General features: G+C 69.2%; 55 protein-coding genes (2 of these 55 running past the window's edge). 19 read left to right on the top strand and 36 right to left on the bottom strand.

Features of this window, described 5'->3' with window-relative positions:
• From ABDW59_RS06995 to ABDW59_RS06985, 3 genes are all read right to left on the bottom strand, one after another.
• On the bottom strand, positions 1-22 hold the start of the coding sequence (locus ABDW59_RS06995; protein WP_343628852.1) for a hypothetical protein. The gene continues 524 nt to the left of window position 1, outside the view; 22 of the gene's 546 nt are visible here — the first part of the coding sequence; its start codon is at positions 20-22; its stop codon lies beyond the left edge, outside the window.
• A gap of 250 nt (positions 23-272) precedes the next feature.
• Positions 273-1379, bottom strand: a complete 1107-nt coding sequence (locus tag ABDW59_RS06990; RefSeq protein WP_343628851.1) for an enoyl-CoA hydratase/isomerase family protein — start codon at positions 1377-1379, stop codon at positions 273-275.
• A gap of 202 nt (positions 1380-1581) precedes the next feature.
• The gene (locus tag ABDW59_RS06985; protein ID WP_343628849.1) at positions 1582-2607 is read right to left on the bottom strand and encodes an isoaspartyl peptidase/L-asparaginase; all 1026 of its coding nucleotides are present in this window, start codon (positions 2605-2607) and stop codon (positions 1582-1584) included.
• Between the two features lie 195 nt (positions 2608-2802).
• Between ABDW59_RS06985 and ABDW59_RS06980 the strand changes: the two genes are divergently transcribed.
• Genes ABDW59_RS06980 through ABDW59_RS06965 form a run of 4 tightly spaced genes read left to right on the top strand, consistent with a single transcriptional unit; the run spans position 2803 to position 6294 of the window.
• Positions 2803-3981 carry an acyl-CoA dehydrogenase family protein gene (locus ABDW59_RS06980; RefSeq protein WP_343628848.1) on the top strand — a complete coding sequence of 393 codons (1179 nt, stop codon included), beginning with the start codon at positions 2803-2805 and terminating at the stop codon, positions 3979-3981.
• 31 nt (positions 3982-4012) lie between these two features.
• On the top strand, positions 4013-5125 hold the full coding sequence (locus ABDW59_RS06975; RefSeq protein WP_343628847.1) for an acyl-CoA dehydrogenase family protein: 1113 nt from the start codon (positions 4013-4015) through the stop codon (positions 5123-5125).
• A gap of 60 nt (positions 5126-5185) precedes the next feature.
• Complete coding sequence (locus tag ABDW59_RS06970) at positions 5186-5308, top strand: hypothetical protein (RefSeq protein WP_343628846.1); 123 nt, start codon at positions 5186-5188, stop codon at positions 5306-5308.
• Positions 5305-6294, top strand: coding sequence for a P1 family peptidase (locus ABDW59_RS06965; RefSeq protein ID WP_343628845.1), 990 nt, complete (start codon positions 5305-5307; stop codon positions 6292-6294). The genes ABDW59_RS06970 and ABDW59_RS06965 overlap by 4 nt, the downstream gene beginning before the upstream one ends.
• Here the strand turns inward: ABDW59_RS06965 and ABDW59_RS06960 are convergent.
• Positions 6257-7306, bottom strand: coding sequence for a hypothetical protein (locus tag ABDW59_RS06960; RefSeq protein ID WP_343628844.1), 1050 nt, complete (start codon positions 7304-7306; stop codon positions 6257-6259). The two genes, ABDW59_RS06965 and ABDW59_RS06960, sit on opposite strands and share 38 nt — an antisense overlap.
• A 38-nt stretch (positions 7307-7344) precedes the next feature.
• On the opposite strand from ABDW59_RS06960, the gene ABDW59_RS06955 reads away from it, so the two are divergent.
• Complete coding sequence (locus tag ABDW59_RS06955) at positions 7345-8121, top strand: pseudouridine synthase (protein WP_343628843.1); 777 nt, start codon at positions 7345-7347, stop codon at positions 8119-8121.
• On the opposite strand, the gene ABDW59_RS06950 is transcribed toward ABDW59_RS06955, so the two are convergent.
• Positions 8070-9224: a hypothetical protein gene (locus ABDW59_RS06950; protein ID WP_343628842.1), complete on the bottom strand. Its 1155-nt coding sequence runs from the start codon at positions 9222-9224 to the stop codon at positions 8070-8072. The genes ABDW59_RS06955 and ABDW59_RS06950 overlap by 52 nt on opposite strands.
• A gap of 255 nt (positions 9225-9479) precedes the next feature.
• Between ABDW59_RS06950 and ABDW59_RS06945 the strand changes: the two genes are divergently transcribed.
• The 3 genes from ABDW59_RS06945 (at position 9480) to ileS (ending at position 15442) form a co-directional block, all read left to right on the top strand.
• Complete coding sequence (locus ABDW59_RS06945) at positions 9480-11324, top strand: ATP-binding protein (protein WP_343628841.1); 1845 nt, start codon at positions 9480-9482, stop codon at positions 11322-11324.
• Between the two features lie 84 nt (positions 11325-11408).
• Positions 11409-12476, top strand: coding sequence for a bifunctional riboflavin kinase/FAD synthetase (locus ABDW59_RS06940; RefSeq protein WP_343628840.1), 1068 nt, complete (start codon positions 11409-11411; stop codon positions 12474-12476).
• Positions 12477-12598: 122 nt separating this feature from the next.
• The gene (gene ileS / locus ABDW59_RS06935; RefSeq protein WP_343628839.1) at positions 12599-15442 is read left to right on the top strand and encodes an isoleucine--tRNA ligase; all 2844 of its coding nucleotides are present in this window, start codon (positions 12599-12601) and stop codon (positions 15440-15442) included.
• Positions 15443-15517: 75 nt separating this feature from the next.
• On the opposite strand, the gene ABDW59_RS06930 is transcribed toward ileS, so the two are convergent.
• The 7 genes from ABDW59_RS06930 to ABDW59_RS06900 form a co-directional block, all read right to left on the bottom strand.
• A complete protein-coding gene (locus tag ABDW59_RS06930; protein WP_343628838.1) occupies positions 15518-17296 on the bottom strand; it encodes a hypothetical protein in 1779 nt (592 codons plus the stop codon).
• A 118-nt stretch (positions 17297-17414) separates the two neighbouring features.
• Positions 17415-18233, bottom strand: coding sequence for a TIM barrel protein (locus tag ABDW59_RS06925; protein ID WP_343628836.1), 819 nt, complete (start codon positions 18231-18233; stop codon positions 17415-17417).
• Positions 18234-18312: 79 nt separating this feature from the next.
• Positions 18313-18513 carry a YbdD/YjiX family protein gene (locus tag ABDW59_RS06920; RefSeq protein ID WP_273488759.1) on the bottom strand — a complete coding sequence of 67 codons (201 nt, stop codon included), beginning with the start codon at positions 18511-18513 and terminating at the stop codon, positions 18313-18315.
• Between the two features lie 40 nt (positions 18514-18553).
• Complete coding sequence (locus tag ABDW59_RS06915; protein WP_343628834.1) at positions 18554-20632, bottom strand: carbon starvation CstA family protein; 2079 nt, start codon at positions 20630-20632, stop codon at positions 18554-18556.
• A 189-nt stretch (positions 20633-20821) separates the two neighbouring features.
• Positions 20822-22018, bottom strand: coding sequence for a hypothetical protein (locus tag ABDW59_RS06910; RefSeq protein ID WP_343628833.1), 1197 nt, complete (start codon positions 22016-22018; stop codon positions 20822-20824).
• A 98-nt stretch (positions 22019-22116) separates the two neighbouring features.
• A complete protein-coding gene (locus ABDW59_RS06905; RefSeq protein WP_343628832.1) occupies positions 22117-22791 on the bottom strand; it encodes a response regulator transcription factor in 675 nt (224 codons plus the stop codon).
• Complete coding sequence (locus ABDW59_RS06900) at positions 22788-24194, bottom strand: cache domain-containing protein (RefSeq protein ID WP_343628830.1); 1407 nt, start codon at positions 24192-24194, stop codon at positions 22788-22790. The genes ABDW59_RS06905 and ABDW59_RS06900 overlap by 4 nt, the downstream gene beginning before the upstream one ends.
• Positions 24195-24301: 107 nt before the next feature.
• On the opposite strand from ABDW59_RS06900, the gene lspA reads away from it, so the two are divergent.
• Complete coding sequence (lspA, locus tag ABDW59_RS06895; protein ID WP_343628828.1) at positions 24302-24799, top strand: signal peptidase II; 498 nt, start codon at positions 24302-24304, stop codon at positions 24797-24799.
• 350 nt (positions 24800-25149) lie between these two features.
• The gene (locus tag ABDW59_RS06890; protein WP_343628826.1) at positions 25150-26910 is read left to right on the top strand and encodes an ATP-binding protein; all 1761 of its coding nucleotides are present in this window, start codon (positions 25150-25152) and stop codon (positions 26908-26910) included.
• Here the strand turns inward: ABDW59_RS06890 and ABDW59_RS06885 are convergent.
• Positions 26890-27873 carry a quinone oxidoreductase gene (locus ABDW59_RS06885; protein WP_343628825.1) on the bottom strand — a complete coding sequence of 328 codons (984 nt, stop codon included), beginning with the start codon at positions 27871-27873 and terminating at the stop codon, positions 26890-26892. The two genes, ABDW59_RS06890 and ABDW59_RS06885, sit on opposite strands and share 21 nt — an antisense overlap.
• A 97-nt stretch (positions 27874-27970) precedes the next feature.
• On the opposite strand from ABDW59_RS06885, the gene ABDW59_RS06880 reads away from it, so the two are divergent.
• Positions 27971-28891, top strand: a complete 921-nt coding sequence (locus tag ABDW59_RS06880) for a DMT family transporter (RefSeq protein ID WP_343628823.1) — start codon at positions 27971-27973, stop codon at positions 28889-28891.
• Positions 28892-29020: 129 nt separating this feature from the next.
• Here the strand turns inward: ABDW59_RS06880 and ABDW59_RS06875 are convergent, their stop codons facing one another.
• Positions 29021-29809, bottom strand: a complete 789-nt coding sequence (locus tag ABDW59_RS06875) for an SDR family oxidoreductase (protein ID WP_343628822.1) — start codon at positions 29807-29809, stop codon at positions 29021-29023.
• A gap of 88 nt (positions 29810-29897) precedes the next feature.
• Complete coding sequence (locus tag ABDW59_RS06870; protein WP_343628821.1) at positions 29898-30830, bottom strand: DMT family transporter; 933 nt, start codon at positions 30828-30830, stop codon at positions 29898-29900.
• 342 nt (positions 30831-31172) lie between these two features.
• Here ABDW59_RS06870 and ABDW59_RS06865 point away from each other — a divergent pair, with 342 nt between their 5' ends.
• The gene (locus ABDW59_RS06865; protein WP_343628820.1) at positions 31173-32198 is read left to right on the top strand and encodes a GGDEF domain-containing protein; all 1026 of its coding nucleotides are present in this window, start codon (positions 31173-31175) and stop codon (positions 32196-32198) included.
• A gap of 71 nt (positions 32199-32269) precedes the next feature.
• Entirely contained in the window at positions 32270-33823 is a 1554-nt protein-coding gene (locus ABDW59_RS06860; RefSeq protein WP_343628819.1) for an ATP-binding protein, read from the top strand.
• 40 nt (positions 33824-33863) lie between these two features.
• Here ABDW59_RS06860 and ABDW59_RS06855 read toward each other — a convergent pair whose 3' ends face one another.
• From ABDW59_RS06855 to ABDW59_RS06835, 5 genes are all read right to left on the bottom strand, one after another.
• Positions 33864-34070: a hypothetical protein gene (locus ABDW59_RS06855; RefSeq protein ID WP_343628817.1), complete on the bottom strand. Its 207-nt coding sequence runs from the start codon at positions 34068-34070 to the stop codon at positions 33864-33866.
• A 223-nt stretch (positions 34071-34293) separates the two neighbouring features.
• Positions 34294-35976 (bottom strand): MFS transporter, encoded by a 1683-nt coding sequence (locus ABDW59_RS06850; RefSeq protein WP_343628815.1) that lies wholly within the window; start codon positions 35974-35976, stop codon positions 34294-34296.
• A 199-nt stretch (positions 35977-36175) separates the two neighbouring features.
• On the bottom strand, positions 36176-36817 hold the full coding sequence (locus tag ABDW59_RS06845) for a 2-hydroxychromene-2-carboxylate isomerase (protein WP_343628813.1): 642 nt from the start codon (positions 36815-36817) through the stop codon (positions 36176-36178).
• A gap of 13 nt (positions 36818-36830) precedes the next feature.
• Positions 36831-37079: a DUF1289 domain-containing protein gene (locus tag ABDW59_RS06840; protein ID WP_343628812.1), complete on the bottom strand. Its 249-nt coding sequence runs from the start codon at positions 37077-37079 to the stop codon at positions 36831-36833.
• Positions 37080-37084: 5 nt separating this feature from the next.
• The gene (locus ABDW59_RS06835; protein ID WP_343628810.1) at positions 37085-37621 is read right to left on the bottom strand and encodes a YbaK/EbsC family protein; all 537 of its coding nucleotides are present in this window, start codon (positions 37619-37621) and stop codon (positions 37085-37087) included.
• A 195-nt stretch (positions 37622-37816) separates the two neighbouring features.
• Here ABDW59_RS06835 and ABDW59_RS06830 point away from each other — a divergent pair, with 195 nt between their 5' ends.
• Entirely contained in the window at positions 37817-38371 is a 555-nt protein-coding gene (locus tag ABDW59_RS06830) for a thioesterase family protein (RefSeq protein ID WP_343628809.1), read from the top strand.
• A gap of 95 nt (positions 38372-38466) precedes the next feature.
• Here ABDW59_RS06830 and ABDW59_RS06825 read toward each other — a convergent pair whose 3' ends face one another.
• Genes ABDW59_RS06825 through ABDW59_RS06815 form a run of 3 tightly spaced genes read right to left on the bottom strand, consistent with a single transcriptional unit; the run spans position 38467 to position 41398 of the window.
• Positions 38467-39105, bottom strand: a complete 639-nt coding sequence (locus tag ABDW59_RS06825; protein WP_343628808.1) for a MarR family transcriptional regulator — start codon at positions 39103-39105, stop codon at positions 38467-38469.
• The gene (locus ABDW59_RS06820; protein ID WP_343628807.1) at positions 39102-40349 is read right to left on the bottom strand and encodes an MFS transporter; all 1248 of its coding nucleotides are present in this window, start codon (positions 40347-40349) and stop codon (positions 39102-39104) included. The genes ABDW59_RS06825 and ABDW59_RS06820 overlap by 4 nt, the downstream gene beginning before the upstream one ends.
• Positions 40350-40354: 5 nt before the next feature.
• On the bottom strand, positions 40355-41398 hold the full coding sequence (locus ABDW59_RS06815) for a questin oxidase family protein (protein ID WP_343628806.1): 1044 nt from the start codon (positions 41396-41398) through the stop codon (positions 40355-40357).
• 163 nt (positions 41399-41561) lie between these two features.
• Here ABDW59_RS06815 and ABDW59_RS06810 point away from each other — a divergent pair, with 163 nt between their 5' ends.
• Genes ABDW59_RS06810 through ABDW59_RS06800 form a run of 3 tightly spaced genes read left to right on the top strand, consistent with a single transcriptional unit; the run spans position 41562 to position 43553 of the window.
• Positions 41562-42038 carry a tyrosine-protein phosphatase gene (locus tag ABDW59_RS06810; RefSeq protein WP_343628805.1) on the top strand — a complete coding sequence of 159 codons (477 nt, stop codon included), beginning with the start codon at positions 41562-41564 and terminating at the stop codon, positions 42036-42038.
• A 39-nt stretch (positions 42039-42077) separates the two neighbouring features.
• The gene (locus ABDW59_RS06805) at positions 42078-42716 is read left to right on the top strand and encodes an RluA family pseudouridine synthase (protein ID WP_343628804.1); all 639 of its coding nucleotides are present in this window, start codon (positions 42078-42080) and stop codon (positions 42714-42716) included.
• 60 nt (positions 42717-42776) lie between these two features.
• Positions 42777-43553 (top strand): SDR family NAD(P)-dependent oxidoreductase, encoded by a 777-nt coding sequence (locus ABDW59_RS06800; RefSeq protein ID WP_343628803.1) that lies wholly within the window; start codon positions 42777-42779, stop codon positions 43551-43553.
• 12 nt (positions 43554-43565) lie between these two features.
• On the opposite strand, the gene ABDW59_RS06795 is transcribed toward ABDW59_RS06800, so the two are convergent.
• The 6 genes from ABDW59_RS06795 to rpsP all read right to left on the bottom strand — a co-directional run bounded on the left by ABDW59_RS06795 (position 43566) and on the right by rpsP (position 47801).
• Positions 43566-44555, bottom strand: a complete 990-nt coding sequence (locus ABDW59_RS06795; protein WP_343628802.1) for a CobD/CbiB family protein — start codon at positions 44553-44555, stop codon at positions 43566-43568.
• Between the two features lie 73 nt (positions 44556-44628).
• Entirely contained in the window at positions 44629-45405 is a 777-nt protein-coding gene (locus tag ABDW59_RS06790; RefSeq protein ID WP_343628801.1) for a CoA pyrophosphatase, read from the bottom strand.
• Between the two features lie 135 nt (positions 45406-45540).
• The gene (rplS, locus tag ABDW59_RS06785) at positions 45541-45909 is read right to left on the bottom strand and encodes a 50S ribosomal protein L19 (protein ID WP_343628799.1); all 369 of its coding nucleotides are present in this window, start codon (positions 45907-45909) and stop codon (positions 45541-45543) included.
• A 205-nt stretch (positions 45910-46114) separates the two neighbouring features.
• On the bottom strand, positions 46115-46900 hold the full coding sequence (gene trmD / locus ABDW59_RS06780; protein WP_343628797.1) for a tRNA (guanosine(37)-N1)-methyltransferase TrmD: 786 nt from the start codon (positions 46898-46900) through the stop codon (positions 46115-46117).
• 20 nt (positions 46901-46920) lie between these two features.
• Positions 46921-47514: a ribosome maturation factor RimM gene (gene rimM, locus ABDW59_RS06775; protein ID WP_343628796.1), complete on the bottom strand. Its 594-nt coding sequence runs from the start codon at positions 47512-47514 to the stop codon at positions 46921-46923.
• Between the two features lie 17 nt (positions 47515-47531).
• Complete coding sequence (rpsP, locus tag ABDW59_RS06770) at positions 47532-47801, bottom strand: 30S ribosomal protein S16 (RefSeq protein ID WP_343628795.1); 270 nt, start codon at positions 47799-47801, stop codon at positions 47532-47534.
• Positions 47802-48073: 272 nt separating this feature from the next.
• Here rpsP and ABDW59_RS06765 point away from each other — a divergent pair, with 272 nt between their 5' ends.
• Positions 48074-48682 (top strand): N-acetyltransferase family protein, encoded by a 609-nt coding sequence (locus ABDW59_RS06765; protein ID WP_343628794.1) that lies wholly within the window; start codon positions 48074-48076, stop codon positions 48680-48682.
• Entirely contained in the window at positions 48679-49149 is a 471-nt protein-coding gene (locus tag ABDW59_RS06760; protein ID WP_343628793.1) for a TM2 domain-containing protein, read from the top strand. The genes ABDW59_RS06765 and ABDW59_RS06760 overlap by 4 nt, the downstream gene beginning before the upstream one ends.
• A gap of 93 nt (positions 49150-49242) precedes the next feature.
• Here the strand turns inward: ABDW59_RS06760 and ABDW59_RS06755 are convergent, their stop codons facing one another.
• The 7 genes from ABDW59_RS06755 to ABDW59_RS06725 all read right to left on the bottom strand — a co-directional run.
• A complete protein-coding gene (locus tag ABDW59_RS06755) occupies positions 49243-50253 on the bottom strand; it encodes an inorganic phosphate transporter (RefSeq protein WP_343628791.1) in 1011 nt (336 codons plus the stop codon).
• Between the two features lie 22 nt (positions 50254-50275).
• A complete protein-coding gene (locus ABDW59_RS06750) occupies positions 50276-50923 on the bottom strand; it encodes a DUF47 domain-containing protein (RefSeq protein WP_067066714.1) in 648 nt (215 codons plus the stop codon).
• A 163-nt stretch (positions 50924-51086) separates the two neighbouring features.
• Positions 51087-51593: a 2-amino-4-hydroxy-6-hydroxymethyldihydropteridine diphosphokinase gene (folK, locus tag ABDW59_RS06745; protein ID WP_343628788.1), complete on the bottom strand. Its 507-nt coding sequence runs from the start codon at positions 51591-51593 to the stop codon at positions 51087-51089.
• A complete protein-coding gene (pcnB, locus tag ABDW59_RS06740) occupies positions 51590-53227 on the bottom strand; it encodes a polynucleotide adenylyltransferase PcnB (protein ID WP_343628787.1) in 1638 nt (545 codons plus the stop codon). The genes folK and pcnB overlap by 4 nt, the downstream gene beginning before the upstream one ends.
• Entirely contained in the window at positions 53224-53892 is a 669-nt protein-coding gene (locus tag ABDW59_RS06735) for an HAD family hydrolase (RefSeq protein ID WP_343628786.1), read from the bottom strand. The genes pcnB and ABDW59_RS06735 overlap by 4 nt, the downstream gene beginning before the upstream one ends.
• Positions 53893-54033: 141 nt before the next feature.
• A complete protein-coding gene (locus ABDW59_RS06730) occupies positions 54034-54705 on the bottom strand; it encodes a DnaA/Hda family protein (protein ID WP_343628785.1) in 672 nt (223 codons plus the stop codon).
• 67 nt (positions 54706-54772) lie between these two features.
• Positions 54773-55289, bottom strand: partial view of a transglutaminase-like domain-containing protein gene (locus ABDW59_RS06725; RefSeq protein WP_343628783.1) — the 3' portion only. It continues 257 nt past the right edge of the window; the window shows 517 of its 774 coding nt (coding positions 258-774); its start codon lies beyond the right edge, outside the window; its stop codon occupies positions 54773-54775.

Below are 55289 nucleotides of genomic sequence, written 5' to 3'. Positions count from 1 at the left end.
GGAAAACATTCACCGACATCACGACTCCTCACGACAGCCAGGTCCACGACCCGAAGGCAGCCAGTGTCGAAGCCAAGTCCACCTCGGCGGTATCCACCAAGATGCGGAGCTGATGGGGGAACTGATTCGTGCAGGTCAGTCCGCCTGCACAAACCGATGAAGGTCAGCGACGCCGTGATGGCAGTCGGTGCCGCGTCTCACGACGCGGGGGAACGAGGGCCGCGGGAGCCCTCGTTCGGGGGAGCGGGATGCGAGAAGCTGAAACGGACGGGTCAGGCCAGATCGCGCAACGGGTGCGTGGCCGGCGTCCAGGGGCTCGCGAAGAAGGCATCAACCTGCTCGCGAGAGACGTCCTCGACGCGAGCGGGATTCCACCGGGGCTGATGGTCCTTGTCGACCGCCAGCGCGCGGATGCCCTCGACCGTCTCGCTGGCCGCACCGGGCCGCAGATGGAAGCTGCGATGGACCAGATCGCGCTCCATGCGCAGATCGTCGGCCAGCGACAGCCCCCGCGCGCGCCGGATCTGCTCCAGCGTCACCGCCATCATCAGCGGCGAGCGCTTGCGCAGCGTCTCCAGCGTGTGCTTCGCCCAGGGATCGCTGTCGGCCTCCAAGGACGCGAACAGCGCCGGCACCGACGCCGCCTGGAAATGGCGGTTGATCAGCGCGCGCGATTCCCAGTGCTCGGCCACCGGCGCTAGGTCGGCGCGCTCCATGACCGTGGCGACCACGTGCTCCGCGCTGTCCTGCACGCCCGTGCGGAAGGCCGCGATGATGGCAGGCAGCTCGGCGCTCTTGACGAAGACGTCGCCCAGGCCCAGCTCGATCGCGTCGCCCGCGCCGATGACCTGGCCGGTCAGCGCCAGCCACTCGCCGCTGTGCCCCGGGCAGCGCGACAGGAAGTAGCCGCCGCCCACGTCGGGGAACAGGCCGATGTTGGTCTCCGGCATCGCCAGCTTGGAGTGCTCGGTCAGCACGCGCAGCTTGGCGCCCTGGCTGATGCCCATGCCGCCGCCCATCACCACGCCGTCCATCAGCGCGATGTAGGGCTTGGGGAACTGGTGGATCAGGTGGTTGAGCGCGTACTCCTCGGTGAAGAAGGCTTCCAGCGCCTCATCGCCGGCCAACGCCGCCTGATGGAAGAAGCGGATGTCGCCGCCGGCGCAGAAGGCCGCGGGCTTGCCATCGCGGCCCGCCCCCAGCACCGCCACGGCCTGGATGCGCGAATCGTCGCCCCAGGCGCACAGCAGCGTGGTCATGTCGCGGATCATGGCCAGCGACAGCGCGTTCAGCGCCTGCGGGCGGTTCAGCGTGATCACGCCCAGGCAGCCATTGACCTCGGCCAGCACCAGCCCCTCGGATTGCAGCGACGGAATCACAGCGACATCTCTCCACTCTCAATGGCAGCGGGCGGCGTCGGCGCGCAGCTGCTCGTTGTCAATCGAATTCAAATGCGGCCAGCACCATAACACCGCCTCGTGCGGCGCGCGGGAGCCCGAAGTCATGTCGGCGCCCTCCAGGCACCGGCACGCGCAACGGTGCATCAGTCGCCGCGCACGCGCCGCCGGGGCGTCGACGCGCTCACTCGTTCTTGTAGATGCCGACGGACGGCGCGCCACCCGCCTCCACCCAGCCGCGGTACATGCCCTCGGTGTTGAAGCCCAGCCAGATGCCACCCGTTGCATCGACGGCGATCAGCCCGCCCTCGCCGCCGACGACGGGCAGCTCCTCGAACACCACACGGCCGCAGGCCTGGTCCAGCGTGCACCCTGCCAGCCGCATCAGCGCGCTGACCTCGTGGGCGGCGGCGATGCGCATGAAGGCCTCGCCGGTGCCGGTGCAGGAGACGGCCACGCTCCCATCCGCATAGCAGCCCGCGCCCAGGATGGGCGAGTCGCCCACCCGGCCCGCGCGCTTGTTGGTCATGCCGCCGGTCGAGGTCGCCGCGGCGAGCTGCCCTAGCGCATCCCGCGCCACCGCGCCGACGGTACCGAACTTCGTGCGCTCGTCCAGCGGCGCATCGGCGTTAGGCGCCTCGGCCAGCGTCTGGCCGTCGTGGTCCAGCACATGCCCCGCCGCCGAAGCCTGTGCGATGCGCAGTTGCGCCAGCCGCTGCGGCGTGCCGAACCAGGTCGGCTCGACGCGCTCGAGCTGCCGCTCGAAGGCGTAGGCATCGGCCGCGGGACCGATCAGCATCACATGACCGCTGTGCTCCATCACCGCCCGCGCCGCGAGCACCGGATTGCGCACCCGGGTAACGCCCGCGACCGCGCCCGCGCGGCGGGTGGCGCCGTCCATGACGCTGGCGTCGAGCTCGTGGCGCTCGTCCGCGGTGTAGACCGCGCCCTTGCCGGCGTTGAACAGCTCACACTCCTCCAGCCGCCGCACCGCCTCGACAGCCACGTCCAGCGCCGCGTCGCCGCGCGCCAACTCTCGTTCGCCGTCGGCCAGGATCTTGGCCAGCTCCGCGCGGTAGGCAGCCTCCATGACGGCGGACATCCTCGATCGCAGGATCGTTCCCGCGCCGCCGTGGATGGCGAGCACCGGCTTGGCGGCCCCGGAGGGCGCATGGCTGAACGAGGCGGCGGACGACGGGTGGGCGGACATGGGCGGCTTTCGAGCGAGGGACGTGGGAGAGGCGCCGCATTCTCGCCGGACGCCGGCCTCCGGCATGTCCCTGGGCTTGTCCCGGTCGAGACATGGCAAAAGCGAACGCTCGTGCTAAAAACCGCCGCAGTCCAGTCCGGCCGACAACCGGGCGATCACGACCAGCCAGACCAGAGCGAGATTTGGAGACAAGACATGGACTTGAATTTCACGCCTGAGGAACAGGCCTTCCGGGCCGAGATCCGGCAGTGGGTCGCCGACCACCTGCCCCAGGACATCAGCCACAAGGTGCACAACGCGCTGCGGATGAACAAGGACGATCTGCAGCGCTGGGCCCGCATCCTGGGCAAGCAGGGCTGGCATGGCTGGGCCTGGCCCAAGCAGTTCGGCGGCCCGGGCTGGAACGCCGTCCAGCGTCATCTGTTCGAAGAGGAATGCGCGCTCGCGGGCGCGCCCCGCGTCGTGCCCTTCGGCCCGGTGATGGTGGCCCCGGTGATCATGGCCTTCGGCTCGCGCGAGCAGCAGGAGCGCCACCTCCCCGGGATCATGAGCGGCGACGTCTGGTGGAGCCAGGGCTACAGCGAACCGGGCTCGGGCTCGGACCTGGCCTCGGTCAAGACCCGCGCCGAGAAGCGCGGCGACAAGTACATCGTCAACGGCCAGAAGACCTGGACCACGCTGGGCCAGTACGGGGACTGGATCTTCTGCCTGGTGCGCACCGACGCCAGCGTCAAGCCGCAGGCCGGCATCTCCTTCCTGCTGATCGACATGAAGTCGCCCGGCGTGACCGTGCGGCCGATCATCATGCTGGACGGTGAGCACGAGGTGAACGAGGTCTTCTTCGACAACGTCGAGGTGCCGGTCGAGAACCTGGTCGGCGAGGAGAACAAGGGCTGGACCTACGCCAAGTACCTGCTCGCGCACGAGCGCACCAACATCGCCGACGTCAACCGCGCCAAGCGCGAGCTGGAGCGCCTCAAGCGCATCGCCAAGGCCGAGGGCGTCTACGAGGACGCGCGCTTCCGCGACCAGATCGCGCTGCTGGAAGTCGACATCGTGGCGCTGGAGATGATGGTGCTGCGCGTGCTGTCGGCCGAGAAGAGCGGCAAGCAGTCGCTGGACGTGGCGGGCCTGCTCAAGATCCGCGGCAGCGAGATCCAGCAGCGATACACCGAACTCATGATGCTGGCCGCCGGCCCGTATTCGACGCCCTTCATCCACGAGGCCATGGAGGCCGGCTGGCAGGGCGACCAGGTCGGCGCGGCCCATTGCGCGCCGCTGGCCAGCCACTACTTCAACTATCGCAAGACGACGATCTACGGCGGCTCCAACGAGGTGCAGCGCAACATCGTCGCCCAGACGGTGCTCGGCTGAACGCGGCCGGTCGAGACACGAGGAGATACACATGGACTTCGATTTCACCGACGACCAGATCTCGCTGCGCGACGCCGTGCAGCGCTACGTGGAAAAGGATTACGGCTTCGAGCATCGCCGCGGCATCGTCAAGGCGGGCGGGTTCTCGCGCGAGGCCTGGAACGGCCTGGCCGGCCTGGGCCTGACGGCGCTGGCCGTGTCCGAGGCGCACGGCGGCCTGGGCTTCGGCCCGGTCGAGGCGATGGTCGTCATGGAGGAACTGGGCCGCGGCCTGGTGATGGAGCCCTACGCGCAAGGCGCGCTGGTGGCGCCCGCCGTGCTGGCCCGCGCGCCGGAGGCCGTGCAGGCGGACTGGCTGCCCCGCATCGCCGCCGGCGACGCGCTGGTCGTGCTGGCGCATCAGGAGCGCCGTGCCCGCTATCGGCTGGACCTGTGCGACACGTTGGCCAGCGCCGATCACCGGCTCAGCGGTCTCAAGAGCGTGGTGCCCGCCGGCGATCAGGCGGACGCTTTCATCGTGCCGGCCCAGAGCGGCGCGGGGATCGCGCTGTATCTGGTCGCCAAGGACGCGCCCGGGGTGACGCTGCGCGGCTATGCGCTGCACGACGGCTCGCGCGCCGCGGAGCTGACCCTCAAGGACGCGCCGGCGACGCTGCTGGTCGGCGCCGACCAGGGCCTGGCCACGCTGGAACTGGCAGTCGACATCGCCATCGCCGCGCAAGCCGCCGAGGCCGTCGGCGTGATGGACCGCTACGTCGCGCTGACGGCGGAATACCTGAACACGCGCAAACAGTTCGGCGTCGCGATCGCGAGCTTCCAGGCCCTGCGCCATCGCATCGCCGATGTGAAGATGCAGCTGGAGCTGGCGCGCTCGATGAGCTACTTCGCCACGCTCAAGCTGGGCGAGCCGGACGAGGCCCGGCGCCGCGCGCTGTCGCAGGCCAAGGTCCAGCTTGGACAATCGATGCGTTACGTCGGCCAGCAGTGCACGCAGCTGCACGGCGGCATCGGCGTGACCGACGAGTACATCGGTAGCCATTACTTCAAGCGGCTGACCGTGATGGAGATGCAGTACGGGGACTCGATGCATCACCTGGGCGAGGTGAGCGCGCGCATGACGGACACGGCCGGCGTGTTCGCCTGAGGCCGGGCGCCTAAACTCCAGCGGATCCGCCGCCTCCCCCCGGCGGCATTGGAGTACGCCATGCATTCCGCCGCTCGTTCCCTGTTCGCCGGTCTGCTGCTCGCGGCCGGCACCCTCCCCGTCTCGGCCGTCTTCGCCCAGGACACGCAGAGCCCGAAAGGCCCGCAGGGCGTCAAACCTTGAACGCCGGGCCTGACGACATCGGCAGCCTGTGCGATGTCGCCGGCCTGAAGGTCGGTCATTACACCCATCCCGAGGTCCCCACCGGCTGCAGCGTGGTGCTGTGCGAGGCCGGTGCCGTCGCGGGCATCGCGGTGCACGGCGCGGCGCCCGGCACGCGCGACACCGACCTGCTGCGGCCGGAAAACACGGTCCAGCAGGTGCACGCGGTGATGCTGACCGGCGGCAGCGCCTTCGGACTGGCGACCGCGGACGGCGCGATGCGCTGGCTGGCCGAGCGCGGTCACGGTTTCGCCGTCGGCGAGATCCGCGTGCCCATCGTGCCGGCGGCGGTGCTTTTCGATCTCTGGCTGCACGGCGTGGACACCGCACCCGACGGCGCGGCCGGGCGCGCGGCTTGCGAGGCGGCCACGGCGAGCGAGCGCTCGCGCGGCAGCGTCGGCGCGGGCGCCGGCGCGACGGTGGGCAAGCTGCTGGGGGTGGAGCGGGCGATGAAGGGCGGCCTGGGCATGGCCTCGGTCCGCGTCGGCGGCGTGACGCTGGCGGCGATGGTGGCGGTCAATCCGGTGGGCGACGTCGTCGACGCGGCCGGTGAGGTGGTCGCGGGGACTCGCGGCGCCGACGGACGTCCGCGCTCGGCGGTGCGGGCACTGCTCGACGGCGAGCGGCCCGGCGGCGCTTTGGCCGGCAGCGCGACGACCATCGGCGTCATCGCCACCGACGCGCGCCTGACCAAGGCGCAGGCGACCAAGCTGGCACAGATTGCGCACGACGGCCTCGCGATCGCGATCCGGCCAGTGCACACGGTGATGGACGGGGATGTGATGTTCGCGCTGGCCACCGGAGCCGCCGAGGTCGACGGCGACCTGACGCTGCTGGGCGCGGTGGCCGCGGAGGTGGTCGCGCGGGCGATCGTGGATGCGGTGCGGGCGGCGGCAGCCGGTCCGAGCTTCAGGATCGAGCGGGCGACTGAGGGACCGGTCGGGTGACCGTTCGCGGCGGCTTGGCAGGCGCCAGAGTGGCCGGCAAAGGCTTGGTGTGGAGCAGTCCCTGAAGCTCGCCGCGCCGCTCCGCCTCCAACATCTGGTCGGCGAAAGCGCGCAACGAGGCCAGATCCTCGGTGCGGAAAACGTCGGGCCGACTGGCGCGGATGCGCAGACATTCGTTCAAGATCGCCTCGTCCATGCGGGCGGGACTGACCGCGCCGCGCAGATGTCGCCGAAGCAAGGCGCTGGCGGCGGCGAAGGTCGCGGCCACATGGCCTCCATCAGCGCATTGGAAGGCGGTCGTGCCGCCCTGGGTCTGTCCCGCCTTGGCCAGATGCACGCTGACATCGAAGAGCCGACTGGCGCAGATCGCCTTCTCGCTGCCCACGGGCATCCGGATCAGGGACAAGTCCTGCACTTGGCCGGGCGCGGCGCGGCCGTCACGATCCAGCGTCGTCCCGTTGCGGCTGAGGGTCACCTCCACCCTCCGGACATGCGAATCGGGAGCCGGCAAGTGCGGCCCCACGGCGTGCAACGGCCCTTCCTTTCCCACACGTCCGAAGTGCGCCACGCCTCGCGGACCGGCCACATTGCAGGAATGACCGTCCAGCACGCTCCCGTATCCCCGCGACTTCTCATGGGCGGATCGCAGATCCACCACGCGGCGGATGTCCTCACGCAAACAGGCGGCAGCGAGGTCAGCGGCCGCGTGGCGACTGGTCGGAGCCATCAGGAGCGTGCCGTCGGCGAGGCGTCGGGCGGTGATCCCGGGCAGGAAGGCGGCAGGATTCGTCTGTAGCTGCGCGGTCTGGTTGTCGAGCTGCTGTTTCATCTGAGCGGCCTGTTCAAGCTGCGGGGACGCGCGGGACGACTTGTCGGAATGCGTCAGGCATTGCAGGGCTTGAGAAAACTGTCGAATCAACGAGGACATGGTGGCTCCGAGGGGGAAATGCCCCTGCGTCGTTCGGGCACCTCGGCCGCCCAGCCCTCGAACGAACGTCGTGACATCGCTCATCTCCGGAACAAAAATGGCCGGCCGGCGACAATTCCGTCATGAAATCGCCTGTTTCTCTTTCCACCAAACCCGTCGCCATCGCCCAGATCCTGTTCAGCCAGGGCTTCGGCACCCGCCGCCATTGCGCGGCGCTGGTCGATCACGGCCTGGTGTCCGTCGGCGGCGAGGTCGTCGAAGACCCGCAGCAGCCCTTTCTGACCGAGGGATTGGTCTTTGAGGTCGAAGGCAAGCCCTGGCCCTTCCATGAGAAGGCGTTGATCCTGCTGCACAAGCCCGCGGGCTACGAATGCTCGCGCAAGCCCAGCCACCATCCGAGCGTGTTCACGCTGCTGCCCGAGCCGATCCGCAACCGCGACATCCAGCCGGTCGGGCGGCTCGACGAGGACACCACCGGCCTGCTGCTGCTGACCGACGACGGCCCGCTGCAGCACAAGCTGACCAGTCCGAAGTACCACGTGCCCAAGCTCTATCAGGCGACCTGCAAGGCACCGCTGGACGAGGCGCAGTTGCGCAAGCTGGTCGCGGGCGTGCTGCTGGAGGAACGCAATCCCAAGCTCGCCGCGGAACCGGTGAACGCCGTGTCCGCCCAGGCGCTGCCCGACGGCCGGCTGCAGATGGCGCTGACCGAGGGCCGCTACCACCAGGCCAAGCGCATGGTGGCGGCGGTCGGGAACCGGGTGCTGACGCTGCACCGTCAGCAGGTCGGGGCGCTCGAACTGCCCGCGGACCTCCCGGTCGGCGGCTGGATCTGGCTGGATGCGCGTCAGCGGGAGCTGGCGATGTCGGAGCCGGGCGAGGCGGCCTGCTCCGACTGATCTTTGATGCGCACACGCAGGTCGCCGCGGTCCGGGCGGGTGCGCGCCGCGTCGCGCAGCATGGATTGCTTCGCGTGGGCCGATGCCTCTGCGGCGACCGAATCCCCTGGGATCTCGAAACGGACGTTCTCCACCAACGCCGCGGCGATGCCTGCGTTCCGGTCGATACGCGCCTGTCGTTCCTGCTGACCCCGCAGCTCGTGGGCCAGATAGCGCAAGGTGGCCAGTTGGTCCGCGTGAGCGAACAAGGTCGAGCTGCAGTTCGTCCGGATCTGCATGCAGATCTCCAGCAGCAGATCGTCGAGCGCCTGATTGGAAAGCCGCCCGAGCGGCGCGCGGGCGATGCGTCTGGCCAGCGCGAGCCCCCCCGCGACAATCGCAGCTTCGTCGCCAAGATCGGGGGCGACGATCACCGTCCGCCCTTCCAAACCCAGCGGCAACAGGGATAGGGCTTCAATCACCTCCTCCGGATCGGTCTGCCGACGCGGGCGCAGCATGGGGATCTGGAGCAATGTCAGCTCCTTCACCTCAGCGGCACCAGCGGCTTGCGCGCTCACCCGATATCGTGCCTGCATGGCCATGGGCTCGCCGCGTTTCAACCCATGCCCGTCCAGACGCTCGACGCCTGCCGAACGATCCGCCACGAAGTCCACCCCCTCCGGCACCCAGCTCAATGGCGCCCCCCTCGGTGGGGCCGCCGGGCACAGGCTCAGGATCTGTTCGATCCCGGCTCGGCTCATCGCCGCGCATGCGAAGGCCTCGTGGGCCGTCGGCGTCGTCATCAGCCATGTACCGTCGATCAGGACCGAGCCATGCAGGTGTAGCCCCGGCACGCCATCACAGTCGATCAGCGAGTACTTGGACAGCGGACGCTTGTCGGCGTGGCCCGGGACCGTACGCTCCCACGGCGCATCGGAAATCACGGACTCATCCAGCTCGCGTTTGAGCTCCTGCGCTGCAGGCAGATGAGCGGTGAATTGATCGACGCGACGAGCCACAGTCATCCCATAGGGCGGCAATCGCACCGGCGCAGATGCTTCCGGCTTGTGGCCATCTGAGATCTCGGCGCGATCGCCGGTTGGGGATTGAGCGAAGAGTTTCATGGCGCGTCCGTTCCCGTCATCAATGAATCAAGGCCGTTCAGTTCACCCGCGCAAAGCGCCCGGTTCGCCGCCGCGGCGACGAAGCGGCGCGCAGCGACGATCCGAACTTGTCCATTTCGGGAAGTCCCCGAGACAACTCGTCACATTCAGCGGTTAGAAACGCGGACACAAATCGCCGCCCTTGCGGGGGGCGAACAACGCCTGGAGGGGCGTATCGGCCGGATTCCTCGTCGGCCGTGTCGTATGGGAATGTCTGTGATTCAAAGTAACGGGGACTCGGGCACCGCCAGCATCGCGGTGCAGGTGCGGGCCGAACGCCTGGCCAGCCTGCAGGCGCGCGTGCTCATGCCCGCCTGCGTCGGCGCCGTCTTCGGTCTGCTGCCGGTGATCCTGCTGTGGCCGCATCTGCCTGCGGTGGAGCTGCTGGCCTGGCTGGGCGCGCGCTGGGGCATTTCGCTGTGGCGCTGCCTGGACGCCCGGCGCTTTCTACGCCTGCCCGTTCACGAACGCGCCGCACCGCGCCGCGAGCGCGGCTACCTGATCGGCATCGCACTCGACGGACTGGCCTGGGGCCTGATCGGTGCGCTCTTCGCCACCCCCAACCTGCCCGAGATCGACGGCGCCGTCATGACCACGCTGGTCGGCCTGGTCGCGTTCACCATGGTTTCTCTGGGCCATTGGGCGCGGGCCCAGGCGCTGTTCTCCTCGCTGGTCTTCGCGCCGCTGGCGATCCGCCTGGCGCTGCAAGGCGGGACGGTGGGCTGGCTGAGCGTCGGCGGCCTGGTGATGTTCTGGGTGCTGACCCTGCTGGAGTCCCGCCGCATCGAGGCCCGCACCCTGGAGCTGCTGCGCTTGCGCTTCGAGCAGGCCCGGCTCGCCGAGCAGCGCCAGGTCGCGCTGGACGCCGCCGAGGAAACCAGCAGCAGCAAGAGCCGCTTCGTCGCGGTGATGAGCCACGAGATCCGCACCCCGCTCAACGGGATCCTGGGCATGGCCCAGCTGCTGGAGCGCGGCGAGCTGAGCCCGCAGCAACGCGAGCAGGTCGACATCGTGCGGCGCTCGGGCCGCCATCTGCTGACTTTGGTCAACGACATCCTGGACCTGGCCCGCATCGAGTCGGGCAAGCTGGTCGTGGACGCCCACCCCTTCGACGTGCGCGAGGTGGTCGGCGACGTGACCCGGCTGCTGGGCGAGACCGCCCGCGCCAAGGGGCTGGCCTTCGAGGTCGCCATCGCGCCCCAACTGCCCGCCCGGGTGATGGGCGACGCCTCCCGCATCCAGCAGGTGCTGCACAACCTGGTGGGCAACGCGATCAAGTTCACCGACCAGGGCGGCGTCAGCGTCGACGTGTCGACGGTGCTGGACATGCGCGCGGGCACGTTGTTGCGCTTCGCGGTCAAGGACAGCGGCGACGGCATCCCGGCCGATCAGCTGGAACGCATCTTCGCGCCCTTCGAGCAGGCGCAGCACACCGAGCCCGGCCGCCCGCGCCGGCGTGACGGGACGGGCCTGGGCCTGACCATCTCGCGCGAACTCGCCCGGGCGATGGGCGGCGATCTGCGCTGCGCCTCGTCGCCGGGACGCGGCTCCGTGTTCGAGTTCACCCTGCCCCTGCAAGCCTGCGCCGTGCCGGACGCGATCGCCGAGCCGGCGCGCACCCCGCCGCCGGTCAAGCCGCTGCCCCAGTTGCGCGGCCGGGTGCTGCTGGTCGACGACAGCCCGGTGAATCTGCTGGTCGCCGCAACCATGCTGCAGCGCTGCGGCCTGCAGGTCACGACGGCGGAACACGGTCTGCAGGCGCTGGAGCTGCTGCGCGCGCAGCGCTTCGAGCTGGTGCTGATGGACTGCCAGATGCCGGAGCTGGACGGCTTCGAGGCGACGGCGGCCTGGCGCCAGGAGGAAGCGCGCCGGCTGCTGCCGCGCACGCCGGTGGTGGCGCTGACCGCCAGCGCGGTGAACGACGACCGCCAGCGCTGCACCGCCGCCGGAATGGACGACTACCTGGTCAAGCCCTTCGAGATCGACGACCTGCTGAGCATCGTCATGCGTCATCTGCCCGCCTCGGCCGCCGCCGCGGGGGTGGACGTCGCCGCGGCCTGATGCCTTCTCTCCTCGCTCGCTGCTGCGCCCTCTAGAGTCCTGACCTCTGCGCCGCCCTGCCCGGCCGGCAGATAATCCTCGCCCATGCAGGTTTTCCGCGGCTTCCACCACCCCGGCATCGCAGCGCAATGCGCGCTGACGATCGGCAACTTCGACGGCGTCCATCGCGGCCATCAGGCCATGCTGGCGCTGCTGCTCTCCGAGGCCCGCCATCGCGGCTTGCCGACTTGCGTGCTGACCTTCGAGCCGCATCCGCGCGACTTCTTCGCGCACAAGATGAACAAGCCGGAGCTGGCCCCCGCCCGCATCGCCACGCTGCGCGACAAGCTGCAGGAACTGGAGCGCTGCGGCATCGACCAGGTCGTGGTGCTGCGCTTCGACGAGGCGCTGGCCTCGCTGCCGGCGCAGGACTTCATCCAGCGGGTGCTGATCGACGGCCTGGGCACGAAGTACGTGCTGGTCGGTGACGACTTCCGCTTCGGCGCCAAGCGCCAGGGCGACTACGCGACGCTGGACGCGGCCGGGCAGCGCCAGGGCTTCGACGTGGCGCGAATGATGAGCTACGAAGTCCACGGGCTGCGGGTATCCAGCTCGGCGGTGCGCGAGGCGCTGGCCGCCGGCGACATGGACGGCGCGGCGCGGTTGCTGGGCCGCCCCTATTCGATCTCCGGTCACGTCATCCACGGCCAGAAGCTGGGCCGCCAATTGGCCGAGTCCGCGCCCGGCGCGGCCGACGGCTTCCGCACGCTCAATCTGCGTTTCGATCACGACAAGCCCGCCGCGCACGGCATCTTCGCGGTGCGGGTGCACGGCCTGGACGGCAAGGACCGCGAGGACGGCGGCCTGGTGCTGGACGGGGTGGCCTCGCTGGGCGTGCGCCCGACGGTGGAGGACGCCGGCCGCGTGCTGCTCGAGGTCCATGCGCTGGACTGGCCGGCCGCGCTGGTCGACCGGCTGGGGCCGGGCGAGGCCTACGGTAAACTCGTGCGGGTGGAACTCCTCCAAAAACTGCGCGATGAAGCCCGTTTCGACGGGCTTGATTCGTTGACGGCCGCGATCCGAGAGGACGTCCGTCAGGCGCGCGAGTTCTTCGCGCAACAGGCGGCGACCCACGCCGCCGTCCGCAGGCAAACCACCCGCGACCGAATTTGAAGGGCTGACCGCCCCCCTCCGCGTTCAGCCGGCGCTCGGCGATTGCCCGCCCCAGCGCCCTTCTTCCTGTCTCCGGCCTCCCCCCACGCTCCGCGGGGTCGCCCTCTTCGATTGCTCCAGCCATGACCGACTCGTCCAAGCCCGACTACCGCTCGACGCTCAACCTGCCCGACACCTCGTTCCCGATGCGCGGCGACCTGCCCAAGCGCGAGCCGGGCTGGGTCAAGGAATGGGAAGACCAGGGCATCTATCAGCGCCTGCGGGATTCGCGCTGTGGCAAGCCCAAGTTCGTGCTGCACGACGGCCCCCCGTACGCCAACGGCCAGATCCACATGGGTCACGCGGTCAACAAGATCCTCAAGGACATGATCGTCAAGGCGCGTCAGCTCGAGGGCTTCGACGCCGCCTACATCCCGGGCTGGGACTGCCACGGCCTGCCCATCGAGAACCAGATCGAGAAGACCTTTGGCCGCGGCCTGCCGCGCGACGAGGTGCAGGCCAAGAGCCGCAAGTACGCCGGCGAGCAGATCGACCAGCAGCGCGCCGACTTCAAGCGCCTGGGCGTGCTGGGCGACTGGGACCGCCCCTACCGCACGATGGACTTCAAGAACGAGGCCGGCGAGATCCGCGTCCTCAAGCGCCTGTTCGAGCGCGGCTTCGTCTATCGCGGCCTGAAGCCCGTGTACTGGTGCTTCGACTGCGGCTCCTCGCTGGCCGAGTTCGAGATCGAGTACGCCGACAAGCACTCGCCCGCCGTCGACGTCGCCTTCCTGAGCGCCGAGCCCGAGAAACTGGCCGCGGCTTTCGGCCTGCACAAGCTCGACAAGGACGCCTTCACCGTCATCTGGACCACGACGCCGTGGACCATCCCGGCCAACCAGGCGCTCAACCTGAACCCGGAGCTCCCGTACGCGCTGGTCGACACCGAGCGCGGCTACTTCGTCGTGGCCGAGGCGCTGGTCGAGAAGTGCCTGGCCCGCTGGGGCATCGAGGGCAAGCAGATCGCCGTCACGCCGGGCAAGTCGCTCGAGCTGCTCAAGTTCAAGCACCCGCTGGCCCACGTGCACCCGGGCTATGACCGCGAGAGCCCGGTGTACCTGGCCGACTACGCCACCGCCGACGACGGCACCGGCGTGGTCCACTCGGCCCCGGCATACGGCGTGGACGATTTCAACTCCTGCATGGCGCATGGGTTGGCGTTCAAGGACATCCTGAATCCGGTGCAGGGCAACGGCGTCTATGAAGCCGAGCTCCCCTTGTTCGGCGGCCAGCACATCTGGAAGGCCAATCCGGTCATCGCGCAGGCGCTGCAGGATGCCGGCCGCCTGATGGCCCAAAGCAAGATCAGCCACAGCTATCCGCACTGCTGGCGCCACAAGAGCCCGGTGATCTACCGCGCGGCCGCCCAGTGGTTTGTGCGCATGGACGAGGGCGACGGCGTGTTCACCGTCGACAAGGCCGAGAAAACGCTGCGCCAGCTGGCGCTGGACGCCATCGAGCAGACCAGCTTCTATCCCGAGAACGGCCGCGCGCGTCTGCACGACATGATCGCCGGCCGTCCCGACTGGTGCATCTCGCGTCAGCGCAGCTGGGGCGTGCCGCTCCCCATCTTCCTGCACAAGGACAGCGGCCAGCCGCATCCGAAGACGCTGGAGTTCATCGAGCGCGCCGCGCAACTGGTCGAGGCCGGCGGCGTCGAGGCCTGGTCCAAGCTGGATCCGGCCGAGTGGCTGGGCGCCGAGGCCGAACAGTATTCCAAGGGCCAGGACATCCTGGACGTGTGGTTCGACTCGGGCTCGACCTTCCAGCACGTGCTCAAGGGCTCGCACGCGGGCGCGGCGCACGAGACCGGCCCGGAGGCCGATCTCTATCTCGAGGGCCATGACCAGCATCGCGGCTGGTTCCACTCCTCGCTGCTGATCTCCTGCGCGATCAACGGCCGCGCCCCGTATCGCGGGCTGCTGACCCACGGCTTCACCGTGGACAGCCAGGGCCGCAAGATGAGCAAGTCGCTGGGCAACGGCGTCGATCCGCAAGAGACCAGCAAGTCGTTGGGCGCCGAGATCATCCGGCTGTGGGTGGCGGCGTCCGATTACTCGGGCGACATCGCCGGCGACAAGAAGATCCTGGACCGCGTCGTGGACGGCTACCGCCGCATCCGCAACACCCTGCGCTTCCTGCTGGCCAACACCTCGGACTTCGACGCCGCGACCGATGCGGTGCCGCTGGACCAGCTGCTGGAAGCCGACCGCTATGCGCTGGCCCGCGCCGCGCAGTTCCAGCAGGAGATCCTGGCGCATTACCAGCGCTACGAATTCCACCCGGTGGTGGCCAAGCTGCAGGTGTACTGCTCGGAGGACCTGGGCGCGTTCTACCTGGACGTGCTGAAGGACCGGCTCTACACGACGGCGCCGAAGTCGCTGGCGCGCCGCTCGGCGCAGACGGCGCTGTGGCACATCACGCACGCGATGCTGCGTTGGATGGCCCCGTTCCTGAGCTTCACCGCGGAAGAGGCTTGGAAGGTCTTCGCCGGCAAGCAGGTCGGCGAGACCATCTTCACCGAGACCTACTGGTCCTTCGGCGTCGCCCATGACGACGGCATGATCGCCAAGTGGAACCGCATCCACGAGATCCGCGATGCGGTGAACAAGGCGATCGAGGATGTGCGCAAGACCGGCGCGATCGGCTCGTCGCTGCAGGCGGAAGTGGCGCTGGGCGTGAACTCGGAAGACTTGGCGCTGCTGAGCAGCCTGGGCGAGGACCTGAAGTTCGTGCTGATCACCTCGGCGGCCTCGGTCGCCCTGGCGCAGGAGCTGAGCGTGACGGTGACGCCGTCCGAGCAGCAGAAGTGCGAGCGCTGCTGGCACTACCGCGCCGACGTCGGCGTGAACCCCGCGCATCCGACGATCTGCGGCCGCTGCGAGAGCAACCTCTACGGCGAAGGCGAGCCGCGCACGGTCGCCTGATCGCCGCCTCAGACGCGGCAAGGCCGCCGAGCCCGATGGGCCGGCGGCCTTTTTCATTCGCGCGAAGCGCGCCGATCAGAGCGTATCGATGTTCACCTGGACGCCGATCCGTTCGCCACGAGCGCCATGCCGGCCACCGCGCGCCTCCAGGAACACGCGTCCCCGATAGAGGCCAGGGCGCAGGTCGGGGTTGTCTTCCTCGACGAACCGCAGGTTCACGCCGGCGAGCAGATGTCCGTTGCAATCGGTGATCGCGTCAATCGCGGTCGTTGGGCAATTGCCGGCGACAGCCGATCGCCGGAACGCGCGCAGCACCAAGGTCCGGTCCTGTTGCTGGATCGCATCCCGCACCGTCACGATCACGCGGGTGAAACGCCCCCCGACTGAGAAGGCCGCCCCGTCGTCGCGAGCCAGCGGCTGGGCAGGGAGCGAGAGACGCACCGGCGCGCCGTCGCGAGACGCGGCTCCGGGCAGCAGATCCGGCGACTCGTACCCGCGGGTCACGGTGACCTCGCCCCGCTGCAGATGCTCGATGCGCAGCCGCAGCGGAACGCGTTGACGGTAGCGCCCGTCGCGCGTCCCGACAGCCTCGATCTCCAGCCCGCCGACGTAGCTGCCTCGCGGCAGGTCCGGGTTATCCTCCGCGTGGAAGGACACCGTCAGCCGTGCGCTTCGACCGCCGCCGCAGCCCGCATCGTCCTCCATGCGCGACACGCCACCGCAGCCGTTCTCGCGCTGGCCGCGCAATCGCACCTCGACGCGGTGGCGGGTCAGTTCGTCCTCCACGATCGCATGGAGAACGCTGTACCCCGCAGCGCCCGTCGAGGTGATCGCGGCAGGTCCCCTGGCACTCGCCTGCTCAGGGACGAGATAGGCTACCGAGCCTGTCTGCAGATCCTCGGCGTGATTGCGGGAGACGAACGGCGCGCCGACGCCCACGCTCAGCCGATCGCTCAAGGTCCGCGCGCCGGGGAACACCCCTTTGAGCCAGTCCACGAGCGGGGCCGTGCGCGGGCCGTCGCTGCCGCGCCAGCGCGCGTCGCGGGCGCTCGCGGTGCCGACGACCAGCCAGTAGCCCCACCGCGACTGCCAGAAGGCGCCGCCGCTGTCGCCGGAGGTCAAGGAGAACCAGCGCGGCGTCTCACCGGTCGGTTCGTAGTCGAAACCTATCCGTTGACGCGCCGAGCCGGTCGGCCGGCCCTCGGTGCTCGCCCAGAGCCGGCCCGAGTTCTCGATCGATCGCGTCCCCACGTGCCAGGCGCCGTAGCCGACAAACTCGATGCGTGTCCGTGACGGGTCGGCGTCCGTCGACGGATCGTCCGCGCCGTCGTCGAGCAGCGGCGGCTCCGCGGCGGCCCCCACGGGGGTGGCGCGCCTGGGCAGTCGCAGGACGGCGACGTCGGTGTCGCTGTCGCTGGCGTCGTTCAGGCCCCGGCCACCCGGCGACACGAGGTGGGCCGGCGGGATGAAGGCGATGGCGCGCCCCCTCGCCATGAGAGCATCGTGGCTTAGCGAGACTTGGCCCACGTGACGGAGCCACGGCCCGCGCCGGTACCCCGTGGTCACGCAGTGCGCGGCAGTCATCACGAAGCTGTGCGCCTCGTCGTCGCCGAGCCAGGTCGCCGTGCAGACGCGATCGGAGCCGGCGAAGGACAGCTTGCCAACGCTTTGGAAGCGCGGCCGCTCGCTCTCCGCCGCCAGCCTGGCCTGCACGGTCGCCATGGAACTCACAGGATCCTCGATCCGTCCGCCCAGTGCTTCGAAACGCTGTTCATTGATGCCGACGGCGGCGGCGCCCGCGGCCGTCGCCGCCGTGGAGATCGCGATCACCACGCGCTTGATCCGGTTGTTCATCGACGCTGCCTGTGCTCTTGGAGACAAGCAGCGATCGTGTTTGGCGGCCCGCCAAACCGGGATCGCTCAACATGCGGGCGATGGCAGGGCGACCTGCCTCATCGGGTGGGCTTGCTAATCAGTTCTTGCTAGCCAACGCACGCAACCATGCCAATCCGTGCGAAGTTCCCCGCTCGACGCTCCCGCGCCGGGGACGGTACTCGCAGCCGACCCAACCCTCCCATCCGGTCGCTGTCGAGATCTCGTCGATCGCCGCCAGCGCCCCGCGCCAATCCAGCGCCCCCTGGTCCGGCTCCTGCCGGTCCGGCACGCCGGCAATCTGGAAATGTCCGACGCGCCCTGTCGGCAGCCATCGCCGCACCTGGGCGACGGCATCACCCTCCACGCGCTCGCAGTGGTACAGGTCCAGTTGCACCTTGAGATTCGGCGCGCCGATGCGCTCGACGATGGCGTGCGCCTCGTCCTGCCGCTTCAGCAGGTAATCCGGCATGTCGAAGGGATTGATGGGCTCGATCGTGAGCTCGACACCCGCTTGCGCGCCCTGCTCCGCCGCCCAGCGCAGACGCCGCCCATAGCGCGCGATCGCAGCCTCGCGGTCGGCGCCCGCCGGCAGCAGCCCCGCCATCACATGCACCCGCTCCGCGCCCAGCGCGCTCGCATAGGCCAGCGCGCGCTCAATCGAATCGCGGAATTCAGGCTCTCTCCCCTCGAGTGAGGCCAGCCCGCGCTCGCCCGCCGCCCAATCCCCCGGCGGCGCATTGATCAGGGCCACGCGCAAGCCCTGATCCTCAACCCGATCACGGAACTCGGCGACCGGGAGGTCGTAGGGAAACAGGCACTCCACACCCTCGAAGCCATCAGCCTTCGCGGCATCGATGCGGGCAAGGAAGGGAAGCTCCTGGTACAGGAAGCTGAGGTTGGCGGCGAATCGAAGCATGCGCCGTAGTGTCACACCGAGCCGCGACACCCGGTCACCGTCCTCGCCGTCATCACGGTCTGAGGCGTCTACTCGGCTCTCAGCAGCAGCGCCCGGTACGGGAGCTGTAGCGCGCCTCCTGCCGCTCGCGGAAGAATGCCTCGTAGCTCAGAGGCTCCTGGTCCGGATGCGTGCGGGCCATGTGCGCGAGGTAGGCGCCGTAGTCCGCGCCGATCAGCTGCTGACGCACGCCGCGGGCCATGTAGCGGCCCGCTTGCAGGACTTCGGACGCGGTCGACAAGGCGGCTTGCGCCGCCTGTGCCGCAGCCTCGGCGGCTTGCTTAAGCATGGCCGCCCACCGTCGCGCCTTCGGGCATGCGCTCGAACGGCGTTTCGGTGACCGTGGGCTTGCGCTCGGCGCGCGCCTTCAGCACCGCCTTCACGCTGTAGACCAGCACGCTCACCACGACGAACATGAACAGGCCGCACAGGGCCGCGTCCAGACGGTCGTTGAAGATCACGCGCTCCATCGCCTCCAGGCTCTTGGCCGGGGCCAGGACCTTGCCCTGCGCCAGCGCGTCGGCGTACTTCGAGGCATGCGCCAGGAAGCCCACCTTCGGATCGGCGCTGAAGATCTTCTGCCAGCCCGCCGTCATCGTGCAGATCAGCAGCCAGGCCGCCGGCAGGATGGTCGTCCAGGCGTAGCGGTCCTTCTTCATCTTGAACAGCACGACCGTTCCCAGCAGCAGGGCCACCGCGGCCAGCATCTGGTTGGCGATGCCGAACAGCGGCCACAGCGTGTTGATGCCGCCCAGCGGATCCACCACACCCTGGTACAGGAAGTAGCCCCACGCGGCCACGCACAGGCCGGTGGCGATCAGGTTGGCGGGCAGCGACTCGGTGCGCTTCAGGGCCGGAACGAAGGTGCCCAGCAGGTCCTGCAGCATGAAGCGGCCGGCGCGGGTGCCCGCATCGACGGCGGTCAGGATGAACAGCGCCTCGAACAGGATCGCGAAGTGGTACCAGAAGGCCATCATGGCCTTGCCGCCGACCACCTGGTGCAGGATGTGGGCCATGCCCACCGCCAGCGTCGGCGCGCCACCGGCACGCGCCAGGATGGTGTTCTCGCCGACATCCTTGGCGGTCTGCACCAGCATTTCGGGGGTGATCACGAAGCCCCAGGTCGACAGCGTCGCCGCCACCGTCTCCGGGGTCGATCCCACCAGCGCCGCCGGACTGTTCATCGCGAAGTAGACGCCCGGCTCGATGCACGAGGCCGCCACCAGCGCCATCACCGCGACGAAGGATTCGGCCAGCATGCCGCCGTAGCCGATGAAGCGGGCGTTGACCTCGTTGTCCAGCATCTTGGGCGTGGTGCCCGAGCTGATCAGCGCATGGAAGCCCGACACCGCGCCGCAGGCGATGGTGATGAACAGGAAGGGGAACAGGTTGCCCGACCACACCGGGCCGTTGCCGGCCGCGAACTGGGTGAACGAGGGCATCTGCAGCGGCGGGGCCACGATCACGATGCCCACGGCCAGCGCGATGATGGTGCCGATCTTGAGGAAGGTGGACAGGTAGTCGCGCGGCGCCAGCAGCAGCCACACCGGGATGCTCGCGGCGACAAAGCCGTAACCGATCAGCATCCACGTCAGCGCCTTGCCGTCGTAGGTGAACAGCGGCGCCCAGGCCGGGTTCTCATGCACCCACTGTCCGCCGACGATGGCCAGCATCAGCAGCACGAAGCCGATCACGGAGATCTCGCCGATGCGGCCCGGACGGATGAAGCGCAGGTACACGCCCATGAACAGCGCGACCGGAATCGTCGCCGCCACGGTGAAGGTGCCCCAGGGGGAGCCCGCCAGCGCCTTCACCACGATCAGCGCCAGCACCGCCAGGATGATGATCATGATCATGAAAGCGCCGAACAGCGCGATCACGCCGGGCACGGTGCCCATCTCCTGCTTGACCAGGTCGCCCAGCGAGCGGCCGTCGCGGCGCGTGGAGATGAACAGCACGATGAAGTCCTGCACCGCGCCGGCGAAGATCACGCCGGCCAGGATCCACAGCAGCCCTGGCAGATAGCCCATCTGCGCCGCCAGCACCGGCCCGACCAGCGGACCCGCGCCCGCGATCGCGGCGAAGTGGTGGCCGTAGAGCACGTACTTGTGGGTGGGGACGAAGTCCAGACCGTCGTTGTGCTTCCAGGCCGGCGTCTTGCGCGTCGGGTCCAGGCCCAGCACCTTCGTCGCCAGGAACAGGCTGTAGTAGCGGTAGCCGATCAGGTAGACGCAGATGGACGCCACGACGACCCACAACGCGCTCACCGCTTCGCCGTTCGCCAAGGCGACGGTGGCCAGGGCGAACGCCCCGAGGATGGCCACGCCCGCCCAGGCGAGGTGGCGACTCAAGTTCGACATCGATGTCTCCTTATGGACGCGCACCGATGGATTCGACGGGACCTGGCGCGCGGCTGCTGTCTTTGCGACGGGCAGTGTCCATTCCCCTGCGGGAATCCACATCCGTCAGACGGACTAGCCCGTGGGCGTGGGAGCACGTAGGGATTAACCCGAATCACCCCCGTCCCGCGGCGGGTCGTCGCCGTCGCGCTAAGCCACATCCTTGAGCCGTGCCACCTTGACCAGGCCGTGCTCCACGGCTTCGGCCAAGCTGTAGCCGTTCTCGAACAGGTGGCGGACAACTTGGGAGTTGGCGGGGGGGTTCGGGCTGAACCTGCCCTGAGCCATCAGGCCTCGGACTTCCTGCCGAAGCGTCGGCAGCAGTTCCGGCGTCAAGTGCCGCCGCACCAGACCAGGCTCCAGACATTGACGGCCGTGCAGGGTGAGCGTCCCCGTGTCGAGGATCGCCGCGCGCATCGCCGTGCGTGCCACTCCCAGACGGGAGGCGACTTGGTACCAGGACGACAGGCCGTTGCGGATCGGATCTCCGGTGACCGGGTCGGCCAGCAACCGCAGCACTTCACCCGGGACTCGATAGCAAGCGGCAGGCTCGGGCTTCGAGTAGCGCAGGTAACCGGCCAAGGCATTCTGGTAGCGCTTGCTGGACGACACCTGTCGCGGCATGACGCACATGCTGAGCGGAAACTGACCGGCCAGTTGATCGGCGAGTTCGGGCCGGGCGCTCAGATGCTCCCGCACTGCCCGCCGCAAGGCCTTACCGTCCGCGAGGCAGGCCTGAGGCCGTACGCACAGCTGGGCCCGCCACGTCAGCGCTGTGGCCGCCAACAGATCCCAGGCCTTGCTCGGCGTGAGCTCCACGCTTTCAGACAGCGAGACCGAGGACTCCAGACCTTCCCGCCGGACCTCGCCCCGCCCCAGTCTGATGCGATCGTCGTAGAGCACGAAGCCGCAGATCCACGGTCGGGCGTGCGGCCCCGTCGGCGCGGCCTCCTCCCCGGAGAGCGCCGGGTCCGCAACGCCGGCAGCACGCGCGGCCAGGGCCGACCCCGATTCGGGCCGAGCAGCGGAAGCCATGGCGCTGTTGGGCGTTGCGGCCGTCCAGACCCGCGAGCCCTCGTGATCCAGTTGGACCCAGTCGACCCGGGGGGCGTATCCCGCCGGAAACAGCCCCATCTCGACGATCACCCCCACGATCGCCTGCAAGAACGCGGCCTGGCGCGCGTCCTCCCAGGCGGTCACCCACGACTCCGGTTCGGCGATCTGTTTCAGCCAGAACTGGGCCCGGTCCGACAATTCACGCCCGCCGACGGCGGCCGCGCCGTCGATCGCCGACACGGACACCCCCACATCGGGCAACGGCGGGACGACGGACTGGAGCGACTGCATGGCGACGATCAAAGTGGCGAGGTGCGCTGTGTGCCCCCGCATCGGCCCGTGTTTCGGCGTCGCTGCCCCGGCATTTCCGATGGGAGGTGCCTCGCTCCTCAGACGTCTTCGCGATGCAACCCGCGCGCGTGCTCGACCGCGTAGCGGATCAGCTCCGCCTGCCCCTCGAGTTCCAGCTTGCGCTTGATGTTCTGCCGATGCGTCTCCACCGTCCGCACCGACAGGTCCAGCGCCTTGGCGATCTGTTTGCTGGACTCGCCGCGGCCCAGCGCGCTGAGGATTTCGCTTTCGCGCGGCGAGAGGATGGGCCGCGGCTGCTGGCTGCGGAACATGCGCTTGGACACGCCGGGGCTGAGGAAGGTCCCGCCCGCCGCGACGGCATCGATGGCGGCGACGATCTCGCCCGCCGGCGCATCCTTGAGCACGTAGCCCCGCGCCCCCGCCTGCAGCGCGCGCTGCACGTACTCGGGGTTGTCGTACATGCTGTACATCAGCACGCGCAGGTCGGGCACCCGCTCCAGCATGACCTGCGCCAGCTGGATGCCGTTGTGCCCCCGCAGCCCGACGTCCAGCAGCACCACCTGCGGCTGCGCGGACACCAGCATCACCATCGCCTCCTCGGCACCGCCGGCCTCGCCGACGACCAGATACCGCGCCTCGCCTTGCAGGCGCGAGCGCAGTCCCTCGCGCACCAGCGGATGGTCGTCGACCAGCAGGATGCGCACGGGCCGCGCGTCGGCCGGCGCGGCAGGAGAGGAACTGTCGGAGCTCATGGGGCCGGATTGTCGCGCGCCATGCGCCGGATGGCGGCGGCCGGCACCGTCGCCTCGATTTGCGTCCCGTGCCCCGGGCTCGCCTGCACGTCCAGCGCGCCGCCCACCGAGGCCATGCGCTCGCGCATGTTGCGCAGACCGATGCCCTGATGCGGATCGGCGCCCTCGGCGGCCGCCGCGTCGAAGCCCGCGCCGTCGTCCAGCACCCGCAGCAGCACGCCGCCGGGTTCGCCGCGCGCGTCGCCGGGCTCGAACTCCAGCGACATCGCCACCCGCGCCGCGCCCGCATGCTTGGCGACATTGGTCAGCGCCTCCTGGGCGACGCGGAACAGCACCGTGTTGAGCAGCTCCGGCAGCTCGCGCGGCGCGCCGACCACGCGCATCGCGACGGGCACCGTGCCGGCCTCGTCGAACTCGCGCGCCAGGTGCTCCAGCGCGGCGGGCAGGCCCAGCGTGTCCAGCAGCGCCGGACGCAGCCGGTGCGAGAGCCGCCGCACCTCGGTGAGGCTGTCGTTGAGCCGCTCCAGCGCGCGCGGCAGCAGCGCCGTCGTGCCGGCCTGCTGCGCCGATTCCATCAGCAGCTTGGTCGAGACCAGTGTCTGGCTGACCCCGTCATGCAGGTCGCGCGACAGGTGGGCGCGTTCCTCTTCCTGCGAGCGCACCACCTGGTGCGCCAGCGCCCGCAGCTTGCCCTCGGCCTGCCGGTGCTCCGACAGGTTGAGCGCCACCGCGCACAGGCTGATCAGCGCGACGCCGAAGACCGCGATCGCGGCGATCCACCACATCGTCCGCGCGATGTTGGCTTGCGCCTCGCGGTCGAGCTGCTCCAGCGTGGCCCGGATGCCGTCCAGGTACAGGCCCGTGCCCAGCATCCAGTCCCAGCGCTCCATCGCCACGACGTAACCCAGCTTGGGCGCGATCACGCCGCTGGAAGGCTTGCGCCACAGGTAGTCCACATAGCCGCCGCCGGCCTTGGCCTGCCCGATCAGTTGCTGGATGGTGGGACGGCCCTGCGGGTCGCGCAGGTCCCAGAGATCGCGGCCCAGCAGTTCCGGCTGGCGCGAATGCATCAGCACCTTGCCCTGCAGGTCGTAGACGAAGAAATAGCCGTCCTCGCCGTAATCCAGCGAGGACAGCAGCCGCAGCGCCTCGCGCTTGTCGCGTTCCACGTCCGCGGGCGGGCCGCCGTTCGAGCGCTCGTACAGCGGCTGCAGGGTGCTGACGGCCAGCTCGACGTAATGGCGCAGCTCGTCGCGGCGCGCGTCCATGTAGGCGCGCTGCACGGCCTCGTGCTCGCGCTCCAGCAGCGCGCGCTCCTGCTGCCGCACCGCCACCGCGATCAGCAGCAGCGACGCGACCAGGGGCAGGATCGCCAGCAACAGGATCTTCAGGCGCAGTCTCATCTGGCCCGCACTGTAGCCGCACCGCCCCGCGCCCGGATTCCCTCGCCGGCGGCGCTACAGTTGCGGGTTTCGCGCCTTGCGCGGCGTCCGCAGCAGCCCCCATCCTCATGGCCTCCAAGTCCTCCGCCTCGTCCAACAACCGCCTGATCCTGTGGCTGGCCATCGCGCTGCTGGTCGTGGTGCTGGACCAGTTCACCAAGGTGCTGGTCCTGCACGAGTTCCAGTACGGCGACAGCCGCTACGTCTTCCCCTTCTTCAACCTGGTCCGGGTGCACAACACCGGGGCCGCGTTCAGCTTCCTGGCCGGGGCCTCGGGCTGGCAGCGCTGGTTCTTCGTGGCGCTGGGCGCCGCGGCCACGATCTTCATCCTGTGGCTGCTGCGCCGTCACGGCCATCAAACCCAGTTCGCGACCGCGCTCAGCCTGATCCTGGGCGGCGCGGTGGGCAACGTGGTGGACCGCCTGCTGCACGGCTACGTGGTGGACTTCATCCAGCTGCACTGGGCCGGCTGGTACTACCCGTCCTTCAACATCGCCGACAGCGCCATCACCGTCGGCGCCGTGCTGCTGATCGTGGACGAGCTGCGCCGCGTCAAGCGCGGCTGAGACGCCACGCGCAGGCCCACGCCTGCACGGCGCGGCGCTCCCCACGCCCCCTCTCCCGCTTGCGGGACAGGGCTGGTCCGACAACCCCCTCTCCCGCTTGCGGGAGAGGGCTGGGGAGAGGGTCTTCCGCCCGCTCAAGCACGGGTTCCCCCGGACAAACGAGGCTAGCGCGCACGCCCCGCGCTGCTTAGCCTTGAAGGCCCGATCGTGCCCTTCGCACAGCCCCCGCGGCGACGCACGACGCGTCGCCGACGGGCGTGACGGAATAGGCATCGATCACCCTGGACATGACACGCCCGGCGGCGACAATCCGCTGCGACTGAATGTAACCACGCGGCCCGGCCCCACCCATGCTCGACTTCTCCTGCCTGACCCACTATGACTGGCTCGATGTGCCCATGTGGGTCTACGACCAGGAGCGTCAGCGCAACCTCTGGGCCAATGCCGCGGCGCTGAGCTTCTGGCGCGCCGACAGCGCCGAGGAATTCCTCTCCCGCGACCTCAGCGACATGAGCCCCTCGGTGGCCGAACGCCTGGCCGTGACGGCCGCGGATCATGCGCACGGCAAGCTCGTGCGCGAGCAGTGGACGCTCTACCCGCGCGGCCAGCCGACCACCGTGATGCTGGTCTCCCGCGGCATCCGCACCCCCGACAAGCGCCAGGTGATGCTGTTCGCGGCGGACTCGCTGGTCAGCGGCGTCGACAAGAGCCTGCTGCGCGGCGTCGAGGCGTTGCAGCACACCTCGGTGCGGATCGCCGTGTTCTCGCTGCGCGACGGCGCGGTGCTGATGCGCAACCCGGCCGCGGCGATGTGCTTCAACAACCTGCGCAAAACCATCGGCGCGACCGACTTCAGCGCCATCTTCCCGGACCCCGACCTGGCGCGCCGCATCGTCGCGCAGGTGCGCGGCGGTCACACCTTCGGCGCGGAGCTGGAGATCAACACCGCCAACGGCCGGCGCTGGCACGCGATCGACGCGCGCCCGATGCGCGACCCGGTCAGCGGCGAAGTCGTGCTGCAACTCAACGCGCGCGACATCAGCGACTTCAAGGCCACGCAGGCGCAGCTGGAAGCGGCGCGCGAGGCGGCCGAGGCAGCCAGTCAGGCCAAGAGCTCTTTCCTGGCCAACATGAGCCACGAGATCCGCACCCCGATGAACGGCGTGCTGGGCCTGACCGAGCTGGTCCTGCAGACCGAGCTCAACGAGCGCCAGCGCAAGTTCATCGAGCTGGCGCACAGCTCGGCCAAGGGGCTGATGGTCATCATCAACGACCTGCTGGACATCGCGAAGATCGAGGCCGGACGCGTGATCATCGACCAGGCCCCGTTCAATCTGCACGACTGCCTGCGCGAGGCGCTGCATCCGCTGCTGCTGCAGGCGCACGAGAAGGGCCTGCAGCTGCATGCGCGCGTGCAGCCCGGCGTCCCGCAGCACCTGCTGGGCGACGCGCTGCGGCTGCGCCAAGTGCTGGTGAATCTGGTGGGCAACGCGCTCAAGTTCACCGAGAAGGGCGAGGTCCGCGTCGACCTGCAGCGCATCGACGAGGACCCGCTGGTCCCGCCCGCCGCGCAGGGAGGCCCGCTGCGCCTGCGCATCGCGGTGCACGACACCGGCATCGGCATGACGCGCGAGCAGATCGCCCAGATCTTCAGCCCCTTCACGCAAGCCGACGGCAGCATCACGCGCCGCTACGGCGGAACCGGCCTGGGCCTGACCATCGTCAAGCGCCTGGTCGAGCTGATGGGCGGCGAAGTGCAGGTCGAGAGCCAGCACGGCGCCGGCTCCTGCTTCAGCTTCGAGATCAAGCTGTCCCAGCCGGTGGTGCTGGACCAGGTGGTCCGCACCGAGACGGTGGACGTGGAGGTCGAGGAGACCACCGCCGGCAGCTTCGACGATGACGACGACACGCCCGACACCATCCCCGCCGGCCTGGACGACCTGCCCGCCCCCCCGCGCCAGGTCGCCGAGCTCGCGCCCGCGCCCGCGGTGGCCCATGAGACCGCCACCGACAGCGCCAACGATGCGTTGCTCGATGCCGAGACCGTCGCGGCGGAACTGGACGCGGCGCCGCTGGCCGCGTCCTCGGGCTCAAATCAGCAGCACGCTTGAGCCGGTGGTCGTGCGGGCTTCCATCTCGCGATGGGCCCGCTGGACCTCGTCGAAGGGGTAGCGGTTCTCGACCTCGATGCGGACCGCGCCGCTCTCCACGACCTTGAACAGCTCGCCCGCGATCTCCTGCGTCACTGCCTGCGAGCTCAGATGCGTGAACAGCGAGGGCCGCGTCAGATAGAGGCCCTTGGCCGCGAGCGCCGTCAGCGGCACCGGCGGCACCACGCCCGACGCGTTGCCGAAGCTGACCATCAGCCCGAAGGGCCGCAAGCTGGCCAGCGAGCCCTCCCAGGTCGAGGCGCCGACCGAGTCGTAGACCACTTTCACGCCCTGCCCGCCGGTGATCTCCCGGACGCGCTCGGCGACGTTCTCGGTCGCGTAGTTGATCGCGAAGGCCGCCCCATGATCCAGCGCCAGCCGGCACTTGGCGTCGCTGCCCGCGGTCCCGATCAGTTGCAGCCCCAGCGCCTTGGCCCATTGGCAGGCGATCAGGCCCACGCCGCCGGCGGCCGCATGAAAGAGCACGTGATCGCCCGGCTGCAGCCCGGCTTGCGGCAGCGTGCGGCGCAGCAGGTACTGCACCGTCATGCCCTTGAGCATCATCGCGGCGCCCTGCTCGAAGCTCAGGAAGTCCGGCAGCTTCACGACGCAGCGTGCGGGCATCACGCGCGCGCTGGCGTAGGCGCCGATCGGGTTGCTCGCATAGGCGGCGCGGTCGCCGACGCGCAGATGCGTGACGTCCTCGCCCACCGCCTCGACGATGCCGGCGCCCTCCATGCCCAGGCCGGTGGGCAGCGTCAGCGGATAGACGCCGCTGCGGTGATAGATGTCGATGTAGTTGAGACCGCAGGCGTGGTGGCGGATGCGGATCTCGCCGGGACCGGGGTCGCCGACCTGGACGCTCTCGATGCGCAGGACCTCCGGTCCGCCTTGTTGCTCGATGCGCACGGCTCTGTCGCTCATCAGGGTTCTCCTCGGGTGGGGATGTCGCTCGCGCGTCGGTCCGGACGCCGCGAAGCGGGCTATCGTGCCAGCCTCGCGCCGCTCTTGCATGGTCCCCATGAGCTTGACCCCACGCCTGGCCCTGATGCTGACGCTGCCGCCCCTGCTGTGGGCCGGCAATGCGGTGGTGGGCCGCGCCGTGGGCGCCCAAGTGCCGCCGCTGCTGCTCAATGCGATGCGCTGGACCCTGGCCTTCGCGCTGCTGTGTCTGTTGGCGCCGCGCGCGCGGGCGCTGCTGCAAGACCTGACCCCGCTGCGGCGGCGTTGGGGCTACTTCGCGCTGTCGGGGCTGCTGGGCATGGGCTGCTACAACGCGCTGCAGTACGAGGCGCTGCACAGCTCGACCGCGCTCAACGTGACGCTGATCGCGGCCAGCCTGCCGGTGTGGATGCTGGCGGTGGGCGCGCTGGTTTATCGCGTCTGGCCCACGCGTCGCCAGCTCGCGGGCGCGGCGCTGTCGCTGGCGGGCGTGGCGCTGGTGATCTCGCGCGGCCACCTGGAGCGGCTGGCCGAGGTGCAGTTCGTGCGCGGCGATCTGCTGATGCTGCTGGCCGTGATCAGCTGGGCCTTCTACAGCTGGCTGCTGGCGCGGCCGCCGGCCCACATGCGGAGTGACGAACGGCCGGACTGGGACTGGTCGCAGCTGCTGATGGCGCAGCTGGTGTTCGGGCTGGCATTCGGCGTGGTCTCGGCGGGTGTGGAGCAGGCGGTCGGCGCGGCGCCGGTGCGCTGGGGCTGGCCGCTCGCGGCCGCGCTCGCCTACGTGGCGATGGGGCCTTCGTTGATCGCGTACCGATGCTGGGGATTGGGGGTCGCGCAGGCGGGGCCGACGCTGGCCGCGTTCTTCGGGAATCTGACGCCGGTCTTCGCGGCGTTGATGTCGGCGGCCTTGCTGGGCGAATGGCCGGCGTGGTTCCACGGCGCGGCATTTGCGCTGATTGCGGCGGGGATCGCGGTGTCGGCGGGGCGACGCGGCTGAGCGTGGAACGTTCCGAGCCTTGCTGAGCCCCTGGCCCATGAGGTGAAAGAGCGGCTCGCGCTCGACGCGTTCAGTCCTTTGGCCCCTCTCGATCCGCTCGGGATCCATGGGCGCTGTCCTTCGCCGAGCTCAGAACGTCCCCGGATACGCCCCGCCGTCCAACAGGATGTTCTGCCCGGTCAGATAGCCGGCATGGGCCGAGCACATCAGCGCGCAGATGGCGCCGAATTCCTCCGCGCTGCCGAAGCGCTGCGCCGGGATGCCGGCCATGCGCTTGGCGCGGACGTCGTCGAGCGCCTGACCCGACTGCTGCGCCCCCGCGGCCATGGTCTTCTGCAGACGCTCCGTATCGAAGGCGCCCGGCAGCAGGTTGTTGATGGTCACATTGCGACCCGCGATGCGCGTCTGCCGCGACAGACCGGCGACAAAGCCGGTCAGGCCCGAGCGCGCGCCGTTGGACAGGCCCAGGACATCGATCGGCGCCTTCACCGCGCCGGAGGTGATGTTGACGATGCGCCCGAAGCCGCGTTCCGCCATCGCGTCGACCGTCGCCTTGATCAGCGCGATCGGGGTCAGCATGTTGGCGTCCAGCGCGGCGATCCATTGATCGCGCTCCCAGTCTCGGAAATCCCCGGGGGGCGGTCCGCCCGCGTTGTTGATCAGGATGTCGATGTGCGGCGCGGCGGCCAGCGCGGCGGCGCGGCCGGCCTCCGTCGTGATGTCGCCGGCCACGGCGATCACCTGCACACCGGGGTTGGTCGCGCGCAGCTTGGCGGCCTGCGCCTGCAGCGCTTCCTCGCCGCGGGCGGTGATCACCACGTTGACGCCCTCGCCCGCCAGCGCCTCGGCGCAGCCCGCGCCCAAGCCCTTGGAGGCCGCGCACACCAGGGCCCAACGGCCCTTCAGTCCCAGATCCATCGTGTTCTCCATGTCCTCGCGGACGTCGTTGCGGGCGCGTCGCGGACGCCGCCCTGGAAGGCCTGCGATCGAGCGATCGAGCGAGCGCTCAACGCCGCTGGCGCGCAAGCAGCCACACGCCGCCCAGCACCAGCACCGTCCCCGCCACGACCCAGCCGGTGAGCGGCTCGTCGAGAATCAGGGCGCCCATGAGTATCGTGGACATCGGGCCGATCATGCCGGTCTGGGCCGCGACGCCGGCGCCCATGCGCTCGATGGCCATCATGACCATCAGCACCGGCGCGAAGGTGCAGGCCAGCGCGTTGAGCACCGACAGCCCCCACACCGCCGGGGCGATGTCCGCCAGCCCTGACATGGGCCGCGTCAGCACGAACTGCGCGATGCAGAACCCGCAGGCCACCGAGGTCGCCAGCCCGGTAAGCCGCATCGATCCCAGGCGCTTGACCCACTCGCCGCTGTAGACCAGATAGAGCGCATAGGCCACGGCGCTGCCCAGCACCAGCGCGCCGCCCAGCCAGACGTTGCTGCCGGCGATGCTGAGCTCATGCCCGAACACCAGCAGCACGCCCGCGTAGCTGAGCGCCAGCGCGCCCGCCTGCTTCAGGCCGACGCGGCGACCGTACAGCGCCCAGGACAGCAGCAGCACGATGGTGGGGTTGAGATACAGGATCAGGCGCTCGAAGCTGGCGGTGACGTAGGCCAGACCGGCGAAGTCCAGGAAGCTGGCCAGGTAGTAGCCGCTGAAGCCCAGGCCCACGACGGCCAGCTTCTCGCGTCCGGTCAGCGCCGGCTTGCCCCGGCCGGCCCACCAGGCCAGCGCGAGGAACAAGGGGAGCGCCAGCAGCATGCGCAGCATCAGCAGGGTGATCGCGTCGACGCCGTGGCGATAGGCCAGCTTGACGATGATCGCCTTGCCGGAGAACCCGATCGCGCCGCCGATCGCCAGCAGCAGCCCGCTCAAGGGCGGGGACGTGGAGGACGCGGCAGGCGATGCCGGCGAGGCGGGGACGGGACTGCTCATGGCGGTCGATTCTAGGAAGCGGGCTCCGACGCGGATTCGCGAAGGGGCAATGCTGGATTGCCGATCGCACCGGCCCTGCCGGGCGCTGCTCGCCCGATGGGCGATCGCGCCGTGCGCCGTCCGGCGCGTGTCCCATCCCTTGTCCCATCTCGCGTGAATAGTTGTCGAGACCCCTGCCGACTTGCGTGAAGACACGCAAATCCTGCCCCCTGGCCCTCAAGGCCTGACCCCGCGCGGCCGATGACAGGTCGCCCACCGGGACAGGCGGGCACGGGAAAGGAAACGACAAGGCATCGCGCGCCGACGGGCGCGACGGCGCCGGACCTGCGAGGGACCCTGCCGATGAGGTACACCGAGAGCATCGCCGCCAGCGCGCAAGCGCTGCGGACCGCCCTGCCGCTGATGTCGAGGCAGCGCGCCGCGCTTCACCCGGTCACCTATGCCGTCTGGTACGAGCATGTGACCGCGATGAACAGCGCGCTCAGCCGTGAGCTGATGTCGCTGATCCAGGACGGCGCCACCCTGGACGAGCCCCAGACCTGGGCGCTCTACCGCAAGCACATCGCCGAGCTGGACGAGGACATGGCCGTGACGCTGGCGCGCGACGTCGGCGACGTGCTGCGCGGCGTGTCCGACTGCACCGACCAGGCGGGCGGGCAGATCCAGCATTACGCGCGGGCGTTGCAGGGCTGGGAGAGCTCGCTGCGCGCGGCCGCGCCGGGTCAGCATGTGCAGGTGCTCGCCGAGGCCTTGCAGGGCACGCGCGACATGAGCAATGCCGTGACCGGCCTGCTGGCGCGGCTGGAGGCCAGCCGGCAGGAGGTCGCCGCGCTGCGGCAGGAAGTGCATCGCGCGCGCAGCGAGGCGCTGCTGGATCCGCTGACCGGCCTGAGCAACCGCCGCGGCTTCGACCGCGCGCTGGCCGAGTGCCTGCGCAGTCCCGACGCGGGCACGCCGCTCGCGCCCTGCCTGCTGCTGGGCGATGTCGACGACTTCGACGGGCTGCGCCGTCAGCTCGGCGACACGCGCCTGAACGACGCGCTGCAGCAGGTCGCCAACACGGTGCGCAGCATCGCGCAGAGCCATCACGTGGCGGCCAGGCTGGAGGAAGAGGAGTTCGCGCTGCTGATCCCTGGCGCCGGCCTGCACGAGGCCCATGCGCTGGCCGAGCAGTTGCGCCACGGCGTCGCCAATCTGCAGCCGGACGGGGAGCGTCGGCTGAGCCTGTCGCTGGGGGTGACGCAGCTGGGCCAGGGCGAGAGTGCCCGCGATTTCCTGGCCCGCGCGGATCAGGCGCTGCAGGCCTCGCGGGCGCAAGGCCGGAACCGTGTCACGGTCCTGGCGGCCGATGAGCGTTTCGCCGCATGAGCCGTGTCACGACAGGCGCTCATAATCGCCCGCACCTGGGGATGCTGGGAGGGACGGCGACCGTGGCCCTGATGAAGACTTCGTTGCGCAGCGCGGTGATCCTGGCGCTGCTGGTGGGCTTGGCGCTGCCGACCGCCGGCGTGCTGCTGTACGAGCAGCAGCTCAGCCGCAAGACGGTGATGGAGGACCTGCGCCGCGATCTGTCGCGGGTGGCGGAAGTGTTGGCGCTGTCGCTGGCCGAGCCGATCTGGCAGGTCTCGCCCGACCTGGCCGAGCCCATGGTCAAGGCGCAGGTGGACGATCCGCGCTTCGTGTCCATCGTGGTGACGGAGAACGCCGCGCAGCAGGCCTTCGTCGAATTCCATCGCGGCACGCCCGACGATGCGATGACGCTGACCGAGACGCGACCGGTGATGCGCGACGGGCGCGAGATCGCCAAGCTGACCATCGTCATGAGCGCCGAGCCGCTGATGACCCGCAAGCGCGACGACCTCTGGAACGCGCTGTGGCGCAGCATGCTGACGCTGACCGTGTCGCTGGCGCTGATCCTGGTGGTGATGCAGCGGCGCGTGCTGCGGCCGATGGAGCGGCTCTCCCGCGCGGCCGACGAGCTGGCGTCGGGTCAGTTGGACCGGCCGCTCAAGCTGGGCGGCGAGGACGAGATCGCCCGCGTCGGCAAGGCCATGGAACGGATGCGGCAGGCGCTGCTCAAGGCCTTCGACGATCTGCGCGGCCATGCGTCGACGCTGGAGGATCAGGTGGCGCAGCGCACCGTGCAGCTGACCGAGGCCAACGCCGAGCTCACGCAGGCGCTGGCCAACCTCAAGACCGCGCAGCGGGAGCTGGTCGAGTCCGAGAAGCTGGCCTCGCTGGGCCGCTTGGTGGCCGGCGTGGCGCATGAGCTGAACACGCCGCTGGGCAATGCGCTGACGGTGGTGTCGGCGTTGGAGGACCGCTGGGGCAAGCTGGACCGCATGCTGGCGGACAACACGCCGATGCGGCGCAGCCAGCTCGAGGAGCTCGTCAAGGACACGCGGCGCGGGCAGGACATCCTGCATCGCAACGTGCAGAAGGCGGCCGATCTGGTGAAGGACTTCAAGCAGGTCGCCATCGATCAGACCAGCGACACGCGGCGGGACTTCGAGCTCGCGCAGGTGGTCGAGGACGTGCTGGTGATGGTCGAGCCCAGCTTCAAGCACACGCCCTTCCGCATCGTCACCGACCTGTATCCGGACCTGCGGATGAGCAGCTATCCGGGCGCATTGGGTCAGGTCTTGACCAACCTGCTGATGAACGCGCTGGTGCACGCTTTCGAAGGGCGCGAAACGGGGATGGTGCAGGTCGCTTGCCACCGGCTGGACGCGTCCCAGGTGGAGCTCACCGTGTCCGACGACGGGCGCGGGATGGATGCGTCGGTGGTGCGCAAGATCTTCGATCCCTTCTTCACGACCAAGCTCGGCAAGGGCGGCTCGGGCCTGGGGATGCACATCGTCCACAACATCGTGACCAACGTGCTGGGCGGGCAGATCGAAGTCATCTCCCAACCGGGAGAGGGCACGCGCATGCTCATGCGCCTGCCCGTCGAGGCCCCGCTGCGCGGCGCCGGCGAGGGACGCGCCGGCTGAGCGCCGCGCCCTTCCCTCGCGTTTCCTCTTTCCTCGTCGCTTACTGCGAAGCGGCCGATGCGGGCTCCGACGGCAGCGCCGCGGACGCCGCGTTCAAGGCTGCTGAAGCCTCGCTCGCCGCGCTCTCCGTGTGACCTCCCGTCACGTCATGCTTCTCGCCCGTCAGGTCGATGTTCCCGCCGCTCTTCATGAGCACGAACAAGGCCAGTGCGGCGAAAACAATGAATCCAAGTACGAGCTTCCACATGAGAGTCGGTCTCCAGAGTTAATGCGTTGACCCAGCCATTCTTGGGGCGCTTGCTGACGTCAGGCTGAGCAGCGACCTCCCGTTCGTTCGGTCCTCCGAGCGCGCGCAGCAGGCATGCCCGCTACGCTACCTTCAGCCAGGACTTCGGATTCGGCGTCGGCGTCGGCGTCGGGAACGAAAAAGGCGGCCGAAGCCGCCTTTCGATACCTTGCGCGAAGCGCGTTCAGTCGCGGGCGTAGATGTCCACGTCCTTGGTCTCGCGGACGAACAGCAGGCCGATCACCAGGGTGATCGCGGCGATGCCGATCGGGTACCAGAGGCCGTGATAGATGTTGCCGTTCTGCGCCACCATCGCGAAGCTGATCGAGGGCAGCAAGCCGCCGAACCAGCCGTTGCCGATGTGATACGGCAGGCTCATCGAGGTGTAGCGGATGCGCGTGGGGAAGAGCTCCACCAGCATCGCCGCGATCGGGCCGTAGACCATGGTCACGTACAGCACCAGCACCGTCAGGATCGCCACCACCAGCGGGGTGTTGACCTTGGCCGGATCGGCCTTGGCGGGATAGCCCGCAGCCTTCATCGCGTCCGCCAGTTCCTTCTTGAAGGCGGCGATCTTCTTGGCGCTGTCCTCGTCGAACTTGTGACCACCGGCCGTCAGCGTCGCCGTCGGCACGTTGATGACCTTGTCGCCCACCTTCACGAGGCCCGAGCCGGCGGCGCCGGTCGTGGTCTCGTAGCTGGCCGAGGCTTGCGCCAGGGCGCGCTTGGCGATGTCGCAAGGCGTGGTGAAGTCCACGTCACGCGCCACCGGGCTGCCTTGGAACGAGCATTGCGCCGGGTCGGTCTCCAGCGTGATCTGGGCGCTGGCTTGCGCCTTGGCCAGATCCGGGTTGGCCGCGGCGGTCAGCGCCTTGAACAGCGGGAAGTAGGTGACGATCGCCAGCAGCAGGCCGGCCATGATGATGGGCTTGCGGCCGATCTTGTCCGACAGCGTCCCGAAGATCACGAAGAACGGCGTGGCGATCAGCAGCGCGACGGCCACCATGATGTTGGCCGCGGCCGGATCCACCTTCAGCACGCTCTGCAGGAAGAACAGCGAGTAGAACTGGCCGGAGTACCAGACCACGCCCTGACCCGCGACCAGACCGAACAGCGCCAGCAGCACGATCTTGAGGTTCTTCCACTGGCCGAAGGACTCGGACAGCGGCGCCTTGGAGGTCTTGCCCTCGGACTTCATCTTCTGGAAGGCGGGGGATTCGTTCATCGACAGACGGATCCAGACGCTGATGCCCAGCAGCAGGATCGACACGATGAACGGAATGCGCCAGCCCCAGGCCGCGAAGGTGGGTTCGCCCAGCGCGGTGCGGGTGCCCAGGATCACGATCAGCGACAGGAACAGGCCCAGGGTCGCCGTGGTCTGGATCCACGAGGTGTACGCGCCGCGCTTGCCGTGGGGGGCGTGCTCGGCGACGTAGGTCGCGGCGCCGCCGTACTCGCCGCCCAGCGCCAGGCCTTGCAGCAGACGCAGGCCGACCAGGATCACCGCGGCGGCGGGTCCGATCTGCTCATAGGTGGGCAGCACGCCGACGATGAAGGTCGACAGGCCCATGATCAGGATGGTGACCAGGAAGGTGTACTTCCGGCCGATCATGTCGCCGAGGCGGCCGAACACCAGCGCGCCGAAGGGGCGCACGATGAAGCCCGCGGCGAAGGCCATCAGCGAGGCGATGAACTGGGCGGTCGGATCGAGACCGGCGAAGAACTGCTTGCCGATGATCGCGGCCAGCGAGCCGTACAGGTAGAAGTCGTACCACTCGAACACCGTGCCCAGCGACGAGGCGAAGATGACCTTCTTCTCCTCGGCCGTCATCGGTGTTTTGGTGGTCACTGCGCTTGCAGTTGCCATGGGTTTTGTCTCCTCGGGTTCACCCAGAATCATCGACCGATGACTCTTGGCGGGACTATCCGAGTCGCCTCTGACCCATTTCTGACGAGTTGCTTGCCTCAGGCTGACAAATTCAGGCCGAACCCTTGCTTCGGATTTCTCGATGCGGAATTTGCAGCCCTGTGCACCGCAGCAAAGGGTATGTCCCTACCGGGACAGCTCAACCCCTCTTCACGCCCGCCGGCAACGTGGCCGCCGCAGCCCATCCCGGCCCGTCAAACCACGCATCCCCATCCAGATAACCCGCCAGCATGTCCAGCGCATCCAAGCCCCAGAACAGCTTGTCATCGACGGCCATCGTCGGCACCCCGAACACGCCCCGCGCGATCGCCGCGTCTGTCGCCGCTCGCAACTCCGCCTTGACCCCATCCGCCCCGGGATCCCGCCCCGGCGCCAGCTCCGCCGTCAGCGCGGCCAGCCGCTGCGGATCCGCCGCATCCGCCCCGCCGCGCCACACGTGCCTGAGCACGCGCTCCACGGCATAGCGTCCCGGCGTCTGCCCCGGCTCCGCCGTCGCCCACAGCAACCGCAACAACCCCAGCGGATTGAACGGATGCGCCGCCGGCAATTCCAGCGGCACGCCCATCCGATATCCCTGCCACAGCACCTGCCGATAGGTCCAATCGCGCTTGCCCGGAATCTCCGCAGGCCCCTTGTGCTCAAGCGACTTCAACATCGCCCCGAAGACGATGGGCAGATACCGCACCGCCACGCTCCGCCCGGCCAGCACCTCCGGCAGCCGCTCGAACGCCAACGCGGCGTAAGGCGAGATCGGATCGAAGTAGAAGTCGATGGTGCGCATGGAAACAGTCTCCTCAATCCTTCGCCGGCATCACGCCCAGCACGCCATGCGCCTTCAGCAACTCACGCCGCTCCGGCAGCAGATTCAGCAACCGGATCCGCGACTCGTCATCCGACTTGCTCCAGCCCGCGATCTCCGTAATCGTCCGCGCGCAGCCGCGGCACAGCGCCGTCTCCTCATGCATCTTGCAGACGTTGATGCAAGGCGACGCCACGCGCCCTTCCGGCGTGCGTCCGACGTTGGCGGCGGTGAGGGTGTCCACGGCGATCACGACTGCGCCACCTCGATCACCGGCGCCCCGGTCAGCGTGACCAGCTGATCCGGCGACATCGGAAACACCCCGTTGGGATGCCCCGCCGCCGCCCAGATCACGTCGAAGCGGAACAGCTCCTTGTCGATGAACAGCACCGGCGGCTCGCCCGCGCCGTCGATACCGTGGCTCGGCGCGAAGCCCAGCGGCGACACGCCGCCGATCGAGAAGCCGGTGCGCGCCTTCACGTAATCCGCATCCGCGCGGCCCAGCTTGCCGGTGAGGGCCTCCAGCTTGCGCTCGTCGACGCGCTTGTCGCCGGACGCGATCACCAGCACGGCCGCGTCGTCCGACTTGCGCCGAAACACCACGCTCTTGGCGATCTGCCCGAGCGCCACGCCCAGCGCATCCGCCGCTTCCTGCGAGCTGCGAGCCGAGGTGTCCAGCCAGCGCGGCTCGTGCTCATGGGCCAGCGCGCGCAGCGCGGCGCTGACGCGCAGAAAGCCGTCGGGACGGGCCGCGCCGTCGAGGGAGGGAGAAATCGTGTCGCTCATGGCGCGCATTGTGCCCAAGCGTCACCGATGGACGATGGCCGACTGCTGATGGCCGACTGCTGATGGTCAATTGCTGAGGGCCGTCTGCCGCCGGCCCGCCGCCGTTCAACGACCTCGTGCTGTCGCCTGCGCGTCAGCCCGCCTCAGGGCGAGCGCTAGGCCGAGCGCGGGCGACCATGCGCTATGGTCCCTCGCATGACCGACCTGCATTCCCCGTCGACGACCGCCGACGCCTCCGCCGCCCCCCTCCTCCCCGTCCTGCCCATCGCCGTGGGCGAGCACACCGTCCACAGCGTCTTCGAAGCCGAGTTCACCACCAAGCTCTGCGAGATCTTCGAGCAGTTGATCAGCTTCAACCAGCTGCTGGGCGTGAAGATCGACGCACTGGGCCAGAGCGCCGTCCGCGCGCACCTGCGCATGCGGCCCGAGCTGATCGGCCACTTCGCCCACAACCGCATGCACGGCGGCGTGATCAGCGCGACGCTCGATTCCATGGGCGGTCTGGCGGTGATGGCCGCCACCGGCCTGCGCCACATGGACGAGCCACCGATGCAGCGCCTGCAGCGCTTCGGCAAGCTGGGCACCATCGACCTGCGCGTCGACTACCTGCGTCCCGCCATCGGCGCGCTCTTCTTCTGCGAGGCAGAGGTGATGCGCCTGGGCAGCCGCGTGGCCAACACGCGCATGTCCTTCAGCGACGAGCAGGGCCGCCTGCTGGCCACCGGCGCGGCGGCTTACATCGTGTCTTGAATCTCGCCCCGGCGTTCGAGGCCGGGGCCGAGTTCGACCGGGAGTGCGGGCTCGGCCGCAGCGCCAGCTGAGGCCTTGACGCGCCCCCTGAGCGCTCAGGCCGCCTCGGCCCCCACCGCGCTGATCCGATACGCGCAGCGCCGCGCCCCGGCGAGCAGGTGCTCGGTGCGCTCGACGGCAAGACCCGGCCCCAGGCAGCGCTGGAACAGCGCCAGCTCCGAGCGGCAGAAGCCCTGGCAGCTCTGCGCGGCGGCGCAGATCGGGCAATGGTCCTCGACCAGCAGCCAATCGCGGCCGACGCGCTCGGCGCGGGCCATGTAGCCTTCCTCCGCGCGCAGACGGGCGAGCTCGCGCACCGCGTCGCCGGTCGTGCGGCAGCGCGCCAGCGCGGCGCGATAGCGCTGCTCGCTGTCGCGCTCCCGCGCGGCGATGAGCTGATCCAATCCCGCCTCGCCGAAGACCGCCCGCGCCTGCTGGATCAGCTGGACCGTCAGATCCCCATGCCGATCCGGAAAGCGCCCATGGCCCGCCACCGTCAGCGACCACAGCTTGCGCGGACGGCCCACGCCGCCGCCCTCCTCCCGCGCCTCCACCAGGCCTTGCGCCTCCAGCCGCGCCAGCAGCTTGTGGGCGCCCATCGGCGTGATCGCCAAGGCGCCGGCCAGCGCGGCGGCCGGCTGCGTGCCGCGGCTCTTGAGCTCGTACAGCAGTCGTTCCTCGTTGCCCGGGTTCATGAATGGCGCCTTGCGAAGCGGATGAAACCGATGGCGGCGAGCAGGCACATGGTCCCGCCCAGCAGCATGATCCAGCGCGCCGAGAGCATGCCCAGCACGCCGCCGATCAGCGCGATCGCGGTGTTGGACAGGCAGAAGGTCGTCGTCAACAGGCCCATCACCCGGCCCTGCCCGTGAGCGGCGAAGCGCTCCGACATCCACGCCGGCATCAGCGCGTTGTAGAACGACAGCGGGATGCCCAGCAAGGGGATCAACGCGAGTCCGGCCCAGGACGGGGCGATGCTCAGCGCCAGCAGCCCGATGGAGACGACGACCGCGAAGCGCGCCGCGCGGTGCAGCGGCGCCGGCCCCGAGCCGATGCGCGCCGCGATCACGCTGGCGGCCGTCATCGCCGCGCATTGGAAGGCGGTCACCAGCGCGATGCCGCGGCTGTCCAGCCCGGCCTGCTGCAGCATCCACAGCGGCGCGAACTCGTACAGCGCGTTCACACCCAGCGTGTAGGCCAGCTGCAGCAGCGCGAGATGCCGCAACACCGGATCCTGGACGATCAGCCCCAGCGACTGCCGACGCCGCATCGCGGCGAGCAAGCCGCCCTCCGGCGCCCGCGCGGGACGGTCATCCGGCAGGCCGAAGCCGAGCAGCACCAGACAGGGCACCAGTACCGCCGCCGCGACCATGAAGGGCACGCCCTCGCCCCAGGGCAGCGTCAGCCCGCCGAGCAGCGGTCCGACCAGCCAGCCGATGTACAGGCTCGCGTTGAGCCAGGCGAAGCTGCGGGTGCGCTCCAGCTGCGGATGCCAGTCGGCCAGCAGCGCCCGCACGACGGCCACGTTGCCTTCGGTCAGGCCGGTCGCGAAGCGCGACAGCACGAACAGCGGATAGTTGCGCGAGGCCAGCGCGAAGGCGCTCAGCCCGTAACCGACCAGCGTCGCGGTGATGGTGACGGACAGCACCCGCCGCCGGCCGTAGCGGTCGGACATCGGCCCGATCACCAGACTGCCGACCAGGATGCCGGCCGGGTTCACCGCCAGGGCCAAGCCCATCAGCAGCTCGGGCCGCAGGCCGGCGAAGTGGGTGAAGCCGTCCACCGGCCCGCCGACGAAGATGGGCGCGAGGATGGGATACGGCAGGGCGACGCCCGCGGTGCTCATCAGCGCCAGCGCGCAGACGGCCCAGAGCAGCAGATGCGGATGGCGCAGCGGCGCCGCGGGCGCGAGGCCCGGAGAAGAGGATGAGGACAGCACGGCGCTCATTCTGCGGCCCCGCCGCGGCGCAGGCACAAGGCATACCCCGCCCAGCCGCGATGGCGCCATTCCTCGCGCGCGGCGTCGGCGAGCTTGATGCGGTGATCGTTCATCGAGGCGTGCAACGAGGGCAGCGCGCGCGCCCAGTCGTCCTCGGACGCATGGCCCACCCGCACCAGCGCCCAGGCCGGCGCGGGCTTGCGCATCGAGATGTAGGCGCCCAGCCAGGCGCGCCAGGCGGTGCGCAAGACCTGTCCCCCGTCCACCGCCAGCCCGCGCAAGGCCGCGGTCTCCAGCAGCACGCGCAGCGCATGGGTGCCGGTCACCAGGTGCAGCGCGGTGAAGTCCAGCGTCGCGAGATAGACGGCCAGCGAGGCCTCGGCCAGGCCGTCCAAGGTCAGCAGCGGGCGCTGCACGTAGGCATTGAAGCCGGGCCGCGCGGCGGCGTTCTGCATGCGCGTGGTGATCAGGGTGCCCGCCATCGACGGCATTGCCAGGATCGGATCCACGCGCACCGCGTCGATCACGTCGCGCAGGCGCTCGGTGCCCGCGCCTGCCGGTGCGGCGGCAACCGGCGGGCCGAGCGGGCTCTCCAGGTCCACGGTAGTCCGCAGCGCGGCGTCGAGCTCGCCCCGATGCCCCGCCTTCAGCGCATAGGCGAGCCGGATCGCGACATGGAAAGCCTGCGCCTCCGGCGCCGCCAGCACACGGCGCAACGCGTCGTCGATCGAGGGCGGCGCCACATGGGCATCGTCGGCCAGGCGCGACAACGGCGCCCAGTGGTCGATGTGGCGCTGCATCGCATCGGCCGGCGCATCCAGCCGCGCCAGCGCGCCCAGCACCATCGGCAGGTGGTTGAACAGCGGCATCGCCTCGGTCCCGTACATCGGCCCGAACCGCACCGACTGGTCGAGTGCCTCGCCAAGCGCTTCGCGCCGCGCGGCAGCGAGGGCAGCGGCGTTGGCGTTGGCGTTGGCGTTGGCGTTGGCGTTGGTCGTGGCGGTGGTGGCGGTGGTGGTGGTCGGGACGGATTCCTGGATGGCGATCATGGCGGGTTCCTGTGCGTCGTTCTTGGCGTGGCTCCCTCTCCCGCTTGCGGGAGAGGGCGGGAGAGAGGGTCTTTGGTGCCTGGATGATCGCTCTCCCCAAGCAATTAATAAACCTTTTGTTTATTAACACCAAGCCCGAAAGGGAGACCCGACAATCACGCCCATGGCTTTCCGATCCCTTGCCCTTCCCGATTCCGTCCCCGGCCAGCTGTGGTTGCAGTCGATGCCGGGCCGCCGCGAGCCCTGGGGTTTCTTCCTCGACGAAGCGCGGCTGCGACAGCTCAATCTGGTGGTCTGCCTGAACCCGCTGGAGGAGGTGGCCGAGCTCTCGCCCGCGTATCACCGCGCGATCGCCGAGGGCCGCCTGCCCTTCCGCTGGATGCATGTCCCGATGCGTGATTACGGCCTCGCATCCGACGCGACGGCCTTCCGCAACGGCGTCGAGCAGATCGCCCAAGGGCTGCGACTCGGCGACCGCACGCTGCTGCACTGCGCCGCCGGCATGGGCCGTACGGGCACGATGGCGGCTTGCGTGCTCAAGTCGCTGGGCACGTCCACGACGCAAGCGGTCGACGCCGTTCGCGCGGCCGGATCCAATCCGCAATCCGCGCTGCAGTCCGGCTGGATCGATCAGTTCTGATCCTGCTCCGCCGGCCGCACCCTGCCCTGCCCCGCTCCCATGTCCCCCTTGCCCCTGGACCTGCGCCACGTCGACGCGGCGCGCGTCGTCATCGACAAGCCGCCCGGCCTGCTGTCAGTGCCCGGCCGAGGCCCCGACAAGCAGGACTGCGCCTGGGCCCGCGTGCAAGCGCGCTTCGCCGACGCGCTGATCGTTCACCGCCTGGATCAAGGTACTTCCGGACTGATCGTCTATGCGCGCGGCGAAGCGATGCAGCGCGCGCTCAGCGAGGCCTTTGCCGCGCGGCTCGTCGACAAGCGCTATGAGGCCGTCGTCCACGGCCTGATCGCTCGCGATGCCTTCGAGATCGACCTGCCCCTGATCGTCGACTGGCCCAACCGGCCGCGCCAGATGATCGACCACGAGCGCGGCAAGCCCAGCCTCACCCGCGTGCGCGTGCTGGCCCGCGACGCCGCATCCCACACCACGCGCGTCGAACTGGAGCCCGTCACTGGCCGCTCGCACCAGCTGCGTGTGCATCTGCTTGCCATCGGCCATCCCATCCTCGGCGACGCGCTGTACGCGCCGCCGGAGGTCCTCGCCCAGGCGCCGCGCTTGCTGCTGCATGCGCGCGATCTGAGACTGCCGGCGCTGCTCGACGCGCCGGCGCTGTCCCTGCATTCACCGCCCGCTTTCTGATCTTCCGGTCAGTGCCGGCGACCTCATTCCCGCCCTTCCCCGCGATTCAAGGAGCTCTCGATGTCCCCTTCCCCGCAGACCCTCACGATCATCACCGGCAGCTCGCGCGGACTGGGCGAGGCGCTCGCGCGCCAGTCGCTGGAGGCGGGCCATCTGGTGGTCGGCATCGCACGCGGCCGCAGCGACTCGCTGGAGCGCTTCGCCCACGAGCGCGGCCTGCCGCTGCAGCAATGGCAGGCGGACCTGTCGAATCCGCTGCAGATCGCGCAGCATCTGGGCGAATGGCTGCGCACGCAGCCCAGCGACTGGAGCGCCGCCACGCTGATCAACAACGCCGGCGTCGTCACCCCGCCCGGCCCCGTGGACGGCGAGTCGCTGCCCGTGCTCTCGGCCGCATTGCGCGTGGGACTCGAAGCGACGCTGCTGCTGAGCGCGGCCTTCCTCGACGCGACGCGCGACTGGTCCGCCGATCGCAAGCTGCTGAACATCTCGTCCGGCCTCGGCCGCCGCGCGATGGCCGGCAGCGCCGTCTATTGCGCCGCCAAGGCCGGCATGGACAACCTCAGCCGCGCCATGGCGCTGGACGAGGCGCACAAGGCCGCCAAGGGCGAACGCGCCGCTCGCGTGGTCTCGCTGGCGCCGGGGATCATCGACACGGACATGCAGGTCCAGTTGCGCAGCGGCGACCACTCCAAGTTCCCGGACCGCGATCGCTTCGCGGCGTTCAAGGAGGAGGGACAACTCGTCAGCGCCGAGGACACGGCCGCGCGGGTGCTGAAGTTCCTTGCCAGAAACGACTTCGGCCAGAACGTGCTGGCCGATGTGCGGGACGCCTGAAGGCGGTGGGGGTCAGCCCACCAGATTCGCCAGCGTCAGCAGCGCCAGCAGCAGCATCCACAGCGCGACGGAGCGCCACACCAGGCCCACCACGCTCTGCAGATGACCCAGCTGCGGCGGCACGCCGCTGGTCGAGCCCTCGGCACGGGTGGCGTCGATGTCGCCGCCCGACTCGAAGGTCTTGCTGCGGTCCGGCGTGACGCCGGGCGCCTCGCTGCCGCCCAGCTGAACGCCCACAGCACCCGCGGCGGCGGCCAGAATCACGCCCTCGTTGCTGTGCGCCCACAGCGCCGCATCGCGGCGCCAGGCGTTTACCGCCTCTTCGAAGTTGCCGACGATCGCGAAACCGGTGGCGGTCAGGCGCGCGGGCACGTGGTCGATCAGGCCGAAGCACTTGCGGGACAGCAGCATCAGGCGCTCGTTGGTCGGCGCGTCCAGCGTCCGGCTCTTGAAGGCCCAATAGCGGCTCGCGAACTCGGCCATGCGGTAGAGCACCGCGCCCGCCGGCCCCAGGCCCAAGGTCGAGCACAGCACGAACCAGAAGAACACGCCGAAGACGTGCCGGTGTGCCGCCAGCAGCGAATGCTCCAGCACATGACGCAGCAGCTCGGTGCGCGGCAGCTCGCTGGCGTCCAGGTGGCGCCATTCGGCCAGCAGGCGACGGGACTCGAGCTCGTCACCACGCTCCAGCGCGTCGCGGATGTCGGTGAAGTAATGGCTGAACTGGCGGAAGCCCAGCGTCAGATAGAGCACCAGCACGTCCAGCGCCAGCGACAGCAGCAGGCTGTACGGACGCACCAGCGCATAGATCGCGCCGACCAGCAGCGCCGGACCCACGACCGTGATCGCCCACACGACGGCCGCGTGATGCGACCGGCCCGCATCGAAATTGCGCCCGGTCCAGCGCACCCAGGCGATCATGCCTTGATGGACCGGATTCCCGTGCGGCAGAGGCTTGAGCTGCTCGCACACCAGCGCCAGCAAGACCGCGAAGAAGTTCATGGCCCGGGATGATAGCGGCCCTCAACCCCCTCCGAAGCGGGAGTTCGCTCCCGCGTTCAGGCTGGCCGTCCGCTCAAGCCCGCAGGAAGCGGTAGAGGTTGCGCAGCATGGCCGCCGTCGCGCCCCAGATGAAGAACTCCTTGGACGCCGCAGCGCTCAGCCCGACGTCCGGATCGGCGTTCGACACGGCAAGACCTGGCCCCGTCCACGGCATCGACAGGAACTGGCGCCGACCTTTCAGCGGGCCTTCGTCGCCGGGGAGCTCGTACTGGTACTCGTGGCGCTGGTGGTGCGCCGGATTCATCAGGAAGGACAGCGGCACCTCGAAAGCCTCGGCGACTTCGAACGCATCGAGCCGCAGCGAGAAGCCGGGGCGCACCAGGCCCACGACGGGCGTCACCTCGTAGGCGGTGATGGTGCGATAGATGGGCAGTTGACCGATCAGCTCGACGAAGGACTCGTCCAGGCCGATTTCCTCGTCCGACTCGCGCAGCGCGGTGCGCTCGGGCGATCCGTCCTCGGGCTCGGCGCGGCCGCCGGGGAAGCTGATCTGGCCGGCGTGGTCGCGCAGATGCGTGGCGCGCTGCGTCAGCAGGACGCTCAGGCCCTCGGGCCGCTGCACCAGCGGGACCAGCACCGCCGCCGGTGTCGGCGAGCGGCCGGCGAAGAGGCCGCCGTCACCCGGGATCTCCGCATCGAGCGCGGACGGGGGCGGTCGCAGAAAGCGCTCGCGCAGCCAGTCCGGGGTCAGGCGCTCGCCAGCGATGGCGGGCAGATGCGCGTCGGTGCCGGCCACGGGCACGACGCGAGGATCCTTGATCGAGGGACGGAGCGGAGGGGGCGTCGTCATGCGCGAGAGGGCGTCCGGTGGCCCGGACTTGTTCGGAGGCGCCCGCGGGCGCGAAGCCCTGATTGGACGTCAGAAACGACAAAGCCGCTCCGGGCAGGGCCTTGGAGCGGCTTTGGGGGCGACTTGCGTCGAGGATCAGGCGGCCGTCTTGGTGGCCAGCTTTTCCTTGATACGTGCCGACTTGCCCGAACGCTGACGCAGGTAGTACAGCTTCGCGCGACGGACGTCGCCACGGCGCTTCACTTCGATCGAAGCGATCAGCGGGCTGTACAGCTGGAACGTACGCTCCACGCCTTCGCCGCTCGAGATCTTGCGGACGATGAAGTTGGAGTTCAGACCGCGGTTGCGGCGGGCGATGACCACGCCCTCGTAGGCCTGCACGCGCTTGCGGGTGCCTTCGACGACGTTGACGTTGACGATCACGGTGTCGCCGGGGGCGAACACGGGGATGGTCTTGTTCAGGCGAGCAATTTCTTCTTGCTCGAGGGTCTGGATCAGATTCACGAGGATCTCCTGGTGATCATGCCGGCGCGAATCAGGACGATTCCAAGACAAGCCGTCGAAGAGACTTCGACGCCGTCCGCGTGGGGATTCAACCAACGTCGCCTGAGACAGAAGTCCCGCGCCGCCCTTGCCCCATCAGCCCGGTAGAGGATCGGAAAAACCCGCGATTATAGACGTCCCTGACCGGCCGTCAAACCTTGGACCTTCAGAGCCCCGCCGCGCGGGTCTGCGCGACCAGCTCCGCGAGGAACTTCTCATCCTTCTTGCTGAGCTTGCCCTCGCGCCGCGCGGCCTCGATCAACTCCGGCCGCCGCGCCTGCGTCAGCGCCAGCGAGCGCTCCCGGCGCCAGCGCGCGATCTCGGCGTGATGGCCCGACAGCAGCACCGGCGGCACCGGCAGCGGGCCCTCGGGCGTCTCCAGCACTTCGGGGCGGCTGAAGTGCGGGCAGTCCAGCAAGCCGTCGGAGAAGCTGTCCTGCTCATGCGAGGCGGCATCGTTGAGCACGCCATCCTGCAAACGCGTCAGCGCATCCAGCATCGCGATCGCGGGCAGCTCGCCGCCCGACAGCACGAAATCGCCGAGGCTGATTTCCATCGTCACATGACGATCCAGCACGCGCTGGTCGATGCCCTCATAGCGGCCGCAGAGCAGCAACGCGCCCTCGCCTTGCGCGAGCTCGCGCACCAGCGCCTGGTCGAGCTTGCGACCGGTCGGGCTGAAATGGATGACCGCGGGCGCGCCGGGATGCGTGGTCGCACGGTCGGCCTTGACGGCAGCGATGGCCCGCTCCAGCGGGGCCGCCAGCATGACCATGCCGGGACCGCCGCCGAAGGGGCGGTCGTCGACGCGGCGGTAGTTGTCCTCGGCATGATCGCGCAGCTGCCAGAGCCGCACGTCGACCTGCTTGCTCTCGTAGGCGCGACGCGTCACGCCGACCCGCAGAAACGGGTCGAAGAGTTCAGGGAACAGCGTGAGAACGTCGAAGCGCATGGGCGTCCGGCCCGACGGCTTCAATAGTCCAGATCCCAGTCGACCGGGATGATCCGCGCGGCCTTGTCGACGTCGCCGACAAACGCATTCACGAACGGGATCAGGATTTCCTCGTCGGGCTTGACCGGCGCGGTCTTGCCCGCGGGCAGGATGCGCAGCACGCAATGCGGGCCGGTGTCGATCAGATCGATCACCTCGCCCAGCGTCGCGCCATCCTTGTTCACGACGGTCATGCCGATCAGGTCGATCCAGTAGAACTCGTCGTCATCGGTCTCGGGGAAGACGCTGCGCGACACGAAGATGCGCGCGCCTTTGAGCGCCTCGGCGCCGTTGCGGTCGGACAGGCCCTCGGCCTGGGCGACGATGCCGTCCGCATGATCGCGGACAGCCAGAATCTTGAGCACGGGCGGCACGATGTGCGGCTTGCCCGGCAGCGCTTTCTCGCTCGGTTTCAGGAACCAGCGGCGGGAAGCGAAAAGCGCCTGGGCATCGGCCGAATGAGACAGGATCTTCATCCAGCCCTTGATGCCCCAGGCGTCAAGCACGCGCCCGACTTCGATGGCGTCCTCCGGAAAAGTCCCAGAGGTCTCGATCACGTCGGGCGCCGCCTTCATCTACGGTGTCCCGGAGATCAGGCGGCGGCGGCCGGAGCGGCGGCAGCCTTCTTGGCGACGTCGACCAGACGGGCGACGGCCGGCGACAGCTGGGCGCCAACGCTCACCCAGTAAGCCACGCGGTCTTGCGAGACGCGCAGGCCTTCGGCATTGCCCGAAGCCACCGGGTTGTAGAAACCGACGCGCTCGATGAAGCGGCCATCACGGCGGTTGCGGCTGTCGCTCACGACCAGGTTGTAGAACGGACGCTTCTTGGAGCCACCGCGGGAGAGTCGAATCACGACCATGATCTATCCTTCAGGTTTTCAGCGTTCCACCGCACCAGGGAGACACACAGGGGCAAGCAGACAATATGACGATCATTCGGACGAGGGGCGCGTGTGTCGCGCCAAGCTCCCCATCCGTGATCGTATGCAGGCACCGTAGATACGCCCCCGGTTCACTCATCACCCCGAGCCACTCCTGTCAAGGAGTCCCGAAGCCTGGTGACCACACCCAAGGGCCAGCGCCAAAACCGCGCATTATAAACTCGCTCCTGACGCTTTGTCTTCCTCCCGCAATGACGACAACTTCCAGCAGTTCCTCCCCTCTCGTGATTCGTCCCAGCCTGGAGGGCGACATCTCGTCGATCCAGCAGATCTACGAGCATGCGGTGCTCCACGGCACCGGCACTTTCGAGACCGACGTCCCCGACCGCGCCGAAATGGCCCGCCGCCGGACCGAGGTCCTCAGCCGTAGCCTCCCGTATCTCGTCGCCGAGCGCGACGGGCAGGTGCTGGGCTACGCCTACGCCAACTATTTCCGCCCGCGCCTGGCCTATCGCTATTTCGTCGAGGACTCGGTCTACCTGGCGCCGACCGCGCAGGGCCAGGGCGTGGGCCGGCTGCTGCTGGCCGAGCTCATCGCCCGCTGCGAGGCCGCCGGCGCGCGACAGATGGTGGCGGTGATCGGCGACTCGCAGAATCTGGGCTCGATCGGCGTGCACCGCGCGCTGGGCTTTGAGCAGACCGGCCTGATGAAGTCGGCCGGCTGGAAATTCGGCAAGTGGCTGGACGTGGTGCTGATGCAGCGCCAGCTCGGCCAGGGCGACAGCAGCTCGCCCACTGGCGCGACCCCGGCGGCAACGGGCGCTCCGGCCACCGCACCGACGACCACGCCCGCCGCATGAGCGCCGCCGCCCCCAGCGGCGTGGCGCCGACGGAGATCAAATCGAAGACGGTCGCCACCTGGCTGAGCTTCACGCTCGGCAGTCTGGGGGCGCACCGCTTCTATCTGCATGGACTGGGCGACCGACTCGGCTGGTTGCATCCGATTCCGACACTGCTCGGCCTCTACGGCGTGCATCGCATGGACACGCTGGGGCAGGACGACGTCACCGCCTGGTGGCTGATTCCGCTGCTGGGCCTGATGCTGGCGCAGAGCATGCTGGCGGGGATCGTCATCGGCCTGACCTCCGACGAGCACTGGGCCGAGCGCCACAACCACGGTCAAGTCCGCAAGACCGGCTGGGGCCCCGTGATCGGCGCAATCGCCTGCCTCATGGTGGGCGGCGCCTGTCTGATGGCGACGATCGCGTTCTCGGCGCAGCGCTACTTCGAGTCGCAGGTCGAAGCAGCCCGAGAGATCAGCCAGTAGACACCCCACTCTTCGCGCCTCCCTGAATGAAGAAAGCCCGGCAGTGCCGGGCTTTCGCGCTTCTGTCGGGACACGCGGCCCCGAACCGGACGATCAGAACAGCGTGAAGCTGAGCCAGTAGAACAGGCCGCCGATGAAGGCCGAGGCCGGGATGGTGAAGATCCAGGCCCAGACGATGTTGCCGGCCACGCCCCAGCGCACCGACGAGGCACGCCGTGTCGAGCCCACGCCGACGATGGCGCCAGTGATGGTGTGCGTCGTCGAGACCGGCACGCCCAGCGCGGTCGCCAGGAACAGCGTGATCGCGCCGCCGGTCTCCGCGCAGAAGCCGCCGACGGGCTTGAGCTTGGTGATCTTCTGACCCATCGTGCGGACGATGCGCCAGCCGCCGAACATCGTGCCCAGGCCGATCGCGAGATAGCACAGGCCGATGACCCAGGTCGGCGGCGAGTGCGAGTCCGTCGCCGCATAGCCCGAGGCGATCAGCAGCATCCAGATCAGACCGATGGTCTTCTGCGCGTCATTGCCGCCGTGGCCCAGGCTGTACAGACCGGCCGAGACCAGCTGCAGGCGCCGGAACCAGTTGTCCACCCGCAACGGGGAGCTGCGCCGGAACAGCCAGGCCACCGCCACCATGAGCAGCGAGCCCAGCAGGAAGCCCAGCAGCGGCGACACGAAGATGAACAGCACGGTCTTGCCGATGCCGCTCATGATCAGGCCCTTGGTGCCCGCCTTCGCGATCGCCGCGCCGACCAGGCCGCCGATCAGCGCATGCGAGGAACTCGACGGAATGCCGTAGAACCAGGTGATCACGTTCCAGGCGATCGCGCCGATCAGCGCGCCGAAGATCACGTGGTGATCGACGATGCCCGGATCAATCGAGCCCTTGCCGATCGTCGCCGCCACCTTCAGCTCGAAGAAGGCGACCGCGATCACGTTGAAGAAGGCCGCGAACAGCACCGCCTGCTGCGGCTTGAGCACGCCGGTCGACACGACCGTGGCGATCGAGTTGGCCGCGTCGTGGAAGCCGTTCATGAAGTCGAACAGCACGGCCAGCACCACAAGCATGGCCACGACCCAGAAGGCCACATGCATCGTTCCCATGGGAGACGCTCCTGTGGGCGGGTCAGGAATTTTCGAGGACGATGCCCTCGATCAGATTCGCGACATCCTCGCAGCGGTCGGAGATGGACTCCAGCTGCTCGTAGATGGCCTTGAGCTTGATCAGCTCGCGCACGTCCTCCTGCTCACGGAAGAGCTTGGACATGGCGGCGCGCATCACGCGGTCGGCGTCGGACTCGAGCTTGTCGATCTCCTCGCAGGCCTTGATCGCCGCCTCGGCGGTCTGGGCCTCGCTCAGCTTGGGCAGCAGCGACACGGCGTGCTTGACGCGCTCGCAGCACTTGGCGGACAGGTCGCCCAGACGCAGCACCTCTTCCGGGATGGAGCGCACGTCGTACAGCTGCATGGTCTCGGACGAGTCCTGCAGCAGATCGAGGATGTCGTCCATCGCGTTGATCAGGCCGTGGATCTGCTCGCGATCGATCGGCGTGATGAAGGTGCGATGCAGCAGCCGGTTCACCTCGGCGGTGATGCGGTCGGCATGGTGCTCGGCGCGGTCGACTTCGGCGGCGTACTTCTCGCGCAGCGTCAGGTCGTTGTAGTTCTGGATCATGAGCATGAAGGCGCGCGCGCCTTCGACGATCTGAGCGCCGTGCTCATTGAACAGCTCAAAAAAATTGCCCTCACGGGGCAGCAGCTTGCCGAAAAACATGAATGGCTCCACGGGCCGTGCGATCCCCGGCGGATCGTCACAAATAGTTCATTTCCGTGTCACGGAAAACCCGAGAGTGTACCGGCCCGCATCCCGACGCGGGGGCGACCCGTGCGCAAAGCCATGGCCGCGGTCGTCGCATCGACGCGACGAGCCCCGGAAATCACAGGCCCGCGTGCGGCGGTCGCAGCGGCAGCGTCTCGCGCTGCAAGACCTGATCCGCCGTGGCGGACAGGAAGTCGGCCAGCAAGCCCAGGCCGGGCGCGCTCAGCGCCGGATCCAGCTCCAGCAGCGGCCGCAGCACGAAGGCCCGTTGGTGCAGGCGCGGATGCGGGACGCTGAGCCGGTCCAGGTCCACGGTCTGGTCGCCGTAGAGCAGCAGATCCAGATCCAGCGTCCGCGGCGCGTTGCGATAGGGGCGCTCGCGGCCGTGGCGCGATTCGATCGCCTGCAGCGCCGCGAGCAGCGTCAGCGGCGGCAGGTCGGTGCGCACCCGCGCGACCGCATTCAGATAGTCGGGGCCGTCGCTGTCGACCGGCGCGCTGCGCCAGGCCGAGGACACCCGCTCCAGTTGCACGCTCGTCACGTCGGCGAGATCGGCCAAGGCCGTTTCCAGCGTGTGCCGCAGGTCGCCGAGGTTGGCGCCCAGGCCGACGTAGGCGGCGATCATGCGTCGCCGCCGGCGCCTTCGGACGACGCGGATCCACCCTCGCCGCCGGCCGCCTTGGGCTTGCGACGACGGCGGCGCTTCTTGGCCGGGTTGGGCGCGCCCTCGCCGTCCGCATCGCCGCCATGATCGCCCCCGGCTGCGCCATCGAAGGGGACAGCGGCGGCCGATTCACCCGCCACCTGCGTGCTCACGGCGCCGCGCGGCACCGAGTGCACCCGCCCGCCGCCCGCCTTGGGCTTGCTGCGCGGGCTGCCCTGACGCTGTGTCTCGCGCGCCTGGTCGAGCAGCGCGCGACGGTCGTCCTCGCTGCCCAGCGCGAAGTCCTCCCACCAGTCGGCCAGCGCCGAATCGATCTCGCCCGCCTCGGCGCGCAGCGCCAGGAAGTCGAAGCCGGCGCGGTAGCGCGGCTGTTCGATCAGGCGGTGCGGGCCGCTGCCGGTGCGGCGCTCGAAGCGCGGTTGCATCATCCAGATCTCGCGCATGTCGGCGGCCAGCTTGCCGCGACCGGAGATGTCGCCCACGCGCGCGTCGAAGACCAGGTCGATGGCCTGCTGCAGCGCCGGCACCGGACCCTCGCCGCCGTCGATCAGACGCTTCCAGCGCTGCTGGACGTCGCCCCACAGCATGCAGGCCAGCATGAAGCTGGGCGCCACCGAGCGCCCTTCGGACACACGGCGGTCGGTGTCCTCCAGCGCCAGGCGCACGAACTTGCCGTGCACGTTGTCAGGAAGCGCACCGTCCTTGTCCAGGACCGCGTCGAGAATGGGAAACACGCCGCGCGACAGGCCCTGCTTGCGCAACTCGTCGATGCTCGCCAGCGCATGTCCGGTCTGCAGCAGCTTGATCATCTCGTCAAACATGCGCGACAGCGGCACGTTGGCCAGCAGCGGCGCCATCGCGGCGATCGGGGCGCGGGTCTTGGGCTCGATCGTGAAGCCCAGCTTGGCGGCGAAACGCACGGCGCGCAGGATGCGGACCGGGTCCTCGCGATAGCGGGTCTCCGGGTCGCCGATCATGCGCAGCACCTTCTTGCGCGCGTCGGCCAGACCGCCGTGATAGTCAACGACCATCTGCTTCTGCGGGTCGTAATACATCGCGTTGACGGTGAAGTCGCGACGCGCGGCATCCTCGATCTGCGGCCCCCAGACGTTGTCGCGCAGCACGCGGCCGGACGCGTCGACGACATGGGACTTGCCTTCCAGCGCGCCCTTGGACGTCTTCTCGTTGCCCTGCACCTGCTCGGCGTCGTCTTCCTTGAGCAGTGCTCGGAAGGTCGAGACCTCGATGACCTCGTGCTCCCGGCCACGGCCATAGACCACGTGCACGATGCGGAAGCGGCGCCCGATGATGAAGGCGCGGCGGAACTGGTTCTTGACCTGCTCGGGCGTGGCGTCGGTGGCGACGTCGAAATCCTTGGGCCGGCGATTCAGCAGCAGGTCGCGCACGGCGCCGCCGACGATGTAGGCCTCGAAGCCCGCGTCCGTGAGGCCCTTGACGACCTTGACGCCGCGTTCGTCGAGCAGCTCCGGATCGATGCGGTGTTCCTCCGCGGCGATCTCGACGCGCTTGCCCAGCGGCGTGGCGATGGCCCCGCCCGGCTTGCCCAACAGCTTGTTGATCAGTTTTTTAATCATTCGAAGAGCTTCAAAATCGGCCAGCCACGTTCACGCGCCAGCGTTTCCAGCGCCGCCGTCGGATTGGTCGCGACGGGATGGCTGACCTGCTCCAGCAGCGGCAGGTCGTTCATCGAGTCGCTGTAGAAATGCACGCGCTCGAAATCCTCCCAGCGCCGGCCCTGCTCGGCCAGCCAGTCGCGCACCCGCACGATCTTGCCGGCCTGGAACGAGGGGACGCCGCGCACCCGGCCGGTGTAACGGCCCGCCTCGTCCTTCTCGAGTTGCACGGCGATCAGGTGGTCGATGCCGAAGGCCTTGGCGATGGGTTCGGTGACGAACTCGTTGGTCGCCGTGACCACCGCCACCAGGTCGCCCGCCTCCACATGCCGGCGCACCAGCGCGCGCGCATTGTCGCGCAACATCGGACCGACGATGCGTTCCATGAACCGGGCCCGCGCCGCCTCGGCCTCCGCGGGCGGCTTGGCGCGCCAGACCGAGGTGGCGAAATCGACGTACTCGTCCAGATTCAGGTCGCCGCGCTGGTACTGGGCGTAGAACTCGTCGTTGCGGGCGGACCAGACGCCCGCGTCCGCCCAGCCGATCTCGACCATGTAGGCGCCGAAGGCGTGGTCGGAGTCCTGCGGGATCAGCGTGCCGTCGAGGTCGAACAGGGTCAGGTCCACGTCGCGAGTCCTTGAAGAGTCGGGGAGAGGTTGAAAGGCTGGGACAGCTTGAAAGGCTGCAAGGGCTTGAACGACGTCGCGGTGCGCGGGGAGTAGCGGGCCCGGGAGGTCGGATTCATGAGGGTCGGCGGATCAGGCGGGTCAGGCGGTGACCTGATCGGCCAGCATCTGCCGCAGCAGCGGCACGGTGACGGCGCGCTTGCTGGCCAGGGCGAACTCGTCCAGCCCGTCCAGCAGGCGCATCAGGTGCTTGAGGTCGCGCTCGTAGCGGGTCAGCAGATAGTCCATCACGTCGTCGCTCAGGGCGATGCCGCGGCGGTCGGCCTCGCGGCGCAGGACGGCGCGGACCTCGAACTCGGACAACGGCTGCAGCGCGAAGGTCGGCCCCCAGCCCAGGCGGGTGCGCAGGTCCTCGCGCAGGTTCAAGTCCACGGGTGGCGCCGTGCCAGTGGAGACCACCGCCAGGCCCAGCGTGGCGGCCTCGACGAAGAGCGCGAACGCGGCATGCTGCTGGCCGGCGTCGAAGCGCTGGCAGTCGTCGAGCAGCAGCAGGCTGGGGTGGGTCGGGAGCTCCCAAGGGAGCGGCGTGTCGGCGTCATACCAGCCGACCTGCGCGCCGGCGGCCTGCCAGTGCTGGGCGAGCGCGCGCAGCACATGCGTCTTGCCGGTGCCGGGCTCGCCCCACAGGAACACCGGCGGCGAGCCCGCGCCCAACCCGATGATGTGCGTCAGGGCTGCGACGTTGGCGCCGGTGAGGAGCGTGTCAAAGGTGAAGTCGGGCTCGGGCCCGAGCGACAGGGGAATTTGCTTCAAACGACCAAGCCTTGGATCGGGAGCAAGCTCCCTCGAAGACCGAGGATTCTAGTCGCCCCGAAAACGCTCAATGAAGGGTTGCGGGACCTTCTCCGTCCCTGATCTGCTGGAGCCACTGGTCCAGCTCGGCGCGCTCGACCCGGTCGTCGGGCAGCAGGGCCACCAGCTTGCGCTGCACCGCCAGCAGTCGCGGCAGGTCCTGGGCCTCGAGATGGATCTGCTTGAGGTTGCGCAGCATGCGCGCCAGGATGTCGCGCGACGAGGCCGTTCCGAGAAATGTGTCCAGCGGCATGGGCTCGCCGGGCGCCAGGCCGGCGCGGTCGCGCCAGGGGCTGAGGAACTCGTCCAGCTCGCCCCGCCCCAGCGAGCGGCCACTGAACGGATCCAGCACGACTTCGCCCTGCGGCAAGCGCAGCTTCATCAGAAAGTGACCCGGGAAGCTCACGCCCTTGACCCGCAGCCCGATGTGCGAGGCCAGCTCCATGTAGATGATGGCCAGCGTGATCGGGATGCCGCGCCGCGTGGCCAGCACCTGATGCAGATAGCTGTTGCCGACGGCGTAGTAGTCGTTGACGTTGCCCGCG

Origin of the sequence: Roseateles sp. (assembly GCF_039595295.1) — a bacterium.
Lineage (GTDB): Bacteria > Pseudomonadota > Gammaproteobacteria > Burkholderiales > Burkholderiaceae_C > Roseateles.
Note: the sequence above shows the minus strand (reverse complement) of the source record. Positions and strands in the feature narration are given on the sequence as shown.

Bases quoted from the DNA above. Each gene is read 5' to 3' on its own strand.
- ABDW59_RS06940 (WP_343628840.1), top strand. From the start codon at position 11,409: ATGCAGGTTTTCCGCGGCTTCCACCACCCCGGCATCGCAGCGCAATGC.
- ABDW59_RS06955 (WP_343628843.1), top strand. From the start codon at position 7,345: ATGAAATCGCCTGTTTCTCTTTCCACCAAACCCGTCGCCATCGCCCAG.
- pcnB (WP_343628787.1), bottom strand. From the start codon at position 53,227: ATGATTAAAAAACTGATCAACAAGCTGTTGGGCAAGCCGGGCGGGGCC.
- ABDW59_RS06910 (WP_343628833.1), bottom strand. From the start codon at position 22,018: ATGCAGTCGCTCCAGTCCGTCGTCCCGCCGTTGCCCGATGTGGGGGTG.
- ABDW59_RS06790 (WP_343628801.1), bottom strand. From the start codon at position 45,405: ATGACGACGCCCCCTCCGCTCCGTCCCTCGATCAAGGATCCTCGCGTC.
- ABDW59_RS06800 (WP_343628803.1), top strand. From the start codon at position 42,777: ATGTCCCCTTCCCCGCAGACCCTCACGATCATCACCGGCAGCTCGCGC.
- ileS (WP_343628839.1), top strand. From the start codon at position 12,599: ATGACCGACTCGTCCAAGCCCGACTACCGCTCGACGCTCAACCTGCCC.
- ABDW59_RS06880 (WP_343628823.1), top strand. From the start codon at position 27,971: ATGAGCTTGACCCCACGCCTGGCCCTGATGCTGACGCTGCCGCCCCTG.
- ABDW59_RS06970 (WP_343628846.1), top strand. From the start codon at position 5,186: ATGCATTCCGCCGCTCGTTCCCTGTTCGCCGGTCTGCTGCTCGCGGCC.
- ABDW59_RS06805 (WP_343628804.1), top strand. From the start codon at position 42,078: ATGTCCCCCTTGCCCCTGGACCTGCGCCACGTCGACGCGGCGCGCGTC.
- ABDW59_RS06750 (WP_067066714.1), bottom strand. From the start codon at position 50,923: ATGTTTTTCGGCAAGCTGCTGCCCCGTGAGGGCAATTTTTTTGAGCTG.
- rpsP (WP_343628795.1), bottom strand. From the start codon at position 47,801: ATGGTCGTGATTCGACTCTCCCGCGGTGGCTCCAAGAAGCGTCCGTTC.
- ABDW59_RS06975 (WP_343628847.1), top strand. From the start codon at position 4,013: ATGGACTTCGATTTCACCGACGACCAGATCTCGCTGCGCGACGCCGTG.
- ABDW59_RS06930 (WP_343628838.1), bottom strand. From the start codon at position 17,296: ATGAACAACCGGATCAAGCGCGTGGTGATCGCGATCTCCACGGCGGCG.
- ABDW59_RS06950 (WP_343628842.1), bottom strand. From the start codon at position 9,224: ATGAAACTCTTCGCTCAATCCCCAACCGGCGATCGCGCCGAGATCTCA.
- rimM (WP_343628796.1), bottom strand. From the start codon at position 47,514: ATGAAGGCGGCGCCCGACGTGATCGAGACCTCTGGGACTTTTCCGGAG.
- ABDW59_RS06960 (WP_343628844.1), bottom strand. From the start codon at position 7,306: ATGAGCGATGTCACGACGTTCGTTCGAGGGCTGGGCGGCCGAGGTGCC.
- ABDW59_RS06860 (WP_343628819.1), top strand. From the start codon at position 32,270: ATGAAGACTTCGTTGCGCAGCGCGGTGATCCTGGCGCTGCTGGTGGGC.
- ABDW59_RS06760 (WP_343628793.1), top strand. From the start codon at position 48,679: ATGAGCGCCGCCGCCCCCAGCGGCGTGGCGCCGACGGAGATCAAATCG.
- ABDW59_RS06815 (WP_343628806.1), bottom strand. From the start codon at position 41,398: ATGATCGCCATCCAGGAATCCGTCCCGACCACCACCACCGCCACCACC.
- ABDW59_RS06875 (WP_343628822.1), bottom strand. From the start codon at position 29,809: ATGGATCTGGGACTGAAGGGCCGTTGGGCCCTGGTGTGCGCGGCCTCC.
- ABDW59_RS06755 (WP_343628791.1), bottom strand. From the start codon at position 50,253: ATGGGAACGATGCATGTGGCCTTCTGGGTCGTGGCCATGCTTGTGGTG.
- folK (WP_343628788.1), bottom strand. From the start codon at position 51,593: ATGATCGCCGCCTACGTCGGCCTGGGCGCCAACCTCGGCGACCTGCGG.
- ABDW59_RS06905 (WP_343628832.1), bottom strand. From the start codon at position 22,791: ATGAGCTCCGACAGTTCCTCTCCTGCCGCGCCGGCCGACGCGCGGCCC.
- ABDW59_RS06850 (WP_343628815.1), bottom strand. From the start codon at position 35,976: ATGGCAACTGCAAGCGCAGTGACCACCAAAACACCGATGACGGCCGAG.
- ABDW59_RS06810 (WP_343628805.1), top strand. From the start codon at position 41,562: ATGGCTTTCCGATCCCTTGCCCTTCCCGATTCCGTCCCCGGCCAGCTG.
- lspA (WP_343628828.1), top strand. From the start codon at position 24,302: ATGGCCTCCAAGTCCTCCGCCTCGTCCAACAACCGCCTGATCCTGTGG.
- ABDW59_RS06835 (WP_343628810.1), bottom strand. From the start codon at position 37,621: ATGAGCGACACGATTTCTCCCTCCCTCGACGGCGCGGCCCGTCCCGAC.
- ABDW59_RS06830 (WP_343628809.1), top strand. From the start codon at position 37,817: ATGACCGACCTGCATTCCCCGTCGACGACCGCCGACGCCTCCGCCGCC.
- ABDW59_RS06885 (WP_343628825.1), bottom strand. From the start codon at position 27,873: ATGAGCGACAGAGCCGTGCGCATCGAGCAACAAGGCGGACCGGAGGTC.
- trmD (WP_343628797.1), bottom strand. From the start codon at position 46,900: ATGCGCTTCGACGTTCTCACGCTGTTCCCTGAACTCTTCGACCCGTTT.
- ABDW59_RS06795 (WP_343628802.1), bottom strand. From the start codon at position 44,555: ATGAACTTCTTCGCGGTCTTGCTGGCGCTGGTGTGCGAGCAGCTCAAG.
- ABDW59_RS06915 (WP_343628834.1), bottom strand. From the start codon at position 20,632: ATGTCGAACTTGAGTCGCCACCTCGCCTGGGCGGGCGTGGCCATCCTC.
- ABDW59_RS06925 (WP_343628836.1), bottom strand. From the start codon at position 18,233: ATGCTTCGATTCGCCGCCAACCTCAGCTTCCTGTACCAGGAGCTTCCC.
- ABDW59_RS06980 (WP_343628848.1), top strand. From the start codon at position 2,803: ATGGACTTGAATTTCACGCCTGAGGAACAGGCCTTCCGGGCCGAGATC.
- ABDW59_RS06900 (WP_343628830.1), bottom strand. From the start codon at position 24,194: ATGAGACTGCGCCTGAAGATCCTGTTGCTGGCGATCCTGCCCCTGGTC.
- ABDW59_RS06765 (WP_343628794.1), top strand. From the start codon at position 48,074: ATGACGACAACTTCCAGCAGTTCCTCCCCTCTCGTGATTCGTCCCAGC.
- ABDW59_RS06870 (WP_343628821.1), bottom strand. From the start codon at position 30,830: ATGAGCAGTCCCGTCCCCGCCTCGCCGGCATCGCCTGCCGCGTCCTCC.
- ABDW59_RS06890 (WP_343628826.1), top strand. From the start codon at position 25,150: ATGCTCGACTTCTCCTGCCTGACCCACTATGACTGGCTCGATGTGCCC.
- ABDW59_RS06825 (WP_343628808.1), bottom strand. From the start codon at position 39,105: ATGAACCCGGGCAACGAGGAACGACTGCTGTACGAGCTCAAGAGCCGC.
- ABDW59_RS06985 (WP_343628849.1), bottom strand. From the start codon at position 2,607: ATGTCCGCCCACCCGTCGTCCGCCGCCTCGTTCAGCCATGCGCCCTCC.
- ABDW59_RS06855 (WP_343628817.1), bottom strand. From the start codon at position 34,070: ATGTGGAAGCTCGTACTTGGATTCATTGTTTTCGCCGCACTGGCCTTG.
- ABDW59_RS06865 (WP_343628820.1), top strand. From the start codon at position 31,173: ATGAGGTACACCGAGAGCATCGCCGCCAGCGCGCAAGCGCTGCGGACC.
- ABDW59_RS06845 (WP_343628813.1), bottom strand. From the start codon at position 36,817: ATGCGCACCATCGACTTCTACTTCGATCCGATCTCGCCTTACGCCGCG.